General features: G+C 61.7%; 48 protein-coding genes and 1 pseudogene (2 of these 49 cut by a window edge). 27 read left to right on the forward strand and 22 right to left on the reverse strand.

The features are described 5' to 3' along the window. The 10 genes from hutI to J3Q04_RS02125 form a co-directional block, all read left to right on the forward strand. On the forward strand, nt 1–903 hold the 3' portion of the coding sequence (hutI, locus tag J3Q04_RS02080; RefSeq protein ID WP_434608225.1) for an imidazolonepropionase. Its footprint begins 300 nt before the window's first position; the window shows 903 of its 1,203 coding nt (coding positions 301–1,203); the start codon falls outside the window, past its left edge; its stop codon occupies nt 901–903. 11 nt (nt 904–914) lie between these two features. Beyond that, on the forward strand, nt 915–1,718 hold the full coding sequence (hutG, locus tag J3Q04_RS02085; RefSeq protein ID WP_434608223.1) for an N-formylglutamate deformylase: 804 nt from the start codon (nt 915–917) through the stop codon (nt 1,716–1,718). A 294-nt stretch (nt 1,719–2,012) separates the two neighbouring features. Then, entirely contained in the window at nt 2,013–2,960 is a 948-nt protein-coding gene (locus J3Q04_RS02090) for a choline ABC transporter substrate-binding protein (RefSeq protein ID WP_434608221.1), read from the forward strand. 51 nt (nt 2,961–3,011) lie between these two features. Further along, the gene (locus J3Q04_RS02095; RefSeq protein WP_434611681.1) at nt 3,012–3,899 is read left to right on the forward strand and encodes an alpha/beta hydrolase; all 888 of its coding nucleotides are present in this window, start codon (nt 3,012–3,014) and stop codon (nt 3,897–3,899) included. A gap of 104 nt (nt 3,900–4,003) precedes the next feature. Beyond that, nucleotides 4,004–4,975, forward strand: coding sequence for a prolyl aminopeptidase (pip, locus tag J3Q04_RS02100; protein WP_434608219.1), 972 nt, complete (start codon nt 4,004–4,006; stop codon nt 4,973–4,975). Further along, nucleotides 4,972–5,409 (forward strand): D-aminoacyl-tRNA deacylase, encoded by a 438-nt coding sequence (dtd, locus tag J3Q04_RS02105; protein ID WP_434608217.1) that lies wholly within the window; start codon nt 4,972–4,974, stop codon nt 5,407–5,409. The genes pip and dtd overlap by 4 nt, the downstream gene beginning before the upstream one ends. A gap of 350 nt (nt 5,410–5,759) precedes the next feature. Next, nucleotides 5,760–7,502: a glucan biosynthesis protein gene (locus J3Q04_RS02110; protein ID WP_420767017.1), complete on the forward strand. Its 1,743-nt coding sequence runs from the start codon at nt 5,760–5,762 to the stop codon at nt 7,500–7,502. After that, a complete protein-coding gene (gene mdoH, locus J3Q04_RS02115) occupies nt 7,495–10,065 on the forward strand; it encodes a glucans biosynthesis glucosyltransferase MdoH (protein WP_420767018.1) in 2,571 nt (856 codons plus the stop codon). Before J3Q04_RS02110 ends, mdoH begins: the two co-directional genes overlap by 8 nt. 276 nt (nt 10,066–10,341) lie before the next feature. Further along, nucleotides 10,342–10,644: a transposase gene (locus J3Q04_RS02120; RefSeq protein WP_014717988.1), complete on the forward strand. Its 303-nt coding sequence runs from the start codon at nt 10,342–10,344 to the stop codon at nt 10,642–10,644. Between the two features lie 8 nt (nt 10,645–10,652). Next, on the forward strand, nt 10,653–11,477 hold the full coding sequence (locus J3Q04_RS02125) for an IS3 family transposase (RefSeq protein WP_434611621.1): 825 nt from the start codon (nt 10,653–10,655) through the stop codon (nt 11,475–11,477). Between the two features lie 705 nt (nt 11,478–12,182). Here J3Q04_RS02125 and J3Q04_RS02130 read toward each other — a convergent pair. The 10 genes and pseudogenes from J3Q04_RS02130 to ubiE all read right to left on the reverse strand — a co-directional run bounded on the left by J3Q04_RS02130 (nt 12,183) and on the right by ubiE (nt 20,294). Next, complete coding sequence (locus tag J3Q04_RS02130) at nt 12,183–14,099, reverse strand: methyl-accepting chemotaxis protein (protein WP_434561092.1); 1,917 nt, start codon at nt 14,097–14,099, stop codon at nt 12,183–12,185. A gap of 119 nt (nt 14,100–14,218) precedes the next feature. Further along, nucleotides 14,219–14,926, reverse strand: a complete 708-nt coding sequence (locus J3Q04_RS02135; RefSeq protein ID WP_420767021.1) for a 16S rRNA (uracil(1498)-N(3))-methyltransferase — start codon at nt 14,924–14,926, stop codon at nt 14,219–14,221. Further along, the gene (gene tatC, locus J3Q04_RS02140; RefSeq protein ID WP_420767022.1) at nt 14,923–15,717 is read right to left on the reverse strand and encodes a twin-arginine translocase subunit TatC; all 795 of its coding nucleotides are present in this window, start codon (nt 15,715–15,717) and stop codon (nt 14,923–14,925) included. The genes J3Q04_RS02135 and tatC overlap by 4 nt, the downstream gene beginning before the upstream one ends. Next, complete coding sequence (gene tatB, locus J3Q04_RS02145; protein ID WP_420767023.1) at nt 15,714–16,127, reverse strand: Sec-independent protein translocase protein TatB; 414 nt, start codon at nt 16,125–16,127, stop codon at nt 15,714–15,716. Before tatB ends, tatC begins: the two co-directional genes overlap by 4 nt. Nucleotides 16,128–16,137: 10 nt before the next feature. Further along, nucleotides 16,138–16,425, reverse strand: a complete 288-nt coding sequence (locus J3Q04_RS02150; RefSeq protein WP_420767024.1) for a twin-arginine translocase TatA/TatE family subunit — start codon at nt 16,423–16,425, stop codon at nt 16,138–16,140. A 24-nt stretch (nt 16,426–16,449) separates the two neighbouring features. Then, a complete protein-coding gene (locus J3Q04_RS02155) occupies nt 16,450–16,782 on the reverse strand; it encodes a phosphoribosyl-ATP diphosphatase (protein WP_047699744.1) in 333 nt (110 codons plus the stop codon). Next, complete coding sequence (hisI, locus tag J3Q04_RS02160) at nt 16,775–17,173, reverse strand: phosphoribosyl-AMP cyclohydrolase (protein WP_420767025.1); 399 nt, start codon at nt 17,171–17,173, stop codon at nt 16,775–16,777. Before hisI ends, J3Q04_RS02155 begins: the two co-directional genes overlap by 8 nt. A 125-nt stretch (nt 17,174–17,298) precedes the next feature. Next, entirely contained in the window at nt 17,299–18,903 is a 1,605-nt protein-coding gene (ubiB, locus tag J3Q04_RS02165; RefSeq protein WP_420767026.1) for a ubiquinone biosynthesis regulatory protein kinase UbiB, read from the reverse strand. Continuing rightward, nucleotides 18,900–19,524: pseudogene (locus tag J3Q04_RS02170) on the reverse strand (ubiquinone biosynthesis accessory factor UbiJ). Before J3Q04_RS02170 ends, ubiB begins: the two are co-directional and overlap by 4 nt. Continuing rightward, nucleotides 19,524–20,294, reverse strand: a complete 771-nt coding sequence (gene ubiE, locus J3Q04_RS02175) for a bifunctional demethylmenaquinone methyltransferase/2-methoxy-6-polyprenyl-1,4-benzoquinol methylase UbiE (protein ID WP_420767027.1) — start codon at nt 20,292–20,294, stop codon at nt 19,524–19,526. Before ubiE ends, J3Q04_RS02170 begins: the two are co-directional and overlap by 1 nt. A 154-nt stretch (nt 20,295–20,448) precedes the next feature. Between ubiE and J3Q04_RS02180 the strand changes: the two genes are divergently transcribed. From J3Q04_RS02180 to J3Q04_RS02190, 3 genes are all read left to right on the forward strand, one after another. Then, nucleotides 20,449–20,724, forward strand: coding sequence for a polyhydroxyalkanoic acid system family protein (locus tag J3Q04_RS02180; RefSeq protein ID WP_420767028.1), 276 nt, complete (start codon nt 20,449–20,451; stop codon nt 20,722–20,724). Nucleotides 20,725–20,982: 258 nt separating this feature from the next. Beyond that, nucleotides 20,983–21,405, forward strand: coding sequence for a phasin family protein (locus J3Q04_RS02185; protein WP_420767029.1), 423 nt, complete (start codon nt 20,983–20,985; stop codon nt 21,403–21,405). 10 nt (nt 21,406–21,415) lie between these two features. After that, nucleotides 21,416–22,333 carry a phasin family protein gene (locus J3Q04_RS02190; protein WP_420767097.1) on the forward strand — a complete coding sequence of 306 codons (918 nt, stop codon included), beginning with the start codon at nt 21,416–21,418 and terminating at the stop codon, nt 22,331–22,333. Nucleotides 22,334–22,523: 190 nt separating this feature from the next. On the opposite strand, the gene J3Q04_RS02195 is transcribed toward J3Q04_RS02190, so the two are convergent. The 10 genes from J3Q04_RS02195 to J3Q04_RS02240 form a co-directional block, all read right to left on the reverse strand. Further along, complete coding sequence (locus J3Q04_RS02195) at nt 22,524–23,144, reverse strand: TetR/AcrR family transcriptional regulator (protein ID WP_420767030.1); 621 nt, start codon at nt 23,142–23,144, stop codon at nt 22,524–22,526. A 57-nt stretch (nt 23,145–23,201) separates the two neighbouring features. Further along, nucleotides 23,202–24,884, reverse strand: a complete 1,683-nt coding sequence (gene phaC / locus J3Q04_RS02200) for a class II poly(R)-hydroxyalkanoic acid synthase (protein ID WP_434608211.1) — start codon at nt 24,882–24,884, stop codon at nt 23,202–23,204. Between the two features lie 111 nt (nt 24,885–24,995). Then, nucleotides 24,996–25,853, reverse strand: a complete 858-nt coding sequence (phaZ, locus tag J3Q04_RS02205; protein WP_039592414.1) for a poly(3-hydroxyalkanoate) depolymerase — start codon at nt 25,851–25,853, stop codon at nt 24,996–24,998. Between the two features lie 107 nt (nt 25,854–25,960). Then, complete coding sequence (phaC, locus tag J3Q04_RS02210; protein ID WP_434561082.1) at nt 25,961–27,640, reverse strand: class II poly(R)-hydroxyalkanoic acid synthase; 1,680 nt, start codon at nt 27,638–27,640, stop codon at nt 25,961–25,963. 278 nt (nt 27,641–27,918) lie between these two features. Next, a complete protein-coding gene (locus J3Q04_RS02215) occupies nt 27,919–28,296 on the reverse strand; it encodes a gamma-butyrobetaine hydroxylase-like domain-containing protein (RefSeq protein WP_420767033.1) in 378 nt (125 codons plus the stop codon). A gap of 167 nt (nt 28,297–28,463) precedes the next feature. Beyond that, a complete protein-coding gene (hslU, locus tag J3Q04_RS02220; RefSeq protein WP_039592417.1) occupies nt 28,464–29,801 on the reverse strand; it encodes an ATP-dependent protease ATPase subunit HslU in 1,338 nt (445 codons plus the stop codon). Between the two features lie 43 nt (nt 29,802–29,844). Beyond that, entirely contained in the window at nt 29,845–30,375 is a 531-nt protein-coding gene (gene hslV / locus J3Q04_RS02225) for an ATP-dependent protease subunit HslV (protein WP_007968352.1), read from the reverse strand. 191 nt (nt 30,376–30,566) lie between these two features. Then, nucleotides 30,567–31,271 (reverse strand): SPOR domain-containing protein, encoded by a 705-nt coding sequence (locus J3Q04_RS02230; RefSeq protein WP_420767034.1) that lies wholly within the window; start codon nt 31,269–31,271, stop codon nt 30,567–30,569. Nucleotide 31,272: 1 nt separating this feature from the next. Next, the gene (gene argS, locus J3Q04_RS02235; protein ID WP_420767035.1) at nt 31,273–33,009 is read right to left on the reverse strand and encodes an arginine--tRNA ligase; all 1,737 of its coding nucleotides are present in this window, start codon (nt 33,007–33,009) and stop codon (nt 31,273–31,275) included. Nucleotides 33,010–33,218: 209 nt separating this feature from the next. Continuing rightward, nucleotides 33,219–35,438 carry a primosomal protein N' gene (locus J3Q04_RS02240; RefSeq protein ID WP_434608207.1) on the reverse strand — a complete coding sequence of 740 codons (2,220 nt, stop codon included), beginning with the start codon at nt 35,436–35,438 and terminating at the stop codon, nt 33,219–33,221. Between the two features lie 272 nt (nt 35,439–35,710). On the opposite strand from J3Q04_RS02240, the gene rpmE reads away from it, so the two are divergent. From rpmE to J3Q04_RS02255, 3 genes are all read left to right on the forward strand, one after another. Next, nucleotides 35,711–35,935 carry a 50S ribosomal protein L31 gene (gene rpmE / locus J3Q04_RS02245; RefSeq protein ID WP_305497356.1) on the forward strand — a complete coding sequence of 75 codons (225 nt, stop codon included), beginning with the start codon at nt 35,711–35,713 and terminating at the stop codon, nt 35,933–35,935. Nucleotides 35,936–35,976: 41 nt separating this feature from the next. Further along, nucleotides 35,977–36,759, forward strand: coding sequence for a thermonuclease family protein (locus J3Q04_RS02250; RefSeq protein WP_420767037.1), 783 nt, complete (start codon nt 35,977–35,979; stop codon nt 36,757–36,759). 185 nt (nt 36,760–36,944) lie between these two features. Further along, nucleotides 36,945–38,213, forward strand: coding sequence for a malic enzyme-like NAD(P)-binding protein (locus J3Q04_RS02255; protein WP_420767038.1), 1,269 nt, complete (start codon nt 36,945–36,947; stop codon nt 38,211–38,213). Nucleotides 38,214–38,875: 662 nt separating this feature from the next. On the opposite strand, the gene J3Q04_RS02260 is transcribed toward J3Q04_RS02255, so the two are convergent. Beyond that, nucleotides 38,876–41,320: a penicillin-binding protein 1A gene (locus tag J3Q04_RS02260; RefSeq protein WP_434564161.1), complete on the reverse strand. Its 2,445-nt coding sequence runs from the start codon at nt 41,318–41,320 to the stop codon at nt 38,876–38,878. Between the two features lie 207 nt (nt 41,321–41,527). Between J3Q04_RS02260 and J3Q04_RS02265 the strand changes: the two genes are divergently transcribed. From J3Q04_RS02265 to hemE, 11 genes are all read left to right on the forward strand, one after another. Beyond that, nucleotides 41,528–42,592 (forward strand): pilus assembly protein PilM, encoded by a 1,065-nt coding sequence (locus J3Q04_RS02265; RefSeq protein WP_434608205.1) that lies wholly within the window; start codon nt 41,528–41,530, stop codon nt 42,590–42,592. Beyond that, entirely contained in the window at nt 42,592–43,158 is a 567-nt protein-coding gene (locus tag J3Q04_RS02270; RefSeq protein WP_434608203.1) for a PilN domain-containing protein, read from the forward strand. The genes J3Q04_RS02265 and J3Q04_RS02270 overlap by 1 nt, the downstream gene beginning before the upstream one ends. Continuing rightward, nucleotides 43,155–43,778: a type 4a pilus biogenesis protein PilO gene (pilO, locus tag J3Q04_RS02275; RefSeq protein ID WP_434608201.1), complete on the forward strand. Its 624-nt coding sequence runs from the start codon at nt 43,155–43,157 to the stop codon at nt 43,776–43,778. Before J3Q04_RS02270 ends, pilO begins: the two co-directional genes overlap by 4 nt. Next, the gene (locus tag J3Q04_RS02280; RefSeq protein ID WP_420767099.1) at nt 43,778–44,302 is read left to right on the forward strand and encodes a pilus assembly protein PilP; all 525 of its coding nucleotides are present in this window, start codon (nt 43,778–43,780) and stop codon (nt 44,300–44,302) included. The genes pilO and J3Q04_RS02280 overlap by 1 nt, the downstream gene beginning before the upstream one ends. Nucleotides 44,303–44,315: 13 nt before the next feature. After that, nucleotides 44,316–46,388, forward strand: a complete 2,073-nt coding sequence (pilQ, locus tag J3Q04_RS02285) for a type IV pilus secretin PilQ (protein ID WP_434608199.1) — start codon at nt 44,316–44,318, stop codon at nt 46,386–46,388. Between the two features lie 4 nt (nt 46,389–46,392). After that, nucleotides 46,393–46,911 (forward strand): shikimate kinase AroK, encoded by a 519-nt coding sequence (gene aroK, locus J3Q04_RS02290; protein ID WP_420767043.1) that lies wholly within the window; start codon nt 46,393–46,395, stop codon nt 46,909–46,911. Nucleotides 46,912–47,058: 147 nt separating this feature from the next. Then, nucleotides 47,059–48,159 (forward strand): 3-dehydroquinate synthase, encoded by a 1,101-nt coding sequence (gene aroB / locus J3Q04_RS02295; protein WP_420767044.1) that lies wholly within the window; start codon nt 47,059–47,061, stop codon nt 48,157–48,159. Between the two features lie 10 nt (nt 48,160–48,169). Continuing rightward, the gene (locus J3Q04_RS02300) at nt 48,170–49,753 is read left to right on the forward strand and encodes an AAA family ATPase (protein ID WP_420767045.1); all 1,584 of its coding nucleotides are present in this window, start codon (nt 48,170–48,172) and stop codon (nt 49,751–49,753) included. A 350-nt stretch (nt 49,754–50,103) separates the two neighbouring features. Beyond that, the gene (gltB, locus tag J3Q04_RS02305) at nt 50,104–54,552 is read left to right on the forward strand and encodes a glutamate synthase large subunit (protein ID WP_420767046.1); all 4,449 of its coding nucleotides are present in this window, start codon (nt 50,104–50,106) and stop codon (nt 54,550–54,552) included. A 33-nt stretch (nt 54,553–54,585) separates the two neighbouring features. Then, nucleotides 54,586–56,004: an FAD-dependent oxidoreductase gene (locus J3Q04_RS02310; RefSeq protein WP_434608195.1), complete on the forward strand. Its 1,419-nt coding sequence runs from the start codon at nt 54,586–54,588 to the stop codon at nt 56,002–56,004. A 252-nt stretch (nt 56,005–56,256) separates the two neighbouring features. Further along, the gene (gene hemE / locus J3Q04_RS02315; RefSeq protein ID WP_434561064.1) at nt 56,257–57,324 is read left to right on the forward strand and encodes a uroporphyrinogen decarboxylase; all 1,068 of its coding nucleotides are present in this window, start codon (nt 56,257–56,259) and stop codon (nt 57,322–57,324) included. A 49-nt stretch (nt 57,325–57,373) separates the two neighbouring features. Here hemE and J3Q04_RS02320 read toward each other — a convergent pair whose 3' ends face one another. Continuing rightward, on the reverse strand, nt 57,374–57,671 hold the end of the coding sequence (locus J3Q04_RS02320; protein WP_434611678.1) for an MFS transporter. The gene runs 974 nt beyond the window's last position; only the last 298 of its 1,272 coding nucleotides appear in the window; its start codon lies beyond the right edge, outside the window; it ends in the stop codon at nt 57,374–57,376.

Genomic DNA, 57,671 nt, shown 5'->3' on the forward strand with positions numbered 1-57,671 from the left:
ACCGTGCGCGCCACCCGCGCCGCCAGTGAGGACGAGCTGTTCGCCAGCGCCGCCAGACGCCTGAAGAGCCTGATGCGCGATGGCGTGACCACGGTGGAAATCAAGTCCGGCTACGGCCTGGACCTGGCCAGCGAGCGCAAGATCCTGCGCGTCATCCGCCGCCTCGGTGCCGAGCTTCCGGTCAGTGTGCGCAGCACGTGCCTGGCGGCCCATGCCTTGCCGCCGGAATACAAGGATCGCGCCGATGACTACATCGAGCACATCTGCGCTGAAATGCTGCCCGCGTTGGCGGCTGAAGGGCTGGTGGACGCCGTTGACGCTTTTTGTGAGTACCTGGCCTTTTCCCCGGCGCAGGTCGAGCGGGTGTTTATCACCGCGCAGCAATTGGGCCTGCCGGTGAAGCTGCACGCTGAACAATTGTCGTCGCTCAATGGCTCCAGCCTGGCGGCGCGCTACCAGGCGCTGTCGGCCGATCACCTGGAGTTCATGACCGAGGACGACGCCAAGGCCATGGCCGCGTCCGGCACCGTGGCGGTGTTGTTGCCAGGGGCGTTTTATTTCTTGCGTGAAACCCAGCTGCCGCCCATGGATGCCCTGCGCAAGCACGGCGTGAAAATCGCCGTGGCCAGCGACCTCAACCCCGGCACCTCGCCGGCATTGTCGTTGCGCTTGATGTTGAACATGGCGTGCACCTGTTTGCGTATTACCCCGGAAGAAGCCCTGGCTGGGGCGACGCTCCACGCGGCTCAAGCCTTGGGCATGGCCGGGACCCATGGTTCGCTGGAAGCGGGCAAGGTAGCGGACTTTGTCGCCTGGGACATCGATCGCCCCGCTGACCTGTCCTATTGGCTCGGTGGCGAGCTGGAAAAACGCGTCGTGCGTCACGGCGTGGAAATCGATTGAGGAGAACGGTTGTGGAGAAGGTCCTGAATTTCAAGCAAGGGCGCGTGCCGCTGTTGATCAGCATGCCTCATGCCGGCCTGCGCCTGACCCCGGCGGTACAGGCCGGATTGATCCCGCAAGCCCAAAGCCTGCCGGACACCGATTGGCACATTCCGCGGCTCTATGAGTTTGCCGATGAGCTTGGCGCCAGCACCCTGGCCGCCGAATACTCACGGTTCGTCGTTGACCTGAACCGGCCCTCCGATGACAAACCGATGTACGTCGGTGCCACCGCCGGCTTGTACCCGGCGACGCTGTTCGATGGCGTGCCGTTGTTTCGTGAAGGTCTGGAGCCATCCGCCGAAGAGCGGGCGACGTACCTGCAACAGGTCTGGATGCCCTATCACCAAGCGCTGCAGCAAGAACTGGCGCGGCTCAAGGCCGAGTTCGGCTATGCCTTGCTGTTCGATGCCCACTCGATCCGCTCGGTGATCCCGCACCTGTTCGACGGCAAGCTGCCGGATTTCAACCTGGGCACCTTCAACGGCGCCAGTTGCAGTCCGACGCTGGCGAGCGAACTCGAAGGCATTTGCGCCCGCCATGATCAGTTCACCCACGTGCTGAACGGGCGTTTCAAGGGCGGGCACATCACCCGCCATTACGGCAACCCGGCCCAGGACATCCATGCGGTGCAACTGGAGCTATGCCAGAGCACCTACATGGAAGAGTTCGAACCGTTCAACTATCGGCCCGACCTGGCGGCGCCGACCCAGGTGGTGCTCAGGGAATTGCTCGAAGGTTTCCTGGCGTGGGGGCGGCAGGCCTACAAGAAATAAAGACCTACCCAATACCTGTGGCGAGGGGATTTATCCCCGCTGGGTCGCGAAGCGGCCCCAAAGATAGATGATCCACACGGATTCAGAATTTTGGGACTGCTACGCAGTCCAGCGGGGATAAATCCCCTCGCCACAGGTTTATGGGCGCTGACTCCCTGGAATGGGGACTGTCGCCACCGTGCAAAACCAAGTCGCCACAGTTCACCTTCGCCCCCTCGACGCTGCGTAATGTTCCAGGCACGGTGCATCTAGACGCCGACCTACAACAATCCACTGCCGCACGAGACCCACGCGATGAAAAGACTGTCCAAACGCTGTCTATCGTTCCTCTGCGGTACCGTTCTACTAAGCTCCGGCGCGATGGCCGCCGAGCCTGCGTCTTGCCAGGCCGTACGCATGGGCGTGGTCAACTGGACCGACGTCATTGCCACCAGTGGCATGGCGGACGTACTGCTCACCGGCCTTGGCTACGAAAGCAAGCAGACCAGCGCCGTGCAACAGATCATCTTCGCCGGCATCCGCGACAAGCGACTCGATATCTTCCTGGGCTATTGGAAACCGGCGATGGACAAGAACATCGCCCCGTTCCTGGCGGCCAACCAAGTGAAGGTCCTGGACAAACCTAGCCTGGCCGACGCCCAGGCCACGCTCGCCGTGCCCGATTACGTGGCGGCGGCAGGGCTCAAGAGCTTTGCCGATATCGCCCGGTTCAAGGATGAGCTCGGCGGCAAGATCTACGGCATCGAGCCGGGCAGTGGCGCCAACACCACCATCAAGACCATGATCGAGACCAATCACTTTGGCCTCAAGGATTTCAAACTGATCGAATCCGGCGAGGCGGGGATGTTGGCGGCGGTGCAACGGGCGGTGAATCGCAAGGAGTTCGTGGTCTTCGTTGGCTGGACCCCGCACCCGATGAACATCAACATGAACATCGCCTACCTGACGGGCAGCGAAGACGTGTATGGCCCGAACGAAGGTGCCGCGACTGTCTCCACCGTGACCGCGCCGGACTACGCCCAGCGTTGCCCCAACGTCCAGCGGCTGCTGGAAAACCTGACGTTTACCGCTGCCCAGGAAAGTCAGCTGATGGTGCCGATCATGGAGCGCAAGACTCCCCAGGACGTCGCAAGGCAATGGCTGCGCGAGCACCCCGAGGATCTGCAGCGTTGGCTGGCCGGCGTGACCAGCTTCGACGGCACGGATGGAATTGCAGCGGTGCAGGCGAGTCTCAAGAACTGATGCAAGCTCCTGGACATTGAGAACCCCGTGGCCTACCCACTTTCCCCGGCAATGACTGCCTTCATCGACAAGACCCTGAGGTTCACGAGCCCGGACGACAGCCTCGCCGGCTCGCGCGAGGCCTACAGCCAGATGTGTCGGGCGTTCACCCCGTCGCGCCCGTCAACGCTTGCGGTCGAGGACCTGCAATTGGCTGGCGTGGCCATCCGCGCCTATCACGCGCGCGTCGCGCCACCATTGGCCGGCTGGCCGTGCATCCTTTACCTGCACGGTGGTGGTTGGGTGGTAGGGGACCTGGATTCCCATGACTTTATTTGCATGGAGCTGGCTGAAAGCCTTGGCGTGCTGGTCGTGGCGGTGGACTACCGGCTCGCCCCGGAGCATCCCTATCCGGCCGGTTTCGAAGACTGCCTCGCGGTGTGGCATCACTTGGCAGACGTCCCATTCGCCATTGATCCACGACGCAAAGCGCTGGCTGGCGACAGCGCCGGAGGCAATCTCGCCGCCGCGTTGTGCCTGGCCCTGCGTGATGCAGGCCAGCCTCAGCCGCGAACCCAAGTGCTGATTTACCCGGCGCTAGGCGGCCCCGCGCATTTGCCGTCGCGCCAGGAGTGTTTCGACGCACCTCTCTTGAGCAGCAGCGACCTGCAACGCTACGACGCCATGTACCTGCACGGTGCCGCCCCCACGCTCTACGCCGCCCCGTTGCTTGCCGACGATCTGAGCGGTTTGGCGCCTGCCTTTGTCGCCGTCGCGCAATGGGACCCCCTGCGTGATGACGGCGTTCTTTATCACGAGCGATTGAATGTCGCAGGGGGCGTGTCGGTCCTGTATCGGGGGGAAGGGCTGGTCCACGGTTGCCTGCGCGCACGTGGCCTGGTGCCAGAGGTCGATCAGATGTATCGCACACTGCTGGCATACCTGGCTGACACGCTTTGACTGTGCGGGGGCATGCTCATTGAGGTGATTCGGGTTTATGATGCCGGACGGCAGACTAAATAGAAGTCCCCACAGGGATGACTCGACCCCTTACGGAGCGCGCAATGCAGACTTTGTACCCGCAGATCAAACCCCATGCCCGGCACGATCTGGCTGTCGATGACACCCACACGCTCTACGTCGATGAAAGCGGCTCGCCAGAAGGCCTGCCGGTGGTGTTCATTCATGGTGGCCCGGGGGCCGGTTGCGATGCGCAAAGCCGCCGCTACTTCGATCCGAACTTGTATCGCATCGTCACGTTCGACCAGCGCGGTTGTGGTCGTTCCACGCCTCACGCCAGCCTGGAAAACAACACCACCTGGGATCTGGTCGAGGACCTGGAGCGCATCCGCAAACACCTGGGCATCGAGAAGTGGGTGCTGTTCGGCGGCTCCTGGGGGGCAACGTTGGCCCTGGCCTACGCCCAGACCCATCCGGAGCGGGTGCATGGCTTGATCTTGCGTGGGATCTTTCTCTGCCGTCCCCAGGAAATCGAGTGGTTCTACCAGGCCGGCGCCAGCCGCCTGTTTCCGGATTACTGGCAGGACTACATCGCGCCGATCCCACTGGATGAGCGCGACGACCTGCTCAGCGCCTTTCACAAGCGCCTGACCGGTAACGACCAGATCGCCCAGATGCACGCGGCCAAGGCCTGGTCGACGTGGGAGGGCCGTACCGCGACCCTGCGCCCGAACCCGCTGGTGGTCGACCGCTTCTCCGAGCCACAGCGCGCGCTGTCGATTGCCCGGATCGAATGCCACTACTTCACCAACAATGCATTTCTTGAACCCAACCAGTTGATCCGCGACATGGGCAAGATCGCCCATTTGCCCGGCGTCATCGTGCATGGCCGCTACGATGTGATCTGCCCACTGGACAACGCCTGGGAGCTGCACCAGAACTGGCCCAACAGCGAGTTGCAGGTGATTCGCGACGCCGGCCATGCAGCCTCGGAGCCAGGGATCACCGATGCGCTGGTGCGCGCGGCCGCGCAAATGGCCCGACGCCTGCTTGATCTGCCGCCCGAAGAAGCATGAAAGGGTTGCTGCAACGGGTTCGCGGCGCCCGGGTAGAAATCGCGGGGGAAATTGTCGGTGCGGTGGACCATGGTTTGCTGGTGCTGGTGGCTGTCGAGCCCGGGGATACCCCTGCCCACGCCGACAAACTCTTGCATAAGCTGCTTAACTACCGGGTGTTCAGCGACGCCGACGGGAAGATGAACCTGTCCCTGGTGGATGTGCAGGGCGGTTTGCTGTTGGTGTCGCAATTCATCCTGGCGGCGGACACCAGGAGCGGCTTGCGCCCGAGTTTTTCGACCGCCGCGCCTCCCGCTCTCGGTGAAGAGTTGTTCGACTATTTGCTCAGCCAGGCGAAACAGGTGCATGGCACCGTGGCATCAGGTAGATTCGGCGCCGACATGCAAGTGCATCTGGTCAATGATGGCCCGGTAACCTTTCTGTTACAGGCCTGAAAGCGTTTGAAACATCTTTTCGGTCCGGTTTCGAGGCAAAACAGGATGTTTTCTCGATAAATACTTTGCTAGCCCTGATGCGTTGTCACGCGGCCTACTAGATAATCGCGCGCTACGGGGGACCAGCGTTCGCTGGTCCATTTGACTTAGGTAGAGACTTGTCCTGAACCGTTTGGGGAATCATTTTGCCCCGTCGGAGTCGGAACAATGCTCGCCAACTTGGCAAGAGTGGTCCGCAGGAACGGTTTTTCAGCGCCGTTACTTTGTAGATACTTTATCTGGCCGTTGGTTTTTTGATCAGTTTTCGGCGAGGGTTGCTCGTGATTGTTAGTCCCTGTAATGCACCAAAAATGACTGCCAAACGGTTTAGAAACGCTCTGGTAGCGGGCTCGGCCCTGTTGTGCCTGTTTGGCGCCGGCCAACTGTGGGCATTCAGCCTGGATGATGTATCGGCGAAGGCACAAGAACTGGCCGGGCAGAAGTTCGAAGCCCCGCGCAGCAATTTGCCGAATGAATTCCGCGAAATGAAGTTCGCCGATTATCAGAAAATTCGTTTCCGCACTGAAAAAGCTGAATGGGCCGACCAGAAGACGCCGTTCCGGCTGTCGTTCTATCACCAGGGCATGCACTTCGACACGCCGGTGAAAATCAATGAGATCACCGCGACCACCGTCGATGAGATCAAATATGACCCGGCGCGCTTCGATTTCGGTGACGTCAAGTTCGATCCCAAGGCGACCGAACAGCTGGGCTACGCGGGATTCCGTGTGCTATACCCGATCAACAAGGCCGACAAGCAAGACGAGATCATGACCATGCTGGGCGCGAGCTACTTCCGCGTCATCGGCAAAGGCCAGGTTTACGGCTTGTCCGCGCGTGGCATGGCCATCGACACCGCACTGCCGTCGGGTGAAGAGTTCCCACGCTTTCGCGAATTCTGGATCCAGCGCCCGAAACCGACCGACAAGCATCTGGTGATCTTCGCCTTGCTGGATTCGCCACGGGCTACCGGCGCCTATCGCCTGACGCTGCGTCCAGGCACCGACACCGTGGTCGACGTGAAATCGCGTGTATTCCTGCGTGATCGCGTCAACAAGCTGGGCATCGCCCCGTTGACCAGCATGTTCCTGTTCGGCGCCAACCAGCCGTCCAAAGTGCTGAACTACCGTCGCGAGCTCCACGACTCGAGCGGCCTGTCCATTCATGCCGGCAACGGCGAGTGGATCTGGCGTGCCTTGAACAACCCGAAACACCTGGCCGTGAGCAGCTTCTCGGTGGAAAACCCGCGTGGTTTCGGCTTGCTGCAACGTGGCCGTGACTTCAGCCACTACGAGGACCTGGACGACCGTTACGACAAGCGTCCAAGCGCCTGGATCGAGCCGAAAGGCGATTGGGGCAAGGGCACCGTGAACCTGGTCGAGATCCCGACTGCCGATGAAACCAACGACAACATCGTTGCGTTCTGGAGCCCGGAAAAGCTGCCTGAGCCAGGCCAGCCTCTGGACTTCGCCTATCGCCTGCACTGGACCCTCGATGAAGCCAGCCTGCACTCGCCAGACAGCGCCTGGGTCAAGCAGACCCTGCGTTCCACCGGCGACGTCAAACAGTCCAACCTGATCCGCCAGCCGGATGGCAGCGTGGCCTACCTGGTTGATTTTGAAGGCCCGTCCCTGCAAGCCCTGCCGGAAAACGCAGAGGTGCGTAGCCAGGTGAGCGTCGGCGACAACGCCGAGATCGTTGAAAACAGCGTGCGCTACAACCCGGAAACCAAGGGCTGGCGCTTGACGCTGCGCCTGAAGATCAAGGACCCGAGCAAGGCCACCGAAATGCGTGCCGCCCTGGTCCGGCCGCTTGTGCCGGTCGAACTGCCGGCCGCCTCGCATTCCGTGACCACCTTGGCCAAGGCCGACAAGGTTGCCAAGCAGCAGAGCGAGAAAGAAAAAACCAACGAGCAAGCCAACGAGCAAAAAGAAGCCAAGGCCGTCAAGGCGTCCACCGCCGCCGCCGAGCCGACCCCAACCCCGCAGGAACCGGAACAGACTGAGCAAGTCCTGACCGAGACCTGGAGCTATCAGTTGCCTGCCGATGAGTAATACTCCCGTACAACCAGAATCTCTTCGCGAGTATCTGGCCCATTTGCCGATGACCGACGAGCAGCGCGCCGAGCTGGCGGGCTGCAAGTCCTTCAGCGAACTGCATGAACGCCTGGCTTCGCCGACATTCGATGCACCCACCGAGGCGGCCCAAGCCTCGGTAGGCCGTCGCCTGACGCTGAGCACCGCCGAGGAACTCGAGGACGCCGAAATGCTGGCGCTCGATTCCAGTGGTCGGGTGTGCTTGAAAGCAACGCCGCCGATTCGCCGGACCAAGGTCGTGCCGGAGCCATGGCGTACCAATATCCTGGTGCGTGCATGGCGCCGCCTGACCGGTCGCACCAACCCGCCGAAGCCGCCCAAGGACGAGCGCGTTTTGCCGCACGCTCGCTGGCGCACCGTGGGGTCGATCCGTCGTTATATCCTGCTGATACTGATGCTCGGCCAGACCATCGTCGCCGGTTGGTACATGAAAGGCATCATGCCGTACCAGGGCTGGTCGCTGGTGGACCTGGACGAAGTGCTGCACCAGCCGTTGTTGCAAACGGCCACGCAAGTGCTGCCGTATGCGCTGCAAACCAGCATCCTGATCATGTTCGGGATCTTGTTCTGCTGGGTGTCGGCCGGTTTCTGGACCGCGCTGATGGGCTTTCTCGAACTACTCACCGGTCATGACAAGTACCGTATCTCCGGTGCCAGCGCCGGCAACGAGCCGATTCCGAAAGACGCTCGCACCGCGCTGGTGATGCCGATCTGTAACGAGGATGTGCCACGGGTATTCGCCGGGCTGCGCGCCACCTTCGAATCCGTCGCGGCCACCGGTGACCTGGATCGCTTCGACTTCTTCGTGCTCAGCGACAGTAACGAGACCGATATCTGCGTCGCCGAACAGCAAGCCTGGCTGGATGTCTGCCGGGAAGCCGGCGGCTTCGGCAAGATCTTCTATCGCCGTCGCCGTCGCCGCGTGAAGCGCAAGAGCGGCAACCTCGACGACTTCTGCCGTCGTTGGGGCAGTGACTACAAGTACATGGTCGTGCTCGATGCGGACTCCGTGATGAGCGGCGAATGCCTAACCAGCCTGGTGCGTCTGATGGAAGCCACGCCGGACGCCGGCATCATCCAGACCGCGCCAAAAGCCTCGGGCATGGACACGCTGTATGCACGCATGCAGCAGTTCGCCACCCGCGTCTATGGTCCACTGTTCACCGCCGGCCTGCACTTCTGGCAGTTGGGTGAGTCGCACTATTGGGGCCACAACGCGATCATCCGCATGAAGCCGTTCATCGACCACTGCGCCCTGGCGCCGTTGCCGGGTAAAGGGGCGTTCTCGGGTGCGATCCTTTCCCACGACTTCGTTGAAGCGGCGCTGATGCGCCGCGCCGGTTGGGGCGTGTGGATTGCCTATGACTTGCCAGGCAGCTACGAGGAGTTGCCGCCGAACCTGCTGGACGAACTCAAGCGTGACCGTCGCTGGTGCCACGGCAACCTGATGAACTTCCGGCTGTTCCTGGTCAAGGGCATGCACCCGGTGCACCGCGCGGTATTCCTGACGGGCGTGATGTCCTACCTGTCGGCGCCGCTGTGGTTCTTCTTCCTGGTGCTGTCCACCGCGCTATTGGCCGTGAACACGCTGATGGAGCCGCAATACTTCCTGGAGCCGCGCCAGCTGTATCCGCTCTGGCCGCAATGGCACCCGGAGAAGGCCATCGCCCTGTTCTCGACCACCATCGTGCTGCTGTTCCTGCCCAAGCTCTTGAGTATCGTGCTGATCTGGGCAAAAGGCGCGAAAGAGTTCGGTGGCAAGTTCAAGGTCACGATGTCGATGCTGCTGGAGATGCTGTTCTCCATGTTGCTGGCGCCGGTGCGCATGATCTTTCATACCCGCTTCGTCCTTGCCGCTTTCCTGGGCTGGGCCGCGACCTGGAACTCGCCCAAGCGCGACGACGACTCCACGCCATGGAGCGAAGCCATCAAGCGCCACGGCCCGCAGACCTTACTGGGCTTCTTCTGGGCACTGCTGGTGATCTGGCTGAACCCAAGCTTCCTGTGGTGGCTCGTGCCGATCGTCGGCTCGCTGATGCTGTCGATCCCGGTCTCGGTGATTTCCAGTCGCGTGGGCCTGGGCTTGAAGTCCCGTGATGAAAGCCTGTTCCTGATCCCCGAGGAATACGCACCGCCTCAGGAGCTGCTGTCGACTGACCAGTACACCCACGAAAACCGTTGGCACGCGCTGAACGACGGCTTCATCCGGGCGGTGGTCGATCCGCAACAGAATGCCTTGGCGTGTGCATTGGCGACTTCCCGTCACGGCCAGGCCGAACCGATTGAATGGCTACGGGTCGAACGCGTCCGTCACGCACTGAAGGCTGGCCCGGCCGGTCTCAGCAATGCCGAGCGACTGGCGCTGCTGAGCGACCCGGTGGCCTTGTCCCGCCTGCATGAGCAGGTCTGGAACGAGGCGCATCCCGAGTGGCTGGCGGCATGGCGTGAGTCGGTCAAGGCCGATCCGCATGCACCGTTGCTGCCGCTTCAGCCGGTTAGCGTACAGCCTCAGTTGGCCTGATAAACAAAAAGCCCCGCTTCTGAAAGGAAGCGGGGCTTTTTGTTGGGCGCAAACTCAGTTTTTCCAGCAGCCCGCCCCCACAATTGCCTTGCTGTGTACATGACTGCTGCGGCATTGAAGATCAAATGTGGGAGCGAGCCTGCTCGCGATGAGGCCGGCATATTCAACATCTCCACTGGCCGTGACCCCGCCATCGCGAGCAGGCTGAACTGGCCTAATGATTTTGGACACTTCAATCGGGCGCTATGATAGCGCCCAAATCTGAGGTGTTTGGATATGCGTAAATCTTATTCGAGTGAGTTCAAGCTCAAGGCTGCCAGCATGGTGCTGGATGAAGGCCAGCCGGTTACCGAGGTCTGTGCCAGCCTAGATATCGGCCCCACTGCTCTGCGCCGCTGGGTCGATCAAGTGCAAAAAGAACGCCTGGGTTCGACCCCGGTAGGGGCCAAGGCGATTACTGCTGATCAGCGAGAAATCCAGAGGCTCAAAGCCCTACTCAGGGAGAAAGACCTGGACATTGAAATCCTAAAAAAGGCCAGTGCTCTCCTGCTTTTGGACGCCAAAGATCATTCACGCTGATCGATGAGCTGGACGAGCAATACGGCGTTAAAAGGTGTTGCCGGGCGTTTGGGATCAACCGCAGTAGTTTCTACGCCTGGCGCCAGCGCCAAGGCAGAGCAAATCCTGAACGGGACAAGCTCAAAGCCGCGCTGGTCAGGCACCACAGGGCGTCCAGAGAGTCGGCCGGCGCACGTACTTTGTCCAAGGAGCTAAAAGCCAAAGGGCATCGTATCGGACGTTATATGGCTCGCAGTTTGATGCGCGAAGCTGGCATCGCTAGTCGTCAGCGCAGGCGCCATAAGTACAAGTCGCCGGGCGTTGAGGCATTGGTGGCGCCGCACGTGCTCAAGCGAAAATTTGATGTAACGGCGGTTAACCAGGTGTGGTGTGGCGACGTGACTTACATCAAGGTCGGCAAGCGGTGGATGTACTTCGCCGCCGTTCTGGATCTGTACGCTCGGAGGATCGTGGGTTGGTCGTTCTCGATGATTTCTGATGCCAACCTGACCTGCGAAGCGCTACGCATGGCGGTTGAGCTACGCGGCCACCCCCAGGATGTGTTGTTTCATTCAGACCAAGGTTGTCAGTACACCAGTCATAAATTCCGAAACGAGCTTGTGAAACACGGGTTTAGGCAAAGTATGAGCCGTAAAGGCGAGTGCTGGGACAACGCCCCCATGGAGCGTTTCTTTGGTAGTTTGAAATCAGAGTGGGTTCCTGAAACGGGCTACAAACTGGAACATGAGGCCCGGGCAGACGTGCAGCGCTATGTCTCGCGCTACAACATCAGCAGGCCTCACAGCTACAACGACTACCGGTCGCCGGTCGCGAAGGAAAGGTTGGCGGCGTGAACCTTAATCGGTGTCCAAGATTACTTGACCAGTTCAGGCTCGCTCCCACAATGGATTTGCGGTGTACGTGAGAGCTGCGGCGCTGAAGATCAAATGTGGGAGCGAGCCTGCTCGCGATGAGGCCGGCATATTCAACATCTCCACTGGCCGTGACACCGCTATCGCGAGCAGGCTCGCTCCCACAGTGGATTTGCGGTGTACGTGAGAGCTGCGGCGCTGAAGATCAAATGTGGGAGCGAGCCTGCTCGCGATGGGGCCGGCACGTTCGACATCTTCACTGGCCGTGACACCGCTATCGCGAGCAGGCTCGCTCCCACAATGGGTTTGCGGTGTACGTGAGAGCTGCGGCGCTGAAGATCAAATGTGGGAGCGAGCCCGCTCGCGATGAGGCCGGCATATTCAACATCTCCACTGGCCGTGACCCCGCCATCGCGAGCAGGCTCGCTCCCACAATGGATTTGCGGTGTACGTGAGAGCTGCGGCGCTGAAGATCAAATGTGGGAGCGAGCCCGCTCGCGATGGGGCCGGCACGTTCGACATCTTCACTGGCCGTGACACCGCTATCGCGAGCAGGCTCGCTCCCACAGTGGGTTTGCGGTGTAGGTGAGAGCTGCGGCGCTGAAAATCAAATGTGGGAGCGAGCTTGCTCGCGATGAGGCCGGCACATTCGATTTCTTCTTTCGCGAGCAAGCCCTCTAGTCCAAGTTAAACCCTGAACCGCCCCACCAACGTTTGCAAGTGAACCCCCAGCCGCGCCAGTTCAGCGCTCGAAGCTGCGGTTTCCTCGCTGGACGACGCTGTCTGCTCCGACACATCACGCACATTCAGCACGCTGCGGTTGATCTCCTCAGCGACGGCGCTTTGCTGTTCGGCAGCCGCGGCGATCTGTTGGTTCATCGACTGGATCGCCGACACCGTGCGCGTGATGTTCTCCAGTGAGCCCCCGGCGCGGCGGGTCAGTTCGACGCTGCTGTCGGTCAGGCTGCGGCTGTTGTCCATGATGGTCGCGACCTGTTCGGTACCGTTTTGCAAACCGACGATCAGCTCTTCGATTTCTTCGGTGGATTTCTGGGTGCGTTGGGCCAGGCTGCGAACCTCGTCAGCCACCACGGCGAAGCCTCGCCCGGCTTCACCAGCACGGGCTGCCTCGATGGCTGCGTTGAGGGCCAGCAGGTTGGTTTGCTGGGCCACGGACTTGATCACGTCCAGGACGCTGCCGATCTTGTCGCTTTCACGCTTCAGATCGCCCATGGCAGCGGTGGAGTTGCCCACCTCTTTAGCCAGGCGCTCGATCTGAGCGATGGCTTCGCCAACCACCTTGTCGCCTTCACGGGCCTGTTGGTCGGCTGCGACGGCGGCTTCGGAAGCTTCCTCGGCGTTGCGGGCCACTTCCTGCACCGTGGCGGTCATCTCATGCATGGCCGTGGCAACCTGATCGGTTTCCACTTTTTGACTGTTGACCCCGGCGCTTGTCTGCTCGGTCACGGCGGAGAGTTGGTCAGCGGCGCTGGCAATCTGGGTGACGCCTTCACCGATGCCACCGATCAGCTGCCGCAAGCCCACGGTCATGCGTTGCATGGCCCGTTGCAGTTGGCCGAGTTCGTCGCGGCGGTCAGACGTGAGGTTGTGGGTGAGGTCGCCTGCGGCGACGCGTTCCGCCACCTTCAGCGTCTCATCCAGCGGGCCGACAATCTGGCGGGTAATGACCAGGGCAGCGACCACGCCAAACAACAGGGCCAGGGCGGCGGCTGCGATCAGGACGGTCTTGGCTTGAGCGGTGTCGTGGTCGCGCACGGCGGTCTGGGACACGGTGAGTTTCTGGCTGGAATCGATCAATACCTGGCCTTGCTCGATCATGCGCTGCAGCGCAGCGCCGTTGTCGAGCTGGGAATCACGAAACTGGCTGACCGCCGCTCGATAGACATTCATCGAGTCGCTGGCCTGCTGAAGTTTGTCGGCGTGCTCCTCGGGCAACTGGGCTGGCAAGCGTGCCAGCAGTTTCAGGACATCGGTGATTGCGTCGATGGCCGGTTGCTGGGCCTCGCTTTTGCCGCTGTAGGTGTAGCCGCGAACCTGATAGCGCGCCTGTTGGATCGCCTTGCTCAGGGTCACTATGTTGTTGAACTGGGCAATATCGCCGCCTTGCAGCAGCGATTTTTCTACCTCGGCGACGCGGGCCACGGTGTTGTCGGCGCTGGCGCCCAGTTTGCTGCGGGCATCTTCGCGGCTGACGGTGGCGCTGGTCATCAGCTCGAAAGCACTTCTGTATTCGGCGACGGCGGCCAATTGCTGGTCGACCAGCGCAACGTCCGCCGGCCGTTCAATCAACTCGCGAGCAGTCTTCAGCCCGGCTTCGAGTTTGCCGAGCAGGTCGTTGACCTGTTGCGGCCCTTTCTCGCCTCGGGTGTTGTTGTAGTCGGTGCTGGCCAGGTTCAGGTCCTTGCTCAAGTCATTGAGACTGGCAATGAACCCCAGCTTGTCGCCCCGGCTGATGACATTGCCCAGGCCGGACCAACCGGTGAATGCAATCATCAAGGTGAGGAACAGCACGAGGCCGAAGCCCGCGCCGAGTTTGCGATTGACGCTTACATTTCCCAGACCCTGGGCAAGCCACCGGAACATGCTGATACTCCCTTGGAGCGTTTATATTGGTTTTATGGGGACTGTATCGGCGGCTTTGGTGGGTTCTGTAGGCGTTTGCCGAGATTTCGTGGCGAGGTGTCTGTCAGCGTGTTGCAGGGTCAGAACAACCGCGCCAGCAGGGCAGTGACGGCGGTCTCGACCCGCAGGATCCGGTCGCCCAGCTGCACCGGCTGCAGGCCGGCCTTGCCCAGCAGGTCGATCTCGTAAGGAATCCAGCCACCTTCCGGGCCGATTGCCAGGGTCACCGGTTCCGTCAGTGCCCGGGGGCAAGGCGGATGATTGCCGGGGTGGCCGACCAACCCGAGGGTGCCATCGACGATGGCCGGCAGGCGATCCTCGACGAAGGGCTTGAAGCGCTTTTCGATGACGATCTCAGGCAGCACGCTGTCCCGGGCCTGCTCGAGGCCCAGGATCAATTGCTCGCGAATGGCTTCGGGCTCCAGGAATGGCGTCTGCCAGAAGCTTTTCTCCACGCGGTAACTGTTGACCAGTACCACACGCGGCACGCCCATGGTCGCCACGGTCTGGAACACTCGCCTGAGCATCTTCGGCCGCGGCAATGCCAGTACCAGCGTCAGCGGCAATTTGGCTGGCGGTGGCTGGTCGAGGGTCACTTGCAGTTCGGCCTCGCGAGGGTCCAGGCGCAGCACCTGGGCGGAGCCCATCAAGCCGTCGATGCGGCCGACCCGCAGGCTGTCGCCGACAATACAGCGATGGACTTCCTGCATATGGGTCAACCGACGGTCGCTCAGGACGACGCGGTCAGGCCCGATGAAATCGGCCTCTTCGAGCAGCAGCAGGTTCACGCTTGGGTCGCTGGCGGCTGGTCGTTGTGATCATCGACGGGCTGGTCCTCAGGCTCTTCCCGGCGCTTGCGCACCAGGCCGCCGAACAGGATGCCGATTTCAAACAGCAGCCACATCGGTACCGCCAGCAAGGTCTGGGAGAAGATGTCCGGTGGTGTGAGGATCATGCCGACCACAAAGCAGCCGATGATCACGTACGGGCGGATCTTCTTCAGGTAGGCGACATCGACCACGCCGATCCACACCAGCAGCACCACCGCCACGGGGATCTCGAACGCCACGCCGAAGGCGAAGAACAGCGTCATGACGAAATCCAGGTAGCTGGTGATGTCGGTCATCATTTCCACGCCCGCCGGGGTGGCGGCGGCGAAGAATTTGAAGATCAGCGGAAACACGAAGAAGTAGGCGAAGGCCATGCCCGTGTAGAACAGCAGGATGCTCGACACCAGCAGCGGCACGGCGATGCGTTTTTCGTGCTTGTACAGGCCCGGTGCGATGAAGCCCCAGATCTGATGCAGGATCACCGGGATCGCCAGGAACAGCGAGACCATCATCGTCAACTTCAGCGGCGTCAGGAACGGCGACGACACGTCGGTGGCGATCATCGTCGCACCCACCGGCAGGTACTCGCGCAGCGGCGTGGAGACGAAGGTGTAGATCTGCTGGGTGAAGGCAAACAGCCCGGCGAAGATAACGAAAACCGCCGCGACGCAACGCAGCAGGCGGGTGCGCAACTCGGTGAGGTGCGATACCAGCGGCATTGGCTGGTCGTTTTCAGGAATATCGCTCATGGGGCTCGCGGCGGCAAAGTGGGATCGTTGGGAGTCGGTGTCGTCGCAGGCGCCGGATCGACCGGTTTAACCGGTTCAGCCACCGCTGGCGAGGCTTCGACAGCCGGTGCCTGGGGTGCGGTCGTCGGCTCGGCCACAGGCTGGACCGGCGTCGGCTCCTGTTGGGTCGGCGTGAAGATTTTTCGCGCTTCCTGTTCCAGCGACAGGATGTGTTCGTTGTGCAGTTGCCGACGGATGTCGTCGGCACCGATTTCACGTTCAACTTCCTGTTTGATCGCATTGAAGCTGCGCTTCAGGCGGCCGATCCACAGGCCGGCGGTACGCGCAGCGCCCGGCAGGCGCTCGGGACCCAGCACCAGCAGGGCAACGAGGCCGACGAGCAGCAGTTCAGTGAAGCTGATCCCAAACATTAGTCAGTGCTCACGAGTCTTTGCGGGTTGGCTCTTCGACTTTCTGGGCCTGCACGTCGATGGTGTTCGGTGCATTCACAGGCTGTGTGGCCTGCGGGTGGACCGGTTGGGCCGGTGGCACGGGTTGAGCCTGGTTGGTCGTGGTGTCGGCCGGTTTCTCGTCATCGTTCATGGCCTTGCGAAAACCCTTGATCGACTCACCGACATCGGTGCCGAGGTTCTTTAATTTCTTGGTGCCGAACACCAGCACCACGACCACCAGAATGACGACCCAGTGTTTCCAATCAAAAATACCCATGTGGTTATTCCTCTCAAGAATTGATCAGGCGGATGGGCGCGAGGCTTTCTCGACGTGCCCGGACAGACCGAAGCGACGGTCCAGTTCATCCAGTACAGCCTGGGGATGCTGCCCCAGCTGGGCCAGCATCACCAGGCTGTGAAACCAAAGGTCGGCGGTCTCGTAGATCACGTCGCTGCAGTCTCCGCTGACGGCGGCGTCCTTGGCGGCGATGATGGTCTCGACCGATTCTTCGCCGACCTTTTCCAGAATCTTGTTCAAGCCCTTGTGGTACAGGCTGGCGACATAGGAGCTGTCGGCCGCTGCGCCCTTGCGCTCTTCCAGCACCTGGGCCAGGCGGGTCAGGGTGTCACTCATGGGTATGTCCTGAATAGATGGCATGCGGGTCCTTGAGCACCGGGTCGACGGTTTTCCAGTCGCCGTTCTCGAAGACTCGATAGAAGCAGCTTTGACGGCCGGTATGGCAGGCAATTTCTCCGACCTGCTCGACCATCAGGATGATGACGTCACCGTCGCAATCCAGGCGCATCTCATGCAGGTGCTGCACATGCCCGGACTCTTCGCCCTTGCGCCACAGCTTGCCACGGGAACGTGACCAATAGATGGCGCGATTCTCGGCAGCGGTCAGCGCCAGTGCCTCGTGGTTCATCCAGGCCATCATCAACACGCGCCCGGTCTTGTGATCCTGGGCGATGGCCGGCACCAGGCCGTCGGCGTCCCATTTGATCTCGTCCTGCCAGTTTTTCATCTTCGGTCCTGACGGCAGCTTCAAGCTTCCAGCTGCAAGTAAAAGCGATTCTGTGTAGGGGTTGAGTGATAGGTCCAACCGTTTGAGCTCGCGGCTTGCAGCTTATCGCTTGCAGCTGTTTCGTGCTATCGGCGAACGACCAGATACAAACCAACGGCCACCATGACGCCGGCGGGCCAATGGCCCAGTTGGCTCAACGGCCCACCGGCCGCCAGCACCGCGCCGCCACCCAGGTGGGCCGCGCCGAGCAAACGCAGGAACCAGTCGTCCCGACGGCGTTTCCATGGTGGAGCGGGGTCGTTGGCGTGGGGTTGGGACATGCGTTCGAGCAGGTCGCGGGTCATGTTGGCCAGGTGCGGGAGCTGTTCGAATTGGCTCTGGACGTTGCCCAGCAAGGCTTTCGGGCTCATCCGCTCGCGCATCCAGCGTTCGAGGAAGGGCTGGGCGGTGTTCCAAAGGTCCAGGTCCGGGTACAGCTGGCGGCCGAGGCCTTCGATGTTCAACAGCGTTTTTTGCAGCAGTACCAGCTGCGGCTGAACTTCCATGTTGAAGCGTCGCGCGGTCTGGAACAGGCGCATCAGGACCTGGCCGAAGGAAATATCCTTTAATGGTTTTTCAAAGATCGGCTCGCACACAGTGCGTATCGCCGCTTCGAATTCGTTGAGCTTGGTTTCGGCGGGCACCCAGCCCGAGTCGATGTGCAACTGCGCGACGCGGCGATAATCGCGCTTGAAGAAGGCGAACAGGTTGCGGGCCAGGTAGTCCTGGTCCTCGGGGGTGAGGCTGCCGACGATGCCGCAGTCGATCGCAATGTACTGCGGGCTCCACGGCTGCACCGTACTGACGAAAATGTTGCCTGGGTGCATGTCGGCGTGGAAGAAACTGTCGCGAAACACCTGGGTGAAGAAAATTTCCACACCGCGCTCGGCAAGCAGTTTCATGTCGGTGCGCTGGTCGGCCAGGGTCGCCAGGTCGGTGACCTGGATGCCGTAGATGCGCTCCATCACCAAGACTTTCGGCCGGCACCAGTCCCAATAGACTTGCGGCACATAGAGCAGCGGCGAGCCTTCGAAGTTGCGACGCAGTTGGCTTGCGTTGGCGGCCTCGCGCAGCAGGTCGAGTTCGTCGTAGATGGTCTTTTCGTAATCCTGGACGACGTCCACCGGGTGCAGCAGGCGCGCGTCGGCAGACAACCGCTCGGCGGCGCGGGCAAGAATGAACAGCCACGCCAGGTCCTGGGCGATGATCGGCTTCAGGCCGGGACGAATCACCTTGACCACCACTTCTTCACCCGTCTTGAGCTGGGCGGCGTGGACTTGGGCGACCGACGCCGAGGCCAGGGGCTCGACATCGAAGCGACTGAAGACCTCGCTGATCTTCTTGCCCAATTGCCCTTCGATCAGCGCCACCGATAACTTCGAGTCGAACGGCGGCACGCGGTCTTGCAGGAGCATCAGCTCATCGGCGATGTCTTCGGGCAGCAGGTCGCGACGGGTCGAGAGGATCTGCCCGAACTTGATGAAGATTGGCCCCAGGTCCTGCAAGGCCAGGCGCAAGCGTGCGCCGCGAGTCAGGTCCAGGGTACGCCGGGGGAACCAGCGCCATGGCAACACAAAGCGCAGCGCCAGGAGGAACCAGGGCAGCGGCAAGGCGAACAGCAGGTCATCGAGGCGGTAGCGGATCACGACGCGCTGGATGCGCAACAGACGGCGGACGGCAAGCAGCTTCATGCGTTATCGCTTGGATTCAAGGGATCGGGAAAGGCGCTCGAAACGCGCCTCGAGACGTTCCAGGTCAAGCTTGACCTGGTCCAGTTCATCAAAACGGGCCTGGGCCTCGCGTTGGCCCACGAGGGTACGCGATTCTTCGGCCAGGTATTCACTCAGATTCTGTCCCAGGCTGGCAAAGCCCTGGCGGTACCAGCGGCTGCGGCTGCGCAGGTGACCGCTGAGCAATTGGGTCGCCACCGGACCGATCCAGCGGGACATTTCGTATTCCCAGTCCAGCACCAGGTCCTGAAGGATCGCCGCCAGCTCCAGCAGCACACCGCTGTCGCCGTCGAGCTCGACGTCCGGGCCGTGCAGCACGGCGGTCTTGTTCTTGCTCAGCGCTAGCTCCAGCAGGCTCGATGCCGGGGCTCGCAGCGTGCAATCGGCTTCGGCTTCCCAATGGGCGGCGAGCATCAGGCCTTCATCGCTGGGCAGGATAAACAGTTGCAATGCCGGGTTGCGGCAGTCGACAGCGATCACCTTGCCACTCAAGCGCGCCAGGCGCACCGGCGCCGTACTGTCCAGGCGCAGGACTCGGTTGATCCCGAGTTCCACGCTGGCGAGCAGGCCGGTGAGCAACATCAGGGCTTGATACCGCGGTGCAGGGCGACGATGCCTGAAGTCATGTTGTGATAGGTCACCCGGTCGAAACCGGCCTCGACCATCATCGACTTCAGTGTTTCCTGGTCCGGATGCATGCGGATCGATTCGGCCAGGTAGCGATAGCTTTCCGCATCGTTGGTGATCAGCTTGCCCATCAGCGGCATGAAGGCGAACGAATAGGCGTCATAGGCCTTGGACATCAGCGCATTGGTCGGCTTGGAGAATTCCAGCACCAGCAACCGGCCACCAGGCTTGAGCACGCGCAACATCGAGCGCAGGGCGTCTTCCTTGTGGGTCACGTTGCGCAGGCCGAAGGCGATCGTCACGCAGTCGAAGTGGTTATCCGGGAAAGGCAGCTTTTCGGCATCGGCCTGGACGAACTCGACGTTGCCGGCCACACCCAGGTCCAGCAGGCGGTCGCGGCCTACCTTGAGCATGGACTCATTGATGTCGGCGAGCACCACGTGGCCGGTCGGGCCGACGATGTGGGAGAACTTCCTGGTCAGGTCGCCCGTGCCACCGGCGATATCCAGCACGCGGTTGCCGCTGCGCACGCCCGACAGCTCGATCGCGAAACGCTTCCAGAGACGATGCATGCCGCCCGAAAGCAAGTCGTTCATCAAGTCATACTTGGCCGCCACCGAGTGGAAAACCTCAGCGACTTTTTCCGCCTTCTGGCTTTCCGGCACGTTCTTGAAGCCGAAGTGAGTGGTGGGTTCGGCATCGCTGCCTTTGCGCTGATCAGTCATATCGCTGTCACCAAAAAAGAATGCGGGACATTCTAATCCCGGTGGAGGGCTTTGTCTTGGCAAGGCTGCAGGTAAGATGAACCATCGCCCGGACGTTTTGACGCAGGCAGGGTCTGAACGTTCAGGCAAGTCTCGATCAAGCAGGAGTTATCAGATGGCCCGTATAACGGTTGAACGTGAACATGGCTTGGGCAAGGAAGCGGCCCGTGAAAAGGCTGAGAAGTTGGCGCAGAAACTGTCCGACAGCTATGGCCTGGAGCCCACGTGGGAAGGCGACACGCTGAAGCTCAAGCGCTCCGGGGTCAAGGGCGAAGTGCATGTAGGCGAGGATTCGATTCGCGTCGATGTGGAGTTGGGCATGTTGATGTCGGCCATGAGCGGCACGATCAAGGGGGAAATCGAAAAGGCGCTGGATAAGGCGTTGGCTTGATTGATTGGAAACGCGCAAAACTTAAGTTGAGCAAAATCTCCTGTGGGAGCGAGCCTGCTCGCGAAAGCGGTGTGCCATTCAATACTGATGTCGCTGATACCCTCCATTCGCGAGCAGGCTCGCTCCCACATTGGAAATCAGATGTCTCGGGATTTGTGTCGGTTGTTAGGGTGCCGTTTCTAATTATTGCCACTACTTTGTGCCTGAGCCCGTCCGTGTGCGGGCAGTTCCTCAAACCTTTTTCGAGTGAGGTGCACCATGGCCAAAGTTATCCTGAAGAAAAAAACGGACGTTGAATCTTCCACGCTGAGCGACGTGAAAACGTATGCGCGCAAGATCTGGCTAGCGGGCCTGGGCGCCTATACAAAGGTCGGCCAGGAAGGCAGCGAGTACTTCCAGGAGTTGGTAAAGGCTGGCGAAGTAGTTGAAACCAAAGGCAAAAAGAAGATTGCCGGGAAACTTGAAGCGGCCAATAGCGAACTGATCGAAGCCAAGTCCGAGGTCAATACGTTCAAGGCCAGGGTCGAAGTTCAACTCGACAAAGTCGAGAAAGTATTCGACGCGCGTGTTGCAAGTGCCTTGAATCGTATCGGCATTCCGTCTAAACATGACGTTGAGGCACTCTCTGCTAAGCTCGATGAGCTGACGGCATTGCTCGAACGTGTCGCGCGTAAACATTAAGGAGAACGGGATGGCTGGCAAAAAAATCACCGAAAAAGAAGGCAGCTCGTGGGCCGGGAAGATTGAAAAGTACTCCCGCAAAATCTGGCTTGCTGGTTTAGGCGTGTACTCGAAGATCGACACTGACGGCAGCAAACTCTTCGAGTCCCTGGTAAAGGACGGCGAGAAAGCCGAAAAACTCACCAAGACGGCAGTCGGCAAGCAAGTCGACGCAGCCAAGGACTCTGCCGAGTCCGCCAAGTCGCGCATCAGCGGCGCGAAGGACCGTGCGTTGGGCACATGGGGTGAGCTGGAAGGGGCTTTTGACAAGCGCCTGAACAGCGCGATCTCCCGTCTGGGCGTGCCCAGCCGCAATGAAGTCAAGGAACTGCACAACAAGGTCGACACCCTGACCAGGCAGATCGAAAAACTCACCGGGGCCAAGGTCACACCGGTTGCGACCAAGGCTACGGCAACCAAGACGGCGGCGGCCAAGCCTGCGGCGAAGGCGGCGGCCAAGCCACTGGTCAAGGCGGCGGCCAAGCCTGTGGCAAAAGTGGCGGCCAAGCCTGCGGCCAAAACCGCAGCGGCCAAACCAGCTGCGAAGGCAGCGGCCAAGCCGGTAGCAACCAAGGCTGCGGCTAAACCCGCAGCTAAACCGGCGGCGAAAACCGCCGCAGCAAAACCGGCTACCGCCAAACCGGCAGCCAAGCCAGCGGCAAAAGCGGCGGCCAAACCTGCGGCCAAGGCAGCAGCGAAACCCGCAGCGGCCAAGAAGCCGGCCGTGAAGAAACCGGCTGCACCAAAAGCGGCTGCACCGAAGGCGCCAACCGCCGCCGCCAAACCGGCAACAGCTCCGGTGAGCACGGCGAACTCCGCCTCGGCTCCAACCCCGGTGGCCACGCCAACATCTACGCCGACTCCATCGACGCCTCCCACCCAGTCCTGATCTACAGAGCTGAAAAAAACGCCCGGCCTGTAATGGCCGGGTTTTTTTTGCGCCATAGAACCCTACTGTGGGAGCGAGCTTGCTCGCGATGGCGGTGTGCCGGTACACATTGTCGTTGAATGTGCCGCAGCCATCGCGAGCAGGCTCGCTCCCACAATGGGTATGCCACTGCCACTGCCACTGCCGCTCGTTATTCGTGCTCTTCCAGATACCGCAACGCCATTTGCTCGGTGGCGACCTTGATCGCCGGCGGCAGGTGTGGCGCCACCAGCATCATGACCTGATAGACCACCAGGCGAACGTCGCCTTCGCGATCCAGGATCCGCTGATAGTCCAGGGAAAACAGCAGGGTCATGGTGACCTGTTCCACCAGTTGCCCCAACGCCTGGGTGTCGCTGACCAACAACCCCTGGGCCTTGAGTTGCGCCAGCAATGAGGCCAGGGTTCGCTTCAGCGCGTTGAGCAACTGGCGAATACCCTTGGCCAGCTTCGGCAGGCGCCCGGCCAGGTTCGACAGGTCCTGGAACAAGAACCGGTACTGAGCGAGGCGTTCAACGATCAGGTGCAGGAACAGCCAATAGTCCTCCGGCGCCAGCTGTGCATCGGCAGGTGGGTCCAACAGTGGCGCCAGCTCGGCCCGGAATCGCTCGAACAATCCGAGTATCAGCGGTTCCTTGCCGTGGAAGTGGTAATACAGGTTGCCGGGGCTGATGCCCATTTCGTTGGCGACTTCCATGGTGGAAACGTTCGGCTCGCCCTTTTCGTTGAATAACTGCAGGGCACATTCAAGGATACGGTCGCGGGTCTTCATCCGGTCTTCTTTATGGTGAGTCGTGCCACGGTCCGCGATGCGGCCGTGGTGAGGCCTTCAGCGCACCCGTACATAGTTTCCGGGCGCGGCTTCCAGAGGCGGATATTTGCTGTTGCCCAGCGCCATGACCGTTTCGCGCTGTTCGCCGGAGCGTTCCTGGATCCAGCCCAGCCACTGGGGCCACCAGCTCCCCTCGACGTGCTTGGCGTCGTAGTACCAAGCCCTGGGGTCGCTGCTCAGCTTCGGGTTCTCGATGTAGTTGGCCTTGGGGTTGCCCGGCGGGTTGAGAATGCTCTGCACGTGACCGCTGTTGGACAGCACGAAACGGCGGTCGCCCCCCAGCAGCAGCGTGGAGCGGTACACCGCGTCCCATGGGGTGATGTGGTCGTTGATGCCCGCCACGCTGAAGCTGTCCACCGTGACTTTTTGCAAATCGATCGGCGTGCCGCACACCTCCAGCGCGCCCGGGCGGGTCAGCGGGTTGTGCTTGAAAAAGTCCAGCAGATCGCCGTGGTACGCCGCCGGAAGCCGAGTGCAGTCGTTGTTCCAGTACAGGATGTCGAACGCCGGCGGCTCCTTGCCCAGCAAGTAGTTATTGACGAAATAACTCCATATCAGGTCGTTGGGGCGCATCCAGGCGAATACGCGGGCCATGTCGCGCCCGTCGAGAATGCCTCGCTGGTAGGAGCGACGCTTGGCGGCTTCGAGAGTCTGTTCGTCGATGAACAACGTTGCCGGGCTTTCCATCTCGCTGTCCAGCAGGCTGACCAGGTACGTCGCACTGGCGACCCGGCGCAGCTGGCGCTTGGCCTGCAAATGGCCTTGCAAGGCGGCGATGGTCATGCCGCCGGCGCAGGCGCCCAACAGGTTGACTTCCCGTGCGCCGGTGATCGCCCGGCAGACGTTCATGGCTTCTTGCGTCGCCTCGACATAGCTGGACAGGCCCCATTCACGATGGCGAACGTCGGGGTTGCGCCAACTGATGATGAAGACCTGCAAGCCGTTCTTCAGGGCGTATTGGACGAGGCTATTTGAGGGGCTGAGGTCGAAGATGTAGAACTTGTTGATCTGCGGCGGCACGATCAGCACTGGCGTGGCGAATTGCTTTTCGCTCATCGGTTTGTACTGGATCAGTTCCAGCAGCTCGTTGCGAAACACCACCGCACCGGGTGTGGTTGCCAGGGTCTTGCCGACTTCGAAAGCCTGGGGCGTGACCTGCCGGGGCAGCCCATCGTTGTGCAGCAGGTCGTCCACCAGGTGGCTGATGCCACGAATCAGGCTGGTGCCGCCGGAGTTGAACAGTTCCTTGATCGCCAGCGGATTGAGCAACGTATTGGAGGGCGACACCGCGTCGTTGAGCAGGGAGAAGGTGAAATGGGCACGGGCGCGATCGTCCTCGCTCATGTCGCTTTCGTCGATCCAGCTCCTGACCTGCTTTTGCCAGCTCAGATAGGCTTGCAGGCTACGACGATAGAATGGATTGAGCTGCCAGGTGGGGTCGGCGAAGCGCTTGTCGTTGGGGTTGGTGGGGTGCAGCGTTTCGCCCAGCAGCACGCGCCCCAGTTGACTGCCCAGCCGCAACGCATGCCGGGCGCTGTGCACCGGATTGCACAAGCCATGAGCGGCGACGTTGCGCAAGGTAGAAAGCAGGTCCCTGCCGCGCAGGCCGGTGACCGCGCTTTGTGCATTGATGAAACTGGCAGGGGCGGGCATGGAACCCTTCGCCGGTTTGTCGCGCATGAGTCAACTCCTTCGTCATCAGGCTAAAAACAAACACACCGAACCAGACAACATAGACGCTGTTTCGGGTAGTTGCGTGATCCGGCGTCCTGCCAGGCGCAATGGGCGGTGTCAGCCGCCACCCAGCGGTGCGGGATGTGGGTGCATGACCGCGCGCTGACGTTCTTCCTCCAGGAATTTCATGATGATCGGTGCCACGGCCTCGGCCCGGGTGATCAGGAACAGATGGCCGTCATCGATGATGTGCAACTGAGAATTGGGAATGCGCCAGGCCAGCATGCGCATGTTGATCAGGGGAATCAGCGGGTCGTCGTCTCCGGCCAGGATCAGCGTTGGCTGGTGGATCTTGTGCAGCCAGTGGATGCTGGTCCAGCCAAGGCCCGCGAAAAGCTGCCAGTAATAACCGAGCTTGCCGGCCGAACGCACCTTGGCCGCGTGACGGGCCGCCAGGCTTGGGTCGCGGCGGAACGAGCCGCCGTAGATCAGTGGAGCGATGCGCATGACATGTGACGGCTGCACGTAGCGCCGGGGGCTGGCCATCATCCACAGCACCTTCGGCTTGCCGGGCACCATGACCGCGCCGGCGGCCGTGGCGGCGAGCACCAGCTTCTTGCAGCGCTCCGGATAGTCGTGGGCGAACTGCTGCGCCAGGGCGCCGCCCCAGGACACGCCGATCACGTTCACCTGCCCGTAGTCCAGGTAATCGAGCATCCGCGCGGTGAGCTTGGCCAGGCCGGGAAAGCGATACGGCCGGCTCGGTGTAGACGAACCGCCGACCCCGGGCACATCGAAGGCGATCACTTCCAGGTCCGGGTCCAGGGCCTCGATGAATGGGAAGACCAGCTCCAGGTTGGCGCCGATGCCGTTGAAAATCAGCAGCGGGGTCAAATGGGGCTTGCCGGGACGTACCGCGGTGCGCAAGGTCTGGCCATCCAGGTCGACGGTACGGAAGATGTACGGTTGCGGCATGCTTCAAGCCCTGGGGTTAAAAAAGCAGAATGGCAGCTTCAAGCTTCAAGCTTCAAGCTTCAAGCTTCAAGCTTCAAGTTAAGGCGCTTGTAGCTTGAAGCTCACAGCTATCTTTCATGCACGTAAGTGCCCGGCGCCGCCTCACCGGCCACGTAGGTCTTGTTGCCCAGCACCGAGGGCGCTTTCTTTAGCTTGCCCGAGCGCTCGGCCTGCCAGGCTTGCCAGTGCAGCCACCAGGAGTCGGTGTGTTTGGTGGAGTTTTCCATCCAGTCCTCTGCCTTGGCCGGCATGTCCTCGCTGGTCATGTAGCGCGACTTGGGGTTGCCCGGCGGGTTGAGGATGCTCTGGATGTGGCCGCTGCTCGACAACACGAAATCAACCTTGCCTCCAAACAGCTGCGCCGACTTGTAGCAGGACTTCCACGGCGTGATGTGGTCGTTGGTGCCGGCCAGGGAAAAGATGTCGGCAGTGACCTGCTTGAGGTCGATCGGCGTGCCGCATACTTCCAGTGCATTGGGGCGGGTCAGCGGGTTGTTCTTGAACATCTCGATGAGGTCGCCATGGAACGCCGCCGGCAGTCGCGTGGTGTCGTTGTTCCAGAAGAGAATGTCGAACACCGGTGGTTCGTTGCCCAGCAGGTAGTTGTTGACCCAATAATTCCAGATCAGGTCGTTGGGACGCATCCAGGCGAAGACCTTGGCCATGTCGCGGCCTTCCAGTACGCCGGCCTGGTAGGAATGGCGCTTGGCCGCTTCCAGGGTCTGCTCGTCGACGAACAGGGCCACGTCGGTGTCCAGGGTCGTGTCCAGCACACTCACCAGCAGCGTCAGGGCATTGACCTTCTTCTCGCCGAGCGCGGCGTAATGGCCCAGCAGCGCGGTGCAGGTGATGCCGCCCGAGCAGGCGCCCAGCATGTTGACGTCCTTGCTGCCGGTGATGGCCGTGACAACGTCCACCGCTTCCTTGAGCGCTTCGATATAAGTCGACAGGCCCCACTCGCGCTGCGCCTTGGTGGGGTTGCGCCAACTGATGATGAATGTCTGCACGTTGCTGCGCAGGCAGAAGCGCGCCAGGCTCTTATCCGGGCTCAGGTCGAATACATAGAACTTGTTGATTTGCGGCGGGACCACCAGCAGCGGCCGCTCATGCACCTGCTCGGTGATGGGGCGGTACTGGATCAGCTCCAGCACATCGTTGCGAAACACCACGGCGCCTTCCGTCACGCCCAGGCTCTTGCCGACTTCGAAGGCGCCCATGTCGACCTGGCTTGGCATACCGCCGTTGTGTACCAAGTCTTTTGCCAGGTGGGACAAACCGTCGAGCAGGCTCTTGCCGCCGGTTTCGAAGAAGCGCTTGACCGCCGCCGGGTTGGCCGCCGAGTTGGTCGGGGCCATCGCCTCGGTCATCAGGTTGATCACGAAATGCCCGCGGCTGATGTCCTGGGGCGAGAGGCTGCTGTCGTCGATCCAGGCGTGCAGCTCCTTGCGCCACGCCAGGTAGGTTTGCAGGTAGCGTTTGTAGAGCGGGTTCTGGCTCCAGGCCGGATCGGCGAAACGACGGTCGTCGCTGGTGGGCTGCAACTCGGACTTGCCGAACAGGACCTTCCTCAGCTCAGCGCCGAAATGGGCCACATGCTTGACGCTGTGAAGGGGTTGTCTGATGGTCTGGGTCAGCACCATCCGGGCAGAGGCCAGCAGGTCCTTCCTGCGCAAGCCGACGACGGGATTCAAGCCCAGGGTGTTTTCCGAGGCTTGGTATTTCAACTCATCGTTGTTCTTGTTGCTCATCTACGACGCTCCATTGTCCTTCAGACGAGTACCGGGGCCGTGCCTTGAAGCCGCAAGGCCAATACCAGGTACGCTGCTCGGGGTGACCATTAATTCCGCATCGAGGGCAATGAGGAAACGTGTGCCAGGAACTCGCCGGTTCCTTTGCAGGGAACTTGCCAGCTCCATTGGTTACCCGAGTTTAATTTTTTTCGCAAGCAGGCCAGTCATTGACGATGCTGCGCAGGCATTCAAGCAGATGAGTCTAGAAAATTCGCCCTAAAGCGCCAGCCCGTGAGCTAGAGCATCAGCTTGACGACGGACTCGTTCGGATCGCGGGTTTTTCCGGCGGCCTTGAGCTCGGCGAGATAATCGTTCCACAGGACTTCCTGGCGCACTGCCAACTGATACAGGTAGTCCCAGGTGAACAATCCGCTGTCATGGCCGTCGTCGAAGGTCAATTTCAGTGCGTACTGGCCGGCCGGTTCAACCTTGGTCAGGCCGACGCCGAGCTTGCCGTATTGCAGGATGGGCTTGCCGTGGCCCTGGACCTCGGCGGAGGGCGAGTGCACCCGCAGGAATTCCGCTGGCAGGTGGTACTCCTCGTCTGGCGCGTACTTGAGCGTCAGGGTCTTGGAGGCTTTGTGCAGGTTGATGGCGGTGGGGAGTTTGGTCATGGCCTATGATCCGTCTCTGAAGGACGCGTTGATCTGCAAAACGACGCGGTTCATGTGGGAGCGAGCTTGCTCGCGATAGCGGTTTGACAGTCAATACATGGATTGAATGTTGTGCCGCCATCGCGAGCAAGCTCGCTCCCACAGGTCCGGGGAAACCTGTCGGTGGCTTACAGGATATAGCGCGACAGGTCTTCGTTCTGCGCCAACTCACCCAGGTGGCTGTTGACGTACTCGGCGTCGATGCGGATCGGCGCTTCGTTGTGGGCGCTGGCCAGGTCGCCGGCGCTGAACGAGACTTCCTCGAGCAGACGCTCAAGCAGCGTGTGCAGGCGGCGGGCACCGATGTTCTCGGTCTTTTCGTTGACCTGCCAGGCGATCTGCGCCAGGCGCTTGATGCCTTCGGGCGCGAACTCGATGTTCAGGCCTTCGGTCTTGAGCAGCGCGCAGTATTGCTCGGTCAGCGACGCATGGGGCTCGCTCAGGATGCGTTCGAAATCTTCCGGCGACAGCGCCTTGAGTTCAACACGAATCGGCAAGCGGCCCTGCAACTCAGGAACCAGGTCGCTCGGCTTGCTCAGGTGGAACGCGCCGGAAGCGATGAACAGGATGTGGTCGGTCTTGACCATGCCCAGCTTGGTATTGACCGTGCAGCCTTCGATCAGCGGCAGCAGGTCGCGTTGCACGCCTTCGCGGGACACATCGGCGCCGCCGACGTTGCCGCGCTTGGCGACCTTGTCGATCTCGTCGATGAACACGATGCCATGCTGCTCGACCGCTTCCAGGGCCTTGGCCTTCAACTCTTCTTCGTTGACCAGGCGGCTGGCCTCTTCATCGCGCACCAGCTTCAGCGCTTCCTTGACCTTGAGCTTGCGGCTTTTCTTCTTGCCCTTGCCCATGTTGGCGAACAGGCTCTGCAGCTGGTTGGTCATCTCTTCCATGCCCGGCGGCGCGGAGATGTCGACACCGGCCATCTCGGCCACTTCGATCTCGATCTCCTTGTCGTCCAGCTGGCCTTCGCGCAGGCGCTTGCGGAACAGTTGGCGGGTGTTGGAATCCTGTGTCGCGGCGGAGTCGGCGTTGAAGCCCATGCGCGCAGGCGGCAGAAGCGCATCGAGGATGCGTTCTTCGGCGGCGTCTTCGGCGCGATGGCGAACCTTGGTGATTTCCTGCTCACGCAGCAGCTTGATAGCGGCATCGGCCAGGTCGCGAATGATCGACTCGACGTCGCGGCCCACGTAGCCCACCTCGGTGAACTTGGTGGCCTCGACCTTGATGAATGGCGCATTGGCGAGCTTGGCCAGGCGACGGGCGATCTCGGTCTTGCCGACACCGGTCGGGCCGATCATCAGGATGTTCTTGGGTGTTACTTCGACGCGCAGTTCTTCAGGCAACTGCATCCGGCGCCAGCGGTTGCGCAGGGCAATGGCGACGGCGCGCTTGGCATCGTCCTGGCCGATGATATGGCGATTGAGTTCGTGGACGATTTCGCGGGGAGTCATGGACATAATAATTGGCGGTCCTCAAGCGGAAGTCTGGGCCTGGATGGGCTCACTCCGCGAGGTCCTGCTCCTCAATGGTCTGGGTGTGGTTGGTGAAGACACAGATGTCGCCGGCAATGCCAAGGGCTGTCTCAACGATTTCCCGGGCCGACAGGTCGGTTTTTTTCAACAGGGCGCTGGCGGCGGCCTGGGCGTAGGCCCCACCGGAACCCATGGCGATCAAGCCGTCTTCAGGCTCAACGACGTCACCGTTGCCGGTGATGATCAGCGAGGCATCCTTATTGGCGACCGCGAGCATCGCTTCGAGGCGGCTCAGGGAGCGGTCGGTACGCCATTCCTTCGCCAGCTCGACGGCGGCGCGGATCAGGTGGCCCTGGTGTTTTTCAAGCTGGCCTTCAAAACGTTCGAACAGGGTGAAGGCATCGGCGGTGGCCCCGGCGAAACCGGCGATGACCTGGCCGTGGTACAGGCGGCGGACTTTCTTCGCGTTGCCTTTCATCACGGTGTTGCCCAGTGAAACCTGGCCGTCGCCGCCCATGACGACTTTGCCGTGACGGCGGACTGAAACGATGGTGGTCAAGGGAAGAGTCTCCACGCAGCGGGGCGAAAATGCCCGGATGGAACTCATATGGGGGTGGCGTGGGGTTTTTCAACTGCAAGGGTGCGGAGGGGATGAGTGGTCCCTCGCTGTTTTTGGCAGAGGACTTCTTTGTGGCGAGGGAGCTTGCTCCCTCGCCACAAAAGCCCCCCGGTCACAGGGTGCAGCGAAAATCAGCGGCTCTGGCGTTGTTGTAACAACAGGTTGCTGAAGCCGCTGCCGGCCAGTTGTTTCTGGGCCTTGGTCAGCTCTTCCCGATTGCTGAACGGGCCAACCAGTACCCGGTACCAGGTTTCGTCCTTCACCGTGCCGGATTCCACCGAAACCGACTGGCCCAGCAAAATGATCTGTGCCCGGACTTTGTCGGCATCGGCTTCCTTGCGGAACGAGCCGGCTTGTAAGAAGAACTTCGTCACTGGCGCAGCCTTTTGCACGGGCGGCGCGGGTGGCGGCGTGATGCCAGCCAGGGCCGCCTGGGCGCGGGCGGTGTCGATCTTGGCGGCTTCGGCCGGGGTCACCGGTGTGGCCGGCACCTGAGGCACTTGTGGTGTCGGCAGGGTTTTCTCCGGCACGGCATCGGGCGGCACGATGACTTCCGATTCCGGCAGCAGGGTATAGAAGTCGTACTTCGGCTTCACCGGTTGCGTCGGGCTCGGCGGGGTCTTGTTGGCCTCGGCGATCCGCGTGGCTTTCTGCTGCTCTTGCCGCACGCGCTTGACGTCATCGCCCTGGCCCGGCTCCAGCTTCATCAGAAAGACAATGAAAGCGCCGACGGTCAGGCCGATGGCCATCCACAACCAGCCCGGAATCGGCTTTTTGGCCGGGGGCTGGTAACGACTGGCGCCGCGTTTGGGTGCAGGTTTTTTCTTGGCGGCCAACTTACATGCGCTCCAGGGTTTCCAGGCCCAGCAGTTCCAGGCCTTGCTTGAGCGTACGTCCGGTCAGCGCGGCGAGGCGCAAGCGGCTCTGCATTTGTGCCGGGGTGTCGGCGCTGAGGATCGGGCAGTTCTCATAGAAGCTGGAGAACAGGCCAGCGACGTCGTACAGGTAGGCACACAAAGTATGCGGTGTACCTTTGTCGGCGACGTTGTTCAGCACCTCGCCGAACTGGGCCAGCCTGGCCGCGAGCTCCTGCTCGTGGGCGGCCTCGAGGACAATCTGACCCTCCACTTCGTCGAAGCGTTTGCCGAGCTTGCGGAACACCCCCGCCACGCGGGTGTAGGCGTACAACAGGTACGGCGCGGTGTTGCCTTCGAAGTTGAGCATCAGGTCGAAGTTGAAGCTGTAGTCGCTGGTGCGGTGTTTCGACAGGTCGGCGTACTTCACCGCGTCGATGCCGACGACCTTGGCAATGTTGCGCAGTTCGTCTTCGGCCAGGTCCGGGTTCTTGCCCTTGACCAAGGTGTAAGCGCGGTCCTGGGCTTCGGTCAGCAGGTCGATCAATTTTACGGTGCCGCCGTCGCGGGTCTTGAATGGGCGGCCGTCGGCGCCGTTCATGGTGCCGAAGCCCATGTGCTCCATTTCCATCGGGTGGGTCACGAAGCCAGCCAGGCGCGCCACTTCGAACACTTGCTGGAAGTGCAGGGCTTGGCGCTGGTCGACGAAATACAACACCCGATCGGCCTTGAGCACGCCGTTGCGGTAGCGTACGGCCGCCAGGTCGGTGGTGGCATAGAGGTAGCCGCCGTCGGCTTTGACGATGATCACCGGCAGGGGCTCGCCATCGGCGGTCTTGAACTGCTCCAGGAACACGCACTGGGCGCCGTTGCTTTCTACCAGCATGCCCTTGGCGCGAAGGTCGTTGACCACGTTGACCAAGTCATCGTTGTAGGCGCTCTCGCCCATCACGTCGGCCATGGTCAGCTTGACGTTCAGCAGCTCGTAGATTTTCTGGCAGTGGGACAGGGAGATGTCCTTGAACTTGGTCCACAGCGCCAGGCACTCGGCATCGCCGGCCTGCAGCTTGACCACCAGGCCACGGGCGCGGTCGGCGAATTCGGGCGATTCGTCGAAGCGTTGCTTGGCGGCGCGGTAGAAGTTTTCCAGGTCCGACAGCTCGTCGCTGGTGATGGGGTTTTCCTGCAGATAGGCCATCAGCATGCCGAACTGCGTGCCCCAGTCGCCGACGTGGTTCTGGCGGATCACGGTGTCGCCGAGAAACTCCAGCACGCGCGCCACGCCGTCGCCAATGATGGTCGAGCGCAGGTGGCCGACGTGCATTTCCTTGGCGAGGTTAGGGGCCGAGAGGTCGACTACGGTGCGCTGCAATGGCCCGGCCTTGCGTACGCCAAGGCGCGCGTCGGCCAGGGCCGCGTCGAGACGCGAGGCCAGGGCCTGGGTGTTCTGGAAGAAATTGATGAAGCCTGGGCCGGCGATATCGGCCTTGCTGACGTTCTCGTCGGCCGGCAGCGCTGCGATGATCTTTTCCGCCAGGTCGCGAGGCTTCATGCCGGCCGGCTTGGCGAGCATCATCGCGATGTTGCTGGCGAAGTCGCCGTGGGTCTTGTCGCGGGTGTTCTCGACCTGAATCGCCGGCGACAGGCCTTCTGGCAGCACACCTTCAGTGACGAGTTGAGTGATGGCTTGCTGGATGAGCTGGCGAATGGTGTCTTTCATGGTCTTCTCTTTCAACCGCAGGCGCGGCGGCGCTTCGATGCGCTGGTGGAAAAACTGGGCATTATCCGTGGCGCGGGCGAGCTTGCCAACTGTAGCGGGTTGGTTGGGGATGTGTGGTGGTTGTTCGGACGCCTTCGCGAGCCGGCTCGCTCCCACATTGAAATGAGGTTTCTGTGGGAGCGAGCCTGCTCGCGAAGGCGGCGCCTGGGTCAGTACAAATCCACCGGATCCACATCCAGCGACCAGCGCACCGCCCGCCCGCTGGGCATCTGTTCGAGCACCAGCAACCAGGCATTCAACAGCCGATGCAGCGGCGCCCGGGCATTGGCCTGCAATAAAAGCTGGGCACGATAGCGCCCGGCGCGTCGTTCCATCGGCGCTGGCACCGGGCCCAAGAGTTCGATGCCGGTGAGGTTCTGTTCCGCCAGCAGACGCTCCGCCTCGCTGCACGCTTCATCCAGAAAACCTTCAGCCTGCCCCGGTTTGTGAGCCTCGGCCCGCAACAGCGCCAGGTGGGCGAACGGTGGCAGCCCGGCGCCTCGGCGTTCGCTCAACGCCTGCTCGGCGAAGGCAAAATAGCCTTGCTCGGTCAGTTGTATCAGCAGCGGATGATCCGCCAGGTGGGTCTGGATGATCACTTTGCCTGGCTCTTCGGCGCGCCCGGCGCGGCCTGCGACCTGGACGATCAGCTGCGCCATGCGCTCGCTGGCGCGGAAATCGCCGGAAAACAGCCCGCCGTCGGCATCCAGGATCGACACCAGCGTGACACGGGGGAAGTGATGCCCCTTGGCGAGCATCTGCGTGCCCACCAGGATGCAGGGCTGGCCTTTTTGGATGGTGGCGAACAGATTGTTCATCGCATCCTTTCGGGAAGTGCTGTCGCGATCCACGCGTAGCACCGGATAGTCGGGAAACAAAATGCCCAGCCGCTCTTCGGCGCGCTCGGTGCCGGCGCCCACGGGACGCAAGTCGACTTTCCCGCATTGCGGGCAGTTCCTCGGCACACGCTCGGAGTGCCCGCAGTGGTGGCAGCGCAGTTCGCCGTAGCGTTGATGGACGGTCATTCGTGCATCACAGCGCTCGCAACCGGACATCCAGCCGCAATCATGGCACAGCAGGGTCGGGGCGAACCCCCTGCGGTTGAGGAAGACCAGGACCTGTTGCCCGGCTGCCAGGGTCTGGCCGATGGCTTGCTGCATCGGTCCGGAAATGCCGCTGTCCAGTGGACGACTTTTCACATCCAGGCGCAGGAAGCGTGGTTGCTTGGCGCCGCCGGCTCGTTCGTTGAGGCGCAGCAGGCCGTAGCGACCGGTGTAGGCGTTGTGCAGGCTTTCCAGCGAGGGCGTGGCCGAGCCAAGGACGATGGGAATGTTTTCCTGACGGGCGCGCACCAGCGCCAGATCCCGCGCGTGATAGCGCAGGCCTTCCTGCTGTTTATAAGAACCGTCGTGCTCTTCGTCGATGATGATCAGACCGGGATTTTTCATCGGTGTGAACAGCGCCGAGCGGGTGCCGATGATGATATCTGCCTCGCCGTCCCGGGCGGCGAGCCAGGCTTCCAGGCGCTCGCGATCGTTGACCGCCGAGTGCACCAGGGCGATTCGCGCATTGAAGCGTTGTTCGAAGCGCGCCAGGGTTTGTGGGCCGAGGTTGATCTCCGGGATCAGCACCAGGGCTTGTTTGCCGGCTTCGAGGGTCTGGCGGATCAGTTGCAGGTAGACCTCGGTCTTGCCGCTGCCGGTGACGCCCGCCAACAAAAAGGCGTGGTAGCTGTCGAAGCCCGCGCGAATGGCCTCGCAAGCGGCCCGTTGCTCAGCGTTGAGTGGCAGTTCCGGCTGGGCCAGCCAGTGTTCATGGCGTGCGCTCGGAGCATGCCGGCGGACTTCCACCTGGACCAGGTCCTTGGCCAACAACAGGTCGAGGCTGTCCTTACTGAGCATCAACTTGCTCAATAACGGGTGCGCCACGCCATGGGGATGCTGGGCCAGGGTCGCCAGGGCTTCGCGCTGGCGCGGTGCGCGGGCGATACGCGGATCCTCCAGCGAGGCGCCCGGTGCCGCCGACCAGAACCGCTCCTGGCGCGCCTCGGCCGGTTCGCCCTGGCGCAACAGCGCCGGCAGGGCCCAACTCAGGGTGTCACCCAGGCTGTGCTGATAATACTGGGCGGTCCACAGGCATAATTTGAGCAGCGGCGCCGGCAGCGGTGGCGTCGCATCGAGTAGGGCCAGGGCTGGCTTGAGCTTATCGACCGGCACTTCGCTTTGATCGCTGACTTCCACCAGGATGCCGATCATTTCCCGCCGGCCGAACGGCACGCGCAGACGCATGCCCGGTTGCAACTGGGCACGCGGCACTCCAGCCGGGGCGCGGTAATCGAACAGGCGGCGCAGGGGCGATGGCAAGGCGAGGCGCAGGATGGCGTCGGGCACGCGGGGATCTCGGTAAACGGACAAATTCGCAAGTCAATGTGGGAGCGAGCTTGCTCGCGATGGCGGCCTGTCAGTCAACATGCATGTGGCAGATCCACCGCTATCGCGAGCAAGCTTGCTCCCACAGGGGTGTGGTGGGGGCGAGCCTAGCAGACGGTTGGTACAAGGCATAGCTTGCGTGAATGACGATGTCTGGTAGAATCCGCGGCCTAATTACGTGCGGTATTCAACAATAGTGTTGGGTGGCGGCACGCTAGCCTGAGGAAAACACCATGAAAACCGATATCCATCCAGACTACCCAGTTGTTGCAGTCACCTGCAGCTGCGGCAACAAGTTCGAAACCCGTTCGACCTACGGCAAAGCCCTGGCGATCGACGTTTGCAACGAATGCCACCCGTTCTACACCGGTAAGCAAAAGACTCTGGATACCGGCGGTCGCGTTCAGAAGTTCGCCGATCGTTTCGGTGCTTTCGGCAAAGTTACTCCGAAAGCCTGAGGCTAATCATTTTGGAAAGTCTTTCGGGCTATTCCAGACTGATGAAAAAGGCGTCCCTTGCGGGCGCCTTTTTTGTGTCCGCGATTTGGCTTTGTGGTGCTCAGGCGTCCTGCCCTTCGCCGGGTGAGCTGCCCGAAGTGGCCGTTCAGCGGGTCGTGGACGGCGACACCGTGTACCTCGAGGACGGTCGTCGCATCCGCATGATCGGCCTCAACAGCCCGGAGCTGGGCAAGCGCGGGCGTGCTGATGAACCGTTCGCCGTGGCGGCGCACCAGCGACTCGAGGCCTTGGTGGCCGCCAGCGCCGGCCGGGTCAAGGTATTGCCGGGTCGGGACGACCGCGATGATTACGGGCGCACGCTTGCTCATGTCTACGACCGCCAGGGCCGGAACCTGGAAGAACAGTTGATTGCCGAGGGGCTGGGTTTCCTGGTGGCGGTCGCGCCGAACGTTGAGTTGGTGGAGTGTCAGCAGGCGGCGGAGCGCCAGGCGCGGCAAGCAAGGCTCGGGATCTGGAAGAAATCCCCGGTCACGCGAGCCGAGCAAATTAAGGCGCCCGGCTTTGCGTTGGTCAGCGGCCGTGTAGACAGCGTGCAACGCAATCGCGGCGGTATCTGGATCGAACTGCAAGGCGCGGTTGTCCTGCACATCGCTCCCAACCTGCAGCGCAATTTCGATGCGTCGATGTTGAAGCGCCTGCAAGGCCGGACAGTCGAGGCGCGCGGTTGGGTCATCGATCGCTCTCGACGTGGAGCTACCAAGCAGGGGCAGGCGCGATGGATGTTGCCGCTGACCGATCCGGCAATGTTGCAGCCGGTGCTCTGAGAAAATAATTGTAGACATTTCTTTGCTCGATTGTATGCATCAAGCCCTTGTGTTTCGCTGCTCTTGGCCCAAAGTCGTAGGGCAGGGCGCTTGACAGGAGTGACTGGTCAGTCTTGTAGGGACTTTGCGAGGCGCGTATCCTCGGCGGTCCGTCTGTCCAACACAGTAAAAAGCGGAATGCCCACATGTCTGATCTGAAAACTGCCGCTCTCGAATATCACGCTAATCCTCGTCCAGGAAAGCTGAGTGTCGAGCTCACCAAGGCCACCGCTACTGCCCGCGACTTGTCGCTGGCCTACAGCCCCGGCGTAGCCGAACCAGTGCGTGAAATCGCTCGCGACCCTGAGCTGGCCTACAAATACACCGGCAAGGGCAACCTGGTTGCAGTCATTTCCGATGGCACCGCGATTCTCGGCCTGGGTGACCTCGGCCCGCTGGCTTCCAAGCCAGTCATGGAAGGCAAGGGAGTCCTGTTCAAGCGTTTCGCCGGCATCGATGTGTTCGACATCGAAGTCGATTCCGAAAGCCCGCAAGCCTTCATCGACACCGTCAAGCGCATCTCCATCACCTTCGGCGGCATCAACCTGGAAGACATCAAGGCACCTGAGTGCTTCGAGATCGAGCGCGCCCTGATCGAACAGTGCGACATCCCGGTTTTCCATGATGACCAGCACGGTACTGCGATCGTGACCGCAGCCGGCATGATCAACGCCCTGGAAATCGCTGGCAAAACCCTGCCGGAAGCCAAGATCGTCTGCCTGGGCGCGGGCGCTGCGGCCATCTCCTGCATGAAATTGCTGGTGAGCATGGGCGCCAAGATCGAAAACATCTTCATGATCGACCGTACCGGCGTGATCCACTCCGGCCGTGACGACCTGAACCAATACAAGGCCGTGTTCGCCCACGCGACCGACAAGCGCTCCCTGGCGGACGCGCTGGACGGTGCGGACGTGTTCGTCGGCCTGTCGGGCCCGAACCTGCTGACCCCGGAAAACCTGCTGCGCATGGCGCCGAACCCAATCGTGTTTGCCTGCTCGAACCCGGATCCGGAGATCTCCCCAGAGCTGGCTCACGCGACTCGCAGCGACGTGATCATGGCCACCGGCCGTTCGGACTACCCGAACCAGGTCAACAACGTGCTGGGCTTCCCGTTCATCTTCCGTGGTGCCCTGGACGTTCGCGCCAAGCGCATCAACGAAGAAATGAAAGTCGCGGCCGCCAACGCCCTGCGCGAACTGGCCAAGCTGCCGGTGCCTCAGGAAGTGTGCGACGCCTACGGCGGCATCAAGCTGGAATTCGGTCGTGAGTACATCATCCCGAAACCCATGGACGCCCGCCTGATCACCCTGATCTCCGACGCCGTGGCCAAGGCCGCCATCGAGACGGGCGTGGCCACCCTGCCGTACCCGAAGAACTACCCGCTCAAGAGCGTGGATGACGTGTTCAACGGCTAAGCCGTTGTAGTGCTTCAACAAAAAGCCCAGGCTCTATGATGAGTCGGGGCTTTTTTGTGCGTGCCGGTTTTGTATGGCCACCAAAAATCCCTCTGTGGGAGCGAGTTTGCTCGCGATGACGATTTTCAATTATACCGAGGTCTCCCAAGCCCAGCGCTTGAACCCCAATCCAACCCCTGTGGCGAGGGAGCTTGCTCCCGCTCGGCTGCGCAGCAGTCGCAAGCCGGGCAATGCGGTCGGTCTATAAACATGCAGGGCCTGCTGCGCAGGCCAGCGGGAGCAAGCTCCCTCACCACGGGTTTTGGGTTGCCTGGGCCGCCGCCATCGCGAGCAAGCTCGCTCCCACATTGGTTCGGTGTTGGACATTGATTGTGCGACCGCTACAAATCCCCCTGTGGGAGCGAGCTTGCTCGCGATGACGATCTTCAATTCACCCCAGGCCTCTCAGCCCAACGCTCAAGTCTCAATCCAACCCTTTGGCGAGGGAGCTTGCTCCCGCTCGGCTGCGCAGCCGTCGCAAACCGGGCAATGCGGTCGGTCTATAGGCATGCAGGGGCCTGCTGCGCAGGCCAGCGGGAGCAAGCTCCCTCGCCACGGGTTTTGGGTTGCCTGGGCCGCCGCCATCGCGAGCAAGCTCGGCTCCCACAGGGAGGTGGGGTCGGTCAGAACAAATCGATCGGCGCCGCCTCGTCTGCCGGCAACGGGCTGCCCGGCGCTACGCCGTTGCCCAGCTCGTTGACCGACGGCGGGGTGTCTTCGCTCTTGAACAGTTCGAAGTACGCACCCGGCGTACCTGGCGTGGCCGCGCGGCCGCTGACCGGGTCGACTCGCAGACTGAGGATGCCTTCCGGTTCAGGCTGGGTGTGTGGCGGCTTGTCCTTGAGGGCGGCGCCCATGTAGCTCATCCAGATCGGCAGCGCCACGGTGCCACCGAACTCTCGCCGACCCAGGCTTTCGGGCTGGTCGAAACCGGTCCAGACGGTGGTCACGTAATCGGCGTTATAGCCGGAGAACCAGGCGTCCTTGGATTCGTTGGTGGTACCGGTCTTGCCCGCCAGGTCGGTGCGGCCCAAGGCGAGGGCTCGACGGCCGGTGCCGAGCTTGATCACGTCCTGCAGCATGCTGTTGAGAATGTAGGTGGTGCGTCCGTCAACGATGCGTTCGGCGATTGCCGGCGCTTGTGGTACGGCAGGGGCGGTGGTGGCTTCGCCACCTGTTGCGTTCACCGTGAAGGTCTCAGTGGCAGGCGCGGCGACGCCGTTGCTGGCCTCTTCGCCCGTGGGGACCCGTGGCGGGTTGGCAAGGAACAGCGTTTCGCCGTTGCGGCTTTCTATCTTATCGATGATATACGGAGTGATCTTGTACCCGCCGTTGGCAAATGTGCTCCAGCCCGTGGCGATCTCCATCGGCGTCAGCGTCGCGGTGCCCAGGGCCAGGGACAGGTTGCGCGGCAAGTCCTGCTTGTTGAAGCCGAACTTGCTGATGTAGTCGATGGTGCGGTCCACGCCCAGGGCCTGCAGCAGGCGAATCGATACAAGGTTGCGGGACTTGTACAAGGCTTCGCGCAGGCGAATCGGGCCAAGGAAGGTATTGGTGTCGTTCTTGGGGCGCCAGACCTTGTCCAGGTATTCGTCGACAAAGACGATCGGCGCATCGTTCACCAGGCTGGCAGCGGTGTAGCCGTTATCCAGCGCGGCGCTATAGACGAATGGCTTGAAGCTCGAACCCGGCTGGCGCTTGGCCTGCAAGGCACGGTTGTAGTTGCTCTGCTCGAATGCGAAGCCACCCACCAGCGAACGGATCGCGCCGTTTTGCGGGTCCAGGGAAACCAGCGCGCCCTGGGCGGCCGGGATCTGGCTGAACTTGAGGGAATTGTCCGGCTGGCGCTGCACCCGGACGAGGTCGCCGACCTGCGCCACGTCCGATGGCTGGCGAGGATTGGCCCCCATGCTGTTGGTATTGAGGAACGGACGGGCCCATTTCATGGTGTCCCAGGCCACGTGCTCTTCCGAATCGCCATTGCGTGTCAGGACCTTGATGCCGTCCTTGTCCACCTGGGTGACGATCGCCGGTTCCAGGCTGCTGATGGTGCGTTGCTTGGTCAGTTCCTGGGCCCAGGCTTCCTTGGTCTTGCCTGGCAGGCGCGATTCAGGGCCCCGGTAGCCATGGCGCTGGTCATAGGTCATCAAGCCTTCGTGCAGCGCGGTATTGGCCATTTCCTGCAGATCGCTCGGCACCGTGGTGGTGACGCGGAAACCTTCGGTGTAGGCGTCGCTGCCATAGCGACCGACCATCTCGGCACGGGCCATCTCGGCGATGTACGGGGCGTTCACTTCTGGAGTCGGGACGTGGTAGCTGGCGTTCAGCGGCTCATTGACCGCGGCGGTGTAGTCCGCTTCGCTGATCTTGCCGAGCTTGTACATGCGCCCCAGGATCCAGTCGCGACGTTCCTTGCTGCGCGCCGGATTGGCCAGCGGATTGAAGCGCGACGGCGCCTTGGGCAGGCCGGCGATCATCGCCATCTGCGCCAGGCTCACATCGCGGATCGACTTGCCGTAATACACCTGGGCTGCCGCCTCGATGCCGTAGGCGCGGTTGCCCAGGTAAATCTTGTTCACGTACAGCTCGAGGATCTCGTCCTTGGTCAGCTGCCGCTCGATTTGCAGGGCGAGGAGGATCTCGGTGGTCTTGCGCGAGAAGCTGCGCTCGCTGGTCAGGAAGAAATTCTTCGCCACCTGCATGGTGATGGTGCTGCCACCGGACTGGATGTGGCCGCTCTTGATCAGCTGGCTGGCGGCGCGCATCAGGCTGCCGGGATCGACGCCGTAGTGGTTGGCGAAATTGTCGTCTTCAGCACTTAGTAACGCATTGATGAAATTGGGCGGAATGTCGGCGAAACGGATCGGCGTACGGCGCATTTCGCCAAATTCGGCGATCAACTTGTTGTCGCTGCTGTACACCCGCAGGGGAATCTGCAACTGAATACTTCTCAGCGCCTCCACGGACGGCAATCCCGGACTAAGGTAAAGAAACGCACCGCTCAGGCCCAAGAGCAGTCCGCAGAAAACGGCGACGATGGACCATCCGAAAAATTTCAGCAGACGAATCAAGGCTTTTGGATATCCAGGCAAAGAATGAAAAGGCGCCAGGTGCAGGGAAGAACCCGTGCTTGCAACAAAGCGAAAAAAAACGCTGGGCATTATAAGCATTTTTTTTCGTCGGGAACGCCATCCGGACGTTCGTCGGACCGGGGGGATTGAACGCAACGCTTATTAGAGAGTCCGTAACTCACGGATAGTCATAGGGAATTGGTAGTGCTACGACTCTTCAATAAAAAAGCCCATGCGCTTCTGGGAATCGACATCAGCTCGACGTCGGTGAAGCTGCTCGAATTGAGTCGCCAGGGTGATCGTTATCGCGTCGAGTCGTATGCGGTCGAGCCTCTGCCGGCCAATGCCGTGATCGAAAAGAACATTGCCGAGCTCGAAGGCGTGGGGCAGGCGCTGTCGCGGGTGCTCGCCAAGGCCAGGACGCCCTTGCGCAACGTGGCGGTGGCCGTCGCGGGTTCGGCGGTCATCACCAAGACCATCGAGATGGATGCCGGGCTGTCCGATGACGAAATGGAAAACCAGCTCAAGATCGAAGCCGACCAGTACATTCCTTACCCCCTGGATGAGGTGGCGATCGATTTCGAAGTTATTGGCGTTTCGCCCCGCAGCACCGAGCGGGTCGAGGTGCTGCTGGCCGCGTGTCGCAAGGAAAATGTCGAGGTCCGCGAGGCCGCGCTGGCGCTCGCTGGGTTGACGGCCCGCGTGGTCGACGTGGAGGCCTACGCGCTGGAGCGTGCCTTTGGTCTGCTCGCGACCCAGTTGGCGGCGACTCAGGAGCGGTTGACGGTGGCGGTCGTCGACATCGGTGCCACGATGACCACCCTCAGCGTGTTGCACAACGGGCGCATCATCTATACCCGCGAGCAGTTGTTCGGTGGCCGCCAACTGACCGAGGAAATCCAGCGCCGCTACGGCCTGACGCCGGAGCAGGCCGGCCTGGCAAAAAAGCAGGGAGGGTTGCCAGACGACTATCTCGGCGAGGTGCTGCAGCCGTTTCGCGAAGCATTGGTCCAGCAGGTGTCGCGCTCGCTGCAATTTTTCTTTGCCTCCGGCCAGTACAGCGCGGTCGATCACATCCTGTTGGCCGGCGGCACGGCTTCGGTGGCGGGGCTGGATCGGCTGATCGAGCAGCGCCTGGGCACACCCACCCAGGTGGCCAATCCGTTCGCCAACATGGCCCTGAGCAGCAAGGTCAACGCGGGCGCCCTGGCCAGTGACGCGCCGGCGCTGATGATCGCCTGCGGGTTGGCCCTCAGGAGTTTCGACTGATGGCGCGGATCAACCTTCTACCCTGGCGCGAAGAGCTGCGCGAAGAGCGCCGCAAACGCTTTCTGCTGGCATTGGTCGGCGCGCTGGTCGGTGCGGTGGGCCTGACCTTGATCGCGGTGCAATATCTGAACAGTGCCATCGACTATCAAACAGCGCGCAACAGCCACCTGCGCGAGCAGATTGCCGTCCTGGACGAGCGCATCGAGCAGATCAGCGAGTTGAAGGCACGGCGGCAACAATTGCTGGAGCGCATGCGCATCATCCAGGACCTGCAGGGCAATCGGCCGGTCAGCGCGCGGATTTTCGATCAGTTGGCGCGGACCCTGCCCGACGGTGTGTATTTCACTGACGTCAAGATGGAAGAGGGCACCTTGTCCATAACAGGGGCGGCGGAGTCGAACAACCGGGTCTCTGACCTGATGCGCAACCTGGACTCATCGGACTTGTTCGACGCTCCGAGCCTGACGGAAGTGAAGGCCACCACGGCGGGCCAGCTCGACCAGGCGAACATCTTTCAGCTGACGGTTCGCCAGACCCGCCCGGCCGATGCGGAGGACGCCCAATGAAGCCTGGAGAATGGCTGGACGCACTGCGCAAGATCGACCTCAGCGACTTGGACACCAACAATATTGGTTCGTGGCCGGCACCGATCAAATGGCTGGCTGGCATTGTGCTGGTGATACTGGTTCTGGGGCTGGGCTATAACTTCGCCTTGAGTGACCTGCAGACTCAGTTGCAGCAAGTGCAGGAAGAGGAGAACACCCTCAAGGCGCAATTTGCGGGCAAGGCTCACATGGCGGCGAACCTGGAGCGCTACACCGAGCAGATGAAGCAGATGGAGACCTCGTTCGGCGTGTTGTTGCGGCAGTTGCCCAGCGACACCGAAGTGCCAGGCCTGTTGGAAGACATCACCCGCACCGGCCTGGGCAGTGGCCTGGAGTTCGAGGAAATCAAACTACTGCCGGAAGTCACCCAGCCGTTCTACATCGAGCTGCCGATCCAGATCACGGTGACGGGCGGCTACCATGACCTGGCGACATTCGTCAGCGGCGTGGCCGGGTTGCCGCGAATCGTGACTCTGCACGACTTCGAGATCGCCCCGATGGAGCCCGAGGAGGGGACGAAGCTGCGCATGAGCATCCAGGCCAAGACCTACCGGTACAACGAGCAGGAGGCGCAGCCATGATGTCGGCCTGGCGTGTGAGCCTGCTGGCCGGGTTGGTCGCGTTGGCCGGCTGTAACAGCGACGACGGCTTCAGTGACCTGGATGCCTACATGAACGAGGTGCGCCTGCGCCCACCTGGCAAGATCGAGCCAACGCCGACCTTCAAGCCCAACGAAACCTTCACCTACAGCGCCGCGAACCTGCGCAGCCCTTTCTCCAGGCAAGTGCGCATGGACCAGGCGGGTCGGCCGCAGGGCTCGCGCAACGTGCGGCCCGATCCCAACCGGGTCAAGCAGTACCTGGAAGGCTTTAATATCGAGCAGTTCGAGATGGTCGGGACGATCTCCAATGCCAGCGGTTCCTTTGCACTGGTACGAGGCGCGGGCGGCGTACATCGGCTGAAGGTGGGGGACTACCTGGGACGCAATGATGGGCGGGTCGTCGCGATCAGCGCCACGCAGGTCGATGTGGTCGAAATCGTTCCCGATGGCGAGGGCGCCTGGCTGGAGCGGCCGCGGACCATTCCTTTGAAAGAGCACTCATAGTGGAATTCGAACAATGAACAGGATTTTTCCAGCCCTCGGTATTTCGCTATGGATAGCGCTGTTGTCACCGATGGTTCAGGGGGCCAGCCTGAAGACGCTCGATGTCGCGGCGTTGCCGGGGGACCGTGTCGAGCTGAAGCTCAGCTTCGATGGTCCGCCGCCCCCACCTCGGGGCTATACCACCGAACAACCGGCGCGAATCGCGCTGGACCTGCCCGGCGTGACCAATCGATTGGCCAGCAAAAGCCATGACCTGGGCGGCGGCAACGCACGCAGCGCCACCGTGGTCGAGGCGGGGGACCGCACGCGGCTGATCATCGGCCTTACCCAGCTGGCGCCCTATGACACGCGGATCGAGGGCAACAACCTCTTCGTAGTGGTTGGCAAGGGCGCGACCGCCAGGGCCGCGGCGCAGGCACTGCGCCCTGCCGGAGCCGTACCGTCCCTCACCAGGGCCAGCGCTCCGGCAGGCAAGGCCATCCGGGGCGTGGACTTCCAGCGTGGGACCCAAGGGGAAGGCAATGTGGTCATTGACCTGTCCGACCCTTCCATTGCGCCCGATATCCAGGAGCGCGAAGGCAGGGTCATCCTCGACTTCCCCAGGACCCAGTTGCCCGAACCCCTGCGGGTGCGCCTGGACGTCAAGGATTTCGCCACCCCGGTGCAGTTCGTCAATGCCAGCGCGGGTTCCGACCGCGCCACCATCAGCATCGAACCCAGCGGCACCTTCGACTACTCGACCTACCAGACCGACAACAAGCTGACCGTGAGCGTCCGGCCAATGACGGTCGAAGACTTGCAGAAACGCAACAGCGACCGCGCCGCCTACAACGGGGAAAAGCTGTCACTCAACTTCCAGGACATTGAAGTGCGCTCGGTGCTGCAGTTGATCGCCGACTTCACCAACCTTAACCTGGTGGCCAGCGACACCGTGCAAGGCGGTATCACCCTGCGGTTGCAGAACGTGCCGTGGGACCAGGCGCTGGATCTCGTGCTCAAGACCAAGGGGCTCGACAAGCGCAAGGTCGGTAATGTCCTGTTGGTGGCGCCCGCCGACGAGATTGCGGCACGCGAGCGCCAGGAGCTTGAATCCCAGAAGCAGATTGCCGACCTGGCACCGCTGCGGCGTGAGCTGCTGCAGGTCAACTATGCCAAGGCCGCCGACATCGCCAAGTTGTTCCAGTCGGTCACCAGTGCCGAGGCGAAGGCCGACGAGCGGGGCACGATCACGGTCGATGAACGCACCAACAACATCATCGCCTACCAGACCCAGGACCGGCTCGACGAGCTGCGCCGGATCGTCGCGCAACTGGACATACCCGTGCGTCAAGTGATGATCGAGGCGCGAATCGTCGAGGCCAACGTCGATTACGACAAGAGCCTGGGCGTGCGCTGGGGGGGCTCGATACAGAACAAGGGCAACTGGAATTCTTCCGGCGTCACCACGGGAGACTCCACGACCATCGGCACGCCGGGCAGTACCGGCACCAACCAACCGTTCGTCGACCTCGGGGCTTCAGGCAACACCTCAGGGATTGGTATCGCGTTCATCACGGACAACGTGCTGCTGGACCTGGAACTGACCGCCATGGAAAAAACCGGCAACGGCGAAATCGTTTCCCAGCCCAAGGTGGTGACCTCCGACAAGGAGACCGCGAAAATCCTCAAGGGCACGGAAATTCCCTACCAGGAAGCCAGCTCCAGCGGCGCCACCTCGGTGTCGTTCAAGGAAGCATCGTTGTCGCTGGAGGTCACGCCGCAGATCACCCCGGACAACCGCATCATCATGGAAGTCAAGGTCACCAAGGATGAGCCGGATTATCTGAACAAAGTGCAGGATGTCCCGCCGATCAAGAAGAATGAGGTCAACGCCAAGGTGCTGGTCAATGACGGCGAGACCATTGTTATTGGTGGCGTTTTCTCAAATACTCAGAGCAAGGTTGTAGATAAGGTGCCATTTCTTGGCGATGTGCCGTATCTTGGCCGCCTTTTCCGGCGTGATGTGGTCTCGGAGAAAAAATCCGAGCTGCTGGTGTTTCTCACTCCGCGTATCATGAACAACCAGGCGATTGCTGTGAGTCGTTGATTCTGTGCGAAATTTGATTCTTGTTGGGCCGATGGGGGCTGGAAAAAGCACCATCGGTCGTTTGCTGGCCAAAGAGCTGCGCCTGCCATTCAAAGATTCCGACAAGGAAATTGAATTGCGCACGGGTGCTAATATCCCATGGATCTTCGATAAGGAAGGCGAGCCGGGCTTTCGGGACCGCGAGCAGGCGATGATTGCCGAGCTGTGCGATTTTGAAGGCGTGGTGCTGGCCACCGGCGGCGGCGCGGTCATGCGCGAAGCCAATCGTCGGGCGCTGCATGCCGGAGGGCGAGTGGTCTATCTGCATGCTTCCGTCGAACAGCAGGTTGGCCGTACCGCCCGCGATCGCAACCGGCCGCTGCTGCGTACGGCCGACCCGGCCAAGACCTTACGGGACCTGCTGGAAGTGCGTGACCCTCTGTATCGGGAAATCGCCGACCTGGTCATCGAAACCGACGAGCGGCCGCCACGGATGGTGGTACTGGAAATCCTCGATCGCCTGCAACAATTGCCCCCCCGTTAATGCGCGGCGCGAAATGCGCTATCCTCGGCGTCCCGCCTTGGCCCGTCTGGGGCGTGGCGGATGGCCATTAACTGGCGCCACAGCGGGCACCGTGTAATTTCGTCAATGCAGGCAGGACGCCTGATTTCATCTTCACTGTGGGGACACATGCAGACACTTAAGGTCGACCTGGGCGAGCGCAGCTACCCGATTCATATTGGCGAAGGCTTGCTGGACCAGCCCGAATTGCTGGCGCCGCACATCGCCGGGCGGCAAGTCGCGATCATCTCCAACGAAACCGTCGGCCCTTTGTATCTGGAACGCCTGGCACGCAGTCTGTCTGCCTATTCGGTCATTTCCGTCGTGTTGCCCGACGGCGAGGCCTTCAAGAACTGGGAAACCCTGCAACTGATTTTCGACGGCCTGCTGACTGCCCGGCATGACCGACGCACCACCGTGGTTGCCTTGGGTGGCGGTGTGATCGGCGACATGGCCGGTTTTGCGGCGGCTTGCTATCAGCGCGGTGTCGATTTCATCCAGATTCCCACCACGTTGCTGTCCCAGGTCGACTCGTCGGTGGGCGGCAAGACTGGCATCAATCATCCGCTGGGCAAGAACATGGTGGGCGCGTTCTACCAGCCCAACGTGGTGCTGATCGACACGGCAACGCTCAAGACCCTGCCGCCCCGTGAGTTGTCCGCGGGCTTGGCCGAGGTCATCAAGTACGGACTGATCTGCGACGAGCCTTTCCTCGGCTGGCTCGAAGACAACGTCGACCGCCTGCGCGCGCTGGATCAGGCGGCGCTGACTTACGCCATCGAGCGCTCCTGTGCCGCCAAAGCCGCGGTGGTCGGCGCCGATGAACGTGAATCGGGCGTGCGCGCCACGCTGAACCTGGGCCATACCTTCGGCCATGCCATTGAAACCCACATGGGCTATGGCGTCTGGCTGCATGGCGAGGCGGTTGCCGCAGGTACGGTCATGGCCCTGGAAATGTCCATGCGCCTGGGCTGGATCAGCGAGCAGGAGCGTGATCGTGGGATCCGTCTGTTCCAGCGTGCCGGGCTGCCGGTGGTGCCGCCCGAGGAAATGAGCGAGGCGGATTTCCTTGAACACATGGCAATCGACAAGAAAGTGATCGACGGTCGTCTGCGTCTGGTGCTGCTGCGCCGCATGGGCGAAGCGGTGGTGACCGACGATTATCCGAAAGAGGTTCTACAGGCCACGCTGGGAGCGGACTACCGCGCCCTGGCTCAGCTTAAAGGTTAAAAAGATTCCGATGACTAGTTTGCATGCCGACGAGGCTTTCCTCGGCCATTTCCAGTTGAGTCACGACCCTTTCGCCCCACGGGTCCCGGGTTTCAAATTCTTTCCCGCCCAGCGCAAGCCGGTGCTGGGCCAGTTGCATCACCTGGCGCGCTACAGCCAGTTGCTGTTGGTCGTCACCGGCCCCCAGGGCAGCGGCAAGACCTTGCTGCGCCAGGCCCTGGTGGCCAGCACCAACAAACAGTCGGTGCAAAGCGTCGTGATATCGGCCCGTGGCGCCGGCGACGCAGCTGGCGTGCTGCGTCAGGTCGCCCAGGCACTGAATGTCGAGCAGGCGGAAATCGGCGCGATTCTCGGCCAGATCGTGCAACTGGCGTTGACGGGGCAGGAAGTCTATCTGCTGGTGGACGATGCCGAGCAACTCGACGAATCCGCCCTGGAAGCCCTGTTGGCCCTGGCTGCCGGCGCGCCGGAGGGTCGTCCTCATGTGTTCCTGTTTGGCGAGTCGTCGTTGATCGCTGACCTCGAGCAACTGGACCTTGAGGAAGAGCGTTTCCACGTTATCGAGCTGGCGCCCTACACCGAGGAAGAAACCCGTGAATATCTGGCCCAGCGTCTCGAAGGCGCCGGGCGGGGTATCGAACTTTTCACCGCGGATCAGATCTCTGAGATTCACGAAAGCTCCGACGGCTGGCCAGGGAATATCAACCAGGTAGCCCGAGATGCTCTGATCGAAATCATGATCGCCAGCCGCTCAGCGGTGAAGCGTCCAAGTATGGGGTTCAACATGCCGAAGAAACACGTATTGGCGATTTCCGCCGTGGTCGTGGTCGCGGTGGCTGCCGCCTGGCTGATGCCGGGTCGCAGCAAAGCACCGACCACCGGCGCACCTGCCAACGAACAGGCACAGCTGCCTCTCGGTCAGGGCACGCCACAACCCAACGGCGGTGCCCCGGCGGTGGAATTCGCCGGCAATACCCAGCCAATGCCACTGCCGCTGGTCGGCCAGTCGCAGCCGGTCATGCGCGGTCCGTTGGCTGAAGCCGCCGGTGGAATCACCGAGGGTGACGACGGAGCGCCGCCTCCGATCGAAGACACCAGCGACGTGCCACCTACTGTGACCACCACTGCGCCGCCTGCGGGCGTACCGGCCGGCCCTGCGCCGACGCCATCGCCGGCTCCGGCCGCCAAGCCGACCCCTGCGCCTACTCAGGTCGCCACCGCCAAGCCTGCTCCAGCACCTGCGCCAGCGGCCAAACCGGCGGCGCCAGCACCCGCGGCCAAGCCTGCTGCCCCGGCCAAGGCCGCGGGCGGTAGCTGGTACGCCGGCCAGGCTCCGGGCAACTATGTGGTGCAGATCCTCGGCACCAGCTCTGAAACCGCCGCGCAGAACTTCGTCAAGGAGCAAGGCGGCGAGTACCGTTATTTCAAGAAAGTACTCAACGGCAAGCCGCTGTATGTCATCACTTACGGCAGCTTTGCCAACCGTGACGCAGCCGTTTCCGCCATCAAGGCCTTGCCAGCGAAGGTTCAGGCTGGTAAACCTTGGCCTCGCACTGTCGCCAGCGTCCAACAGGAACTGGCAGCAACTCGCTGATGATTCGGCGGCCTTACCCAGGCCGCCTCTCCCGGCAACCTCAAAATTTCCGCAAGGGCGGGCGGCCTTTCAGGCCGCGCGCCTTGTGGTGTCTGCGTCACAGTAGTGTTTGAGTCGTAGCGGTCGAACCCAAAAAAGTTTTGACTAGCACAGCATATAGCTTTAAACCTTTCACAAATGCGACATGGATTTGCGACAGTTCGTCGTCAAATTTGTGGGCCTCTGTGTCGGTGTGTACAATGACCTCCCTTTTGCCCCCGCAAAGCTGGCGTACGTTCGGCGCGGTATGCAACTGGTTGAATTGAAAAGAAATTTGCCTCGTTAAGAGGCAGCCTGGTGAGAAAGTGTCTATGAAAGCAGGTCTGTACCAACCAGATGAATTCAAGGATAACTGCGGTTTCGGCCTGATAGCCCATATGCAGGGCGAGCCCAGTCATACCCTTTTGCAAACGGCCATTGAGGCCCTGACCTGCATGACCCACCGTGGTGGGATCAACGCCGACGGCAAGACCGGTGACGGTTGTGGCTTGCTGATTCAAAAGCCAGACGAGTTCCTGCGTGCCATTGCCCAGGAAACGTTTGGCGTGACCCTGCCCAAGCAGTACGCCGTGGGCATGGTGTTTTTCAATCAGGACCCGGTCAAGGCCCAGGCCGCTCGCGAGAACATGAACCGCGAGATCCTGGCCGCCGGCCTGCAACTCGTCGGCTGGCGCAAAGTGCCGATCGACACCAGCGTCCTCGGCCGCCTGGCCCTCGAGCGCCTGCCGCTGATCGAACAGGTGTTCATTGCCGGTGAAGGCCTGAGCGACCAGGAAATGGCGATCAAGCTGTTCAGCTCCCGTCGTCGTTCGTCCGTGGCCAACGCCGCCGACACCGATCACTACATCTGCAGCTTTTCCCACAAGACCATTATCTATAAAGGCCTGATGATGCCGGCGGACCTCACCGCCTTCTATCCGGACCTGAGCGACGAGCGCCTGAAAACCGCGATCTGCGTGTTTCACCAGCGCTTCTCCACCAACACCCTGCCGAAATGGCCACTGGCCCAGCCATTCCGCTTCCTCGCCCACAACGGCGAGATCAACACCATCACCGGCAACCGTAACTGGGCCCTGGCCCGTCGCACCAAGTTCGCCAACGATTTGATGCCGGACCTCGAAGAGCTTGGCCCGCTGGTCAACCGCGTCGGTTCGGACTCCTCGAGCATGGACAACATGCTGGAGCTGATGGTCACCGGCGGCATCGACCTGTTCCGTGGCGTGCGCATGCTCGTGCCGCCTGCCTGGCAGAACGTCGAGACCATGGACCCGGACCTGCGGGCCTTCTATGAATACAACTCCATGCACATGGAGCCGTGGGACGGCCCGGCCGGTATCGTCATGACCGACGGTCGCTATGCGGTGTGCCTGCTGGACCGTAACGGCCTGCGCCCGGCGCGCTGGGTCACCACGACCAATGGTTTCATCACCCTGGCCTCGGAAATCGGTGTCTGGAACTACCAGCCCGAAGACGTCATCGCCAAAGGCCGCGTAGGCCCTGGGCAGATCTTTGCCGTGGACACCGAGACCGGCCAGATCCTCGACACCGACGCCATCGACAACCGTCTCAAGTCCCGTCATCCATACAAGCAATGGCTGCGCAAGAATGCCCTGCGCATTCAGGCGACCATGGAAGACAACGACCACGGTTCGGCCTTTTATGACGTCGACCAGCTCAAGCAGTACATGAAGATGTACCAGGTGACGTTCGAAGAACGTGACCAGGTGCTTCGTCCGCTGGGCGAGCAGGGCTACGAAGCGGTCGGCTCCATGGGCGACGACACGCCGATGGCGGTACTGTCCCAGCGCGTGCGCACGCCGTACGACTACTTCCGCCAGCAGTTCGCCCAGGTGACCAACCCGCCGATCGACCCGCTGCGCGAAGCGATCGTGATGTCCCTGGAAATCTGCCTGGGCGCCGAGCGCAACATTTTCCAGGAATCGCCAGAGCATGCCTCGCGGGTGATCCTCAGCTCGCCGGTCATTTCGCCGGCCAAGTGGCGCTCGTTGACCAACCTCGAACGCCCTGGCTTCGAGCGTCAGGTCATCGACCTGAACTATGACGAAAGCGTCGGCCTGGAAGCAGCGATCCGCAACATCGCCGACCAGGCTGAAGAAGCCGCGCGCGCCGGCCGTACCCAGATCGTGCTGACTGACCGTCACATCGCCCCGGGCAAGCTGCCGATCCACGCCTCCCTGGCCACTGGCGCGGTGCACCATCGCCTGACCGAGAAAGGCCTGCGCTGCGATTCCAACATTCTGGTGGAAACCGCTACCGCACGTGACCCGCATCACTTTGCGGTGCTGATCGGCTTCGGCGCTTCGGCGGTCTATCCGTTCCTGGCCTACGAAGTGCTGGGCGACCTGATCCGTACCGGTGAAGTGCTGGGCGACCTCTACGAGGTGTTCAAGAACTACCGCAAAGGCATCACCAAGGGCCTGCTCAAGATCCTGTCGAAGATGGGCATCTCGACCATCGCTTCGTACCGTGGCGCGCAATTGTTCGAGGCCATCGGTCTCTCGGAAGAAGTTTGCGAACTGAGCTTCCGTGGCGTACCGAGCCGCATCAAGGGTGCGCGTTTCGTCGATATCGAAGCCGAGCAGAAAGCCCTGGCGGCCGAAGCCTGGAGCCCGCGCAAGCCGATCCAGCAAGGCGGCCTGTTGAAGTTCGTCCACGGTGGCGAATACCACGCCTACAACCCGGACGTGGTCAACACCCTGCAAGCGGCCGTGCAACAAGGCGACTACAGCAAGTTCAAGGAATACACCGCGCTGGTGGACAACCGTCCGGTGTCGATGATCCGCGACCTGCTCAAGGTCAAGACCCTCGACACGCCGCTGGACATCAGTGAAGTGGAACCGCTGGAATCGGTGCTCAAGCGCTTCGATTCGGCCGGTATCTCCCTGGGCGCGTTGTCCCCGGAAGCCCACGAAGCCCTGGCCGAAGCCATGAACCGCCTCGGTGCGCGTTCCAACTCCGGTGAAGGTGGTGAAGACCCGGCGCGCTACGGCACCATCAAGAGTTCGAAAATCAAGCAAGTGGCGACCGGCCGCTTCGGCGTTACGCCGGAATACCTGGTCAACGCCGAAGTGCTGCAGATCAAGGTTGCCCAAGGCGCCAAGCCCGGCGAAGGCGGCCAATTGCCCGGTGGCAAGGTCAACGGCCTGATTGCCAAGCTGCGCTATGCGGTTCCCGGCGTGACCCTGATCTCGCCACCACCGCACCACGACATCTACTCGATCGAAGACTTGTCGCAACTGATCTTCGACCTCAAGCAGGTGAACCCGAAGGCCCTGGTCTCGGTGAAACTGGTGGCGGAAGCGGGCGTAGGCACCATTGCCGCCGGCGTGGCGAAAGCCTATGCCGACCTGATCACCATCTCCGGCTATGACGGCGGCACCGGCGCATCGCCGCTGACTTCCATCAAATACGCTGGCGCGCCGTGGGAACTGGGCCTGGCCGAAACCCACCAGACCCTGCGCGGCAACGATTTGCGCGGCAAGGTCCGGGTGCAGACCGACGGTGGCCTGAAGACCGGCCTGGACGTGATCAAGGCCGCCATCCTCGGCGCCGAGAGCTTCGGCTTCGGCACCGCGCCGATGATCGCCCTGGGCTGCAAATACCTGCGCATCTGCCACCTGAACAACTGCGCCACCGGCGTGGCGACCCAGAACGACAAGCTGCGCAAGGACCACTACATCGGTACCGTCGACATGGTGGTGAATTTCTTCACCTACGTGGCCGAAGAGACCCGCGAGTGGCTGGCAAAGCTGGGCGTACGTTCGCTGGAAGAGCTGATCGGCCGTACCGATCTGCTGGAAGTGATCGAGGGCCAGACCGCCAAGCAGCATCACTTGGACCTGACCCCGTTGCTGGGCAGTGATCTGATTCCGGCGGACAAGCCACAGTTCTGCCATGTCGATCGCAACCCGCCGTTCGACAAGGGTGAGCTGGCCGAGAAGATGGTCGACATGGCCGCTGCGGCGATCAACGACCTGAGCGGTGCCGAATTCGAACTGGACATCTGCAACTGCGACCGTTCCATCGGCGCGCGGATCTCCGGGGAAATCGCTCGCAAACACGGCAACCAGGGCATGGCCCATGCGCCGATCACCTTCCGCTTCACGGGCACGGCCGGGCAAAGCTTTGGCGTCTGGAACGCTGGCGGCCTGAACATGTACCTGGAAGGTGATGCAAACGACTACGTGGGCAAGGGCATGACCGGTGGCAAGCTGGTCATCGTTCCGCCCAAGGGCAGCGTCTACAAGACCCAGGACAGTGCGATCATCGGCAACACCTGCCTGTACGGCGCCACGGGCGGCAAGTTGTTTGCCGCCGGCACCGCAGGCGAGCGTTTCGCCGTGCGTAACTCCGGCGCCCACACCGTGGTGGAAGGCACCGGGGATCACTGCTGCGAGTACATGACCGGTGGTTTCGTCTGCGTATTGGGCAAGACCGGTTACAACTTCGGTTCTGGCATGACCGGCGGTTTCGCCTACGTGCTTGACCAGGACAACACGTTCGTTGACCGGGTCAACCATGAACTGGTGGAAATCCAGCGCATCAGCGGCGAGGCGATGGAGGCCTACCGTAGCCACCTGCAACGCGTGCTGAACGAGTACGTCGAGGAAACCAACAGCGAGTGGGGTCGTGAACTCGCCGAGAACCTCGATGACTACGTGCGTCGTTTCTGGCTGGTCAAGCCGAAGGCGGCCAACCTGAAATCGTTGCTTTCCAGCACCCGTGCCAACCCGCAGTGATATGCGCCTGAAGAGTTTGATGAGGTTTTAACAATGGCTGAACGTCTGAATAACGACTTCCAGTTCATCGATGTCGGGCGCAAGGATCCGAAGAAGAAACTGTTGCGTCAACGCAAGAAAGAGTTCGTGGAAATCTACGAGCCTTTCAAACCCCAGCAGTCGGCCGACCAGGCCCACCGTTGCCTGGGTTGTGGTAACCCGTACTGCGAATGGAAGTGCCCGGTGCACAACTTCATTCCCAACTGGCTGAAGTTGGTGGCTGAGGGCAACATCCTCCAGGCCGCCGAGCTGTCCCACCAGACCAACACCCTGCCGGAAGTCTGCGGCCGGGTGTGCCCGCAGGATCGTCTGTGCGAAGGTGCCTGCACCCTCAACGACGGTTTCGGCGCGGTGACCATTGGTTCGGTGGAGAAGTACATCACCGATACCGCGTTTGCCATGGGCTGGCGCCCGGACATGTCCAAGGTCAAGCCGACCGGCAAGCGCGTGGCGATCATCGGCGCGGGCCCGGCGGGCCTTGGCTGTGCCGACGTGTTGGTACGTGGCGGCGTGACCCCGGTGGTGTTCGACAAAAACCCAGAAATTGGTGGCCTGCTGACCTTCGGCATCCCCGAGTTCAAGCTGGAAAAGACCGTGCTGAGCAATCGTCGCGAAGTCTTCACCGGCATGGGCATCGAGTTCCGCCTGAACACCGAGGTGGGCAAGGACGTGACCATGGAGCAACTGCTCGAAGAGTACGATGCGGTCTTCATGGGCATGGGCACCTACACCTACATGAAGGGCGGTTTTGCCGGTGAGGACCTGCCGGGCGTCTACGACGCGCTGGACTTCCTGATCGCCAACGTCAACCGCAACCTGGGCTTTGAAAAGTCGCCGGAAGATTTCGTCGACATGAAGGGCAAGAAGGTCGTGGTGCTCGGCGGTGGCGACACGGCGATGGACTGCAACCGCACGTCGATTCGCCAGGGCGCCAAGTCGGTGACCTGCGCCTATCGTCGTGACGAAGCGAACATGCCAGGCTCGCGCAAAGAGGTGAAGAACGCCAAGGAAGAAGGCGTGAAGTTCCTCTACAACCGCCAGCCGATCGCCATTGTCGGTGAGGACAAGGTCGAAGGCGTGAAGGTGGTCGAGACCCGTCTCGGTGAGCCGGACGCCCGCGGTCGCCGCAGCCCCGAGCCGATCCCCGGTTCCGAAGAGATCATCCCGGCGGACGCCGTGGTCATCGCCTTCGGCTTCCGCCCGAGCCCGGCGCCATGGTTCGAGCAGTTCAGCATCCAGACCGACAGCCAGGGCCGCGTCGTTGCCCCGGAGCAGGGTCGGTACAAGCACCAGACCAGCAACCCGAAGATCTTCGCCGGCGGCGACATGGTCCGGGGTTCCGACCTGGTGGTGACGGCGATCTTCGAAGGCCGCAATGCGGCGGAAGGGATCCTGGATTACTTGCAGGTCTGAACGCGATCCCGAGTTGAAATGCAGTAACCCTGTGGGAGCGAGCCTGCTCGCGAAAGCGGTCTGTCAGCCAACTTCAATATTGGATAGACCGACCTCTTCGCGAGCAGGCTCGCTCCCACAGTCGTTTTGTGGTGCTGCTGAAGTTGCTTGGCACCGCGACAAATTGCCCCGATAGATAAAAGGCACGGCTCTTGCCGTGCCTTTTACGTCGCGCTCTGAGAAAATGCCCGCACTTTTTTTCCGGATGCCGACATGACTGCCCTGAAGAACGACCGCTTCCTTCGCGCCCTGCTCAAGCAACCCGTAGACGTCACCCCTGTGTGGATGATGCGTCAGGCCGGTCGCTATTTGCCGGAGTACCGCGCCAGCCGCGCCAAGGCCGGTGACTTCATGAGCCTGTGCATGAATCCGCAGTTCGCCTGCGAAGTCACGATGCAGCCGCTGGACCGCTACCCGCAACTGGACGCGGCGATCCTGTTTTCCGACATCCTCACCATCCCCGACGCCATGGGCCAAGGCCTGTACTTTGAAACCGGCGAAGGTCCGCGCTTCAAGAAAGTCGTCAGCACCCTGGCCGACATCGAGGCCCTGCCGATCCCCGATCCGCAGAAGGACCTGGGCTACGTCATGGACGCGGTCAGCACCATCCGCCGTGAACTCAACGGTCGCGTCCCGTTGATCGGCTTTTCGGGCAGCCCTTGGACGCTGGCGACGTACATGGTCGAAGGCGGCTCGTCGAAGGATTTCCGCAAGACCAAGGCGATGCTCTACGACAATCCGCAAGCCATGCATCTGCTGTTGGACAAGCTGGCGCAGTCGGTCACGTCGTACCTCAACGGCCAGATCATGGCCGGTGCCCAGGCGGTGCAGATCTTCGATACGTGGGGCGGCAACCTGTCGGCGGCGGCATACCAGGAGTTCTCCCTGGCCTACATGCGCAAGATCGTCAGCGGCCTGATCCGAGAGCACGAAGGTCGCAAGGTCCCGGTGATCCTGTTCACCAAGAATGGTGGGCTGTGGTTGGAGAGTATCGCCGATGCCGGCGCCGATGCCTTGGGCCTGGACTGGACCTGCGACATCGGCAACGCCCGCCAGCGTGTCGGTCACAAGGTCGCGCTGCAAGGCAACATGGACCCGACCGTGCTGTATGCCAAGCCTGAAGCCATCCGTGCCGAAGTCGGACGCATCCTCGCCAGCTATGGCAAGGGCAGTGGCCACGTGTTCAATCTCGGCCACGGCATCACGCCGGAAGTCGACCCGGAACACGCCGGCGCTTTCCTGCGCGCGGTGCATGAGTTGTCGGGCCAATATCACGACTGATTTCAGCCCTGTCCTACCCGCCTGTCCGGCCCCTACCGGACAGGCTTTTTTATGTCTGGCTGTTTATGTGTTGCTCATTTCCCGGCAGCAGCGGCAGTTTCGCCAGTTTCACCGCCACCAACAATGCAATCACCAGCAACGTCCCGATGAACACGCCGACACCGTTCCAGCCTCCCAGGTGCCACGCCACGCCGCCCGCGGTGCCCGCGACGCTGGAGCCGGCGTAGTAGCTGAACAGATAAAGCGACGACGCCTGCCCCTTCGCCTTGAGGGCGCGACGGCCAATCCAGCTGCTGGCGACCGAGTGCGCCCCGAAGAAACCGAAGGTGAACACCAGCATGCCGATG

This window comes from Pseudomonas sp. D4-21, assembly GCF_051132125.1.
GTDB lineage: Bacteria > Pseudomonadota > Gammaproteobacteria > Pseudomonadales > Pseudomonadaceae > Aquipseudomonas.

What these genes read in the sequence shown, in the direction of transcription:
- J3Q04_RS02090 (WP_434608221.1), top strand. Translation starts at nt 2,013, where the DNA reads ATGAAAAGACTGTCCAAACGCTGTCTATCGTTCCTCTGCGGTACCGTT.
- J3Q04_RS02095 (WP_434611681.1), top strand. Translation starts at nt 3,012, where the DNA reads ATGACTGCCTTCATCGACAAGACCCTGAGGTTCACGAGCCCGGACGAC.
- pip (WP_434608219.1), top strand. Translation starts at nt 4,004, where the DNA reads ATGCAGACTTTGTACCCGCAGATCAAACCCCATGCCCGGCACGATCTG.
- dtd (WP_434608217.1), top strand. Translation starts at nt 4,972, where the DNA reads ATGAAAGGGTTGCTGCAACGGGTTCGCGGCGCCCGGGTAGAAATCGCG.
- J3Q04_RS02110 (WP_420767017.1), top strand. Translation starts at nt 5,760, where the DNA reads ATGACTGCCAAACGGTTTAGAAACGCTCTGGTAGCGGGCTCGGCCCTG.
- mdoH (WP_420767018.1), top strand. Translation starts at nt 7,495, where the DNA reads ATGAGTAATACTCCCGTACAACCAGAATCTCTTCGCGAGTATCTGGCC.
- J3Q04_RS02120 (WP_014717988.1), top strand. Translation starts at nt 10,342, where the DNA reads ATGCGTAAATCTTATTCGAGTGAGTTCAAGCTCAAGGCTGCCAGCATG.
- J3Q04_RS02130 (WP_434561092.1), bottom strand. Translation starts at nt 14,099, where the DNA reads ATGTTCCGGTGGCTTGCCCAGGGTCTGGGAAATGTAAGCGTCAATCGC.
- tatC (WP_420767022.1), bottom strand. Translation starts at nt 15,717, where the DNA reads ATGAGCGATATTCCTGAAAACGACCAGCCAATGCCGCTGGTATCGCAC.
- tatB (WP_420767023.1), bottom strand. Translation starts at nt 16,127, where the DNA reads ATGTTTGGGATCAGCTTCACTGAACTGCTGCTCGTCGGCCTCGTTGCC.
- J3Q04_RS02150 (WP_420767024.1), bottom strand. Translation starts at nt 16,425, where the DNA reads ATGGGTATTTTTGATTGGAAACACTGGGTCGTCATTCTGGTGGTCGTG.
- J3Q04_RS02155 (WP_047699744.1), bottom strand. Translation starts at nt 16,782, where the DNA reads ATGAGTGACACCCTGACCCGCCTGGCCCAGGTGCTGGAAGAGCGCAAG.
- hisI (WP_420767025.1), bottom strand. Translation starts at nt 17,173, where the DNA reads ATGAAAAACTGGCAGGACGAGATCAAATGGGACGCCGACGGCCTGGTG.
- ubiB (WP_420767026.1), bottom strand. Translation starts at nt 18,903, where the DNA reads ATGAAGCTGCTTGCCGTCCGCCGTCTGTTGCGCATCCAGCGCGTCGTG.
- ubiE (WP_420767027.1), bottom strand. Translation starts at nt 20,294, where the DNA reads ATGACTGATCAGCGCAAAGGCAGCGATGCCGAACCCACCACTCACTTC.
- J3Q04_RS02180 (WP_420767028.1), top strand. Translation starts at nt 20,449, where the DNA reads ATGGCCCGTATAACGGTTGAACGTGAACATGGCTTGGGCAAGGAAGCG.
- J3Q04_RS02185 (WP_420767029.1), top strand. Translation starts at nt 20,983, where the DNA reads ATGGCCAAAGTTATCCTGAAGAAAAAAACGGACGTTGAATCTTCCACG.
- J3Q04_RS02190 (WP_420767097.1), top strand. Translation starts at nt 21,416, where the DNA reads ATGGCTGGCAAAAAAATCACCGAAAAAGAAGGCAGCTCGTGGGCCGGG.
- J3Q04_RS02195 (WP_420767030.1), bottom strand. Translation starts at nt 23,144, where the DNA reads ATGAAGACCCGCGACCGTATCCTTGAATGTGCCCTGCAGTTATTCAAC.
- phaC (WP_434608211.1), bottom strand. Translation starts at nt 24,884, where the DNA reads ATGCGCGACAAACCGGCGAAGGGTTCCATGCCCGCCCCTGCCAGTTTC.
- phaZ (WP_039592414.1), bottom strand. Translation starts at nt 25,853, where the DNA reads ATGCCGCAACCGTACATCTTCCGTACCGTCGACCTGGATGGCCAGACC.
- phaC (WP_434561082.1), bottom strand. Translation starts at nt 27,640, where the DNA reads ATGAGCAACAAGAACAACGATGAGTTGAAATACCAAGCCTCGGAAAAC.
- J3Q04_RS02215 (WP_420767033.1), bottom strand. Translation starts at nt 28,296, where the DNA reads ATGACCAAACTCCCCACCGCCATCAACCTGCACAAAGCCTCCAAGACC.
- hslU (WP_039592417.1), bottom strand. Translation starts at nt 29,801, where the DNA reads ATGTCCATGACTCCCCGCGAAATCGTCCACGAACTCAATCGCCATATC.
- argS (WP_420767035.1), bottom strand. Translation starts at nt 33,009, where the DNA reads ATGAAAGACACCATTCGCCAGCTCATCCAGCAAGCCATCACTCAACTC.
- rpmE (WP_305497356.1), top strand. Translation starts at nt 35,711, where the DNA reads ATGAAAACCGATATCCATCCAGACTACCCAGTTGTTGCAGTCACCTGC.
- J3Q04_RS02250 (WP_420767037.1), top strand. Translation starts at nt 35,977, where the DNA reads ATGAAAAAGGCGTCCCTTGCGGGCGCCTTTTTTGTGTCCGCGATTTGG.
- J3Q04_RS02255 (WP_420767038.1), top strand. Translation starts at nt 36,945, where the DNA reads ATGTCTGATCTGAAAACTGCCGCTCTCGAATATCACGCTAATCCTCGT.
- J3Q04_RS02270 (WP_434608203.1), top strand. Translation starts at nt 42,592, where the DNA reads ATGGCGCGGATCAACCTTCTACCCTGGCGCGAAGAGCTGCGCGAAGAG.
- pilO (WP_434608201.1), top strand. Translation starts at nt 43,155, where the DNA reads ATGAAGCCTGGAGAATGGCTGGACGCACTGCGCAAGATCGACCTCAGC.
- J3Q04_RS02280 (WP_420767099.1), top strand. Translation starts at nt 43,778, where the DNA reads ATGTCGGCCTGGCGTGTGAGCCTGCTGGCCGGGTTGGTCGCGTTGGCC.
- pilQ (WP_434608199.1), top strand. Translation starts at nt 44,316, where the DNA reads ATGAACAGGATTTTTCCAGCCCTCGGTATTTCGCTATGGATAGCGCTG.
- aroB (WP_420767044.1), top strand. Translation starts at nt 47,059, where the DNA reads ATGCAGACACTTAAGGTCGACCTGGGCGAGCGCAGCTACCCGATTCAT.
- J3Q04_RS02300 (WP_420767045.1), top strand. Translation starts at nt 48,170, where the DNA reads ATGACTAGTTTGCATGCCGACGAGGCTTTCCTCGGCCATTTCCAGTTG.
- gltB (WP_420767046.1), top strand. Translation starts at nt 50,104, where the DNA reads ATGAAAGCAGGTCTGTACCAACCAGATGAATTCAAGGATAACTGCGGT.
- J3Q04_RS02310 (WP_434608195.1), top strand. Translation starts at nt 54,586, where the DNA reads ATGGCTGAACGTCTGAATAACGACTTCCAGTTCATCGATGTCGGGCGC.
- hemE (WP_434561064.1), top strand. Translation starts at nt 56,257, where the DNA reads ATGACTGCCCTGAAGAACGACCGCTTCCTTCGCGCCCTGCTCAAGCAA.